Origin of the sequence: Actinosynnema sp. NPDC050436 (assembly GCF_040655415.1) — a bacterium.
Lineage (GTDB): Bacteria > Actinomycetota > Actinomycetes > Mycobacteriales > Pseudonocardiaceae > Actinosynnema.
In genome coordinates this window covers 57,672-115,342 of sequence record NZ_JBFAJV010000008.1, presented here as the reverse complement: position 1 = coordinate 115,342, position 57,671 = coordinate 57,672, and the positions used below count along the sequence as shown (strand labels likewise).

Below are 57,671 nucleotides of genomic sequence, written 5' to 3'. Positions count from 1 at the left end.
GGGCGGGCCAGCGACCGGCGGAACCGGGGCTTGTTCTGCACGATCGTCATCGTCTTCGGCTCGCCCAGGGCGCCGTCGCGCACCAGCCCGGTCAGCCGCAGGGTCAGCGCGCTGGTCAGCCACGGCTCGACCACCGCGACGCGCAGGCCGTGCTTGCGGCGCAGCCGGGTGATCCGGGCCAGGTCGTCGGTGTCGGCGGCCAGCGGCTTCTCCACGATCAGGTGGCGGAAACCGCGTTCGGCCAGCTCGCCGATCACCTCCGTGCGGACGGTCGGCGGGGTGCACACGTGCGCGACGGTCTCCGCCGGGTCGGTCAGGGCGGCGGCCTCGGCGATGCTGGTCACGGTGACCAGGCCGGGGCGGTCGCCGAGGACCCGGCGCGGGTCGCACGCGACGACCGGGTGCTCCGCGAACAGCCGGCGGGCACCGGCCCGCGCCCTGGCGAGCACGGGGAGGTGCAGTTCCGCACCGGCTCGGCCCAAACCCACGACGAGTGTCCGCACCATTGAGCCCCTGTGTTCGTCCGGTGTGTTCCAAGGCGTACGAATAGAACGACCCAATTCGATCGATAACGACGTTGTCCGAGTTGGTCCGGTGCTGTCAACCTCATCCGGACTTGTTGACCAGGAAGAGTGAACTCCCGTGCCTGTGCACGGCCCGGGAGGTGCCTGCCCTACGCTCCGGTGCGTGCTCCGACAGCGGAGGTGAGTGCGCTGACCGTCCCTTTGCCCACGCATTCCGCCACCGTTTCCCGAGTACGGCCGACAACGCGGGTGCGCAATGAGCAGATGCTTTTCCGGGGCTGTTGCCCGCGCGCGGCGGGAGCACCCGCGCGGGTCGGCCGCGCCGGTCCACGGCCCGTCGTCCCGGTCGGCGCCCGGTGGCGGGCGTGACCGCCACGGGGCACGTGTTCGCCGACCTCGGCCCGCACGTCGCGGAGCGGTTCCGGACCGTGGCCGCCGCCTACGACCCGGTCACGCTGGCCCGGCTGGGCCAGACCGGCGTGCGGAAGGGCTGGCGGTGCCTGGAGGTCGGCGCCGGCGGCGGGAGCGTGGCGCACTGGCTGGCCCGGCGCTCCGGGTCGGTGCTGGCGACCGACCTCGACCCGCGCCACGTGCCGCCCGCGCCCGGCCTCACCGCGCTGCGCCACGACGTGGCGCGCGACCCGCTCCCGGAGGGCGAGTTCGACCTGGTGCACGCCCGGCTGGTGCTCTCCCGCCTGCCCGAGCGGGAAGCGGTGCTGCGCAAGCTGGCCCGGTCGCTCAAGCCCGGCGGCTGGTTGCAGCTCGACGAGTTCGACAAGAGCTACGCGCCGGTCCTGATCACCCCCGACGCGGCGGCGGCGCGGCTCTACGCGGAGTTCACCCGGGCGCGGGAGCGGGTGTACGAGGAGTCCGGCTGGGCCGGCGAGTGGGGCCGTGAGATGGCCTCCTCGATGGCCGCCTCGGGCCTGGTGGGCGTCGACCCGGTGCCGGTGACGCAGCCGTGGCGCGCGGACTCGCCCGTGGTGCGGCTGCTCGCGCACCAGACGCACCACCTGCGGGACGGGCTGGTGGCGGCCGGGATGACCGACCAGGACCTGGGCCGGGTGCGCGAGCTGCTGGCCGACCCGGCGTTCCGGGCGTCGTCGTGCGTCTTCTACTCCGTGCACGGCCGCAAGCCGTGACCGCTCCGTAGTCGACCGTCCGGTCGAGTGAACGCGTGATCGCCCGGACGTGACGGCCTCGGCGGCGGTTGTAGCCTGCTCGCGCTTTCGTTGCCCACCAGGCACTTCCGAGCCCGCCCAGCACACCCGAGAAGGTCCGCCGTGCCGCCACTCCGCGCCCTGGCCGCGTCACTCCTGCTCGCCGTGACCGCACTGGCCCCGCCCGCGTCCGCCGCGCCGGCGCCCGCCGGGGCCGGTCCCGCCGTCGAGTGCGCCGAGACCGACCTGCCCGTGTCGCTCGGCCTGTTCTCCCAGACCGTGCACGGCCAGCTCTGCCTGCCCGCCGGGGCCGCGCCGGACACCGTCCAGCTCCTCGTGCACGGCGCGACCTACAACCGCCGGTACTGGGACCTGCCCGTCGCCGGCGGCAGGTACTCCTACCAGCGGGACCTCGCGCGGCGCGGCGTGGCCACCTTCGCCGTCGACTGCGTCGGCTCGGGCGACAGCTCGCAGCCGCCGAGCGCGCTGATCACCGCGAGCGGCCAGTCCTCCGTGCTGCACCAGGTGGTCGGCAAGCTGCGCTCCGGGCACGTGCTGGGGCACCGGTTCGACCGCGTCGTGCTGGTGGGCCACTCGATGGGGTCCGGTCTCGCCGTGCTGGAGGCGACCTCCTACCACGACGTGGACGGGGTGGTGCTGACCGGTTTCAGCCACTCGGTCGGCGTGCCCGCCGTCGCCCGGGTCCTCGTGGAGGGGCTCCGGCCCGCCGTGCTCGACCCGGTGCTGTCCCGGCGCGGCAGCGATCCCGGGTACCTCACCACGGCACCGGGCGCGCGCCGCGTGTTCCACGACCCGGGCGCGGTCGACCCGGCCGTGCTCGACGCGGACGAGGCGACCAAGGACCAGGTGCCGTCCACGGTCGTGCCGGACGCGCTGGCGCTGGCCTTTCTCAGCCCGCTGAGCCGGCAGATCGACGTCCCGGTCCTGCTGCTCAACGGCCGGCTCGACACCCTGTTCTGCGCGTCGCTGTGCGAGGACCGCACGCAGTTCCTCGACGCGGAGCAGCCGTTCTTCGCGCCGGGCACGCCGCTCGACGCGTTCCTGCTGCCCGACGCCGGCCACACCCACGGCTACGCGCTCAACGCCGCCGACTACCGCACCGCCGTGCTGGACTGGACGACCGCCCACTTCGGCACCTGAGCGACACCGGCTGTTCACCTCCGGTGCGGAACGGACGGGGCCGGTCGCCCGTCTGAGCGCCGGAGGTCCACCACATGCTGCGGTACTTGACGCTCGTCGGCGCGGCTTCCGCCGCCGTCGCACCGTTCCTGCCGGGTGGGGCCGCGCGGTCCGACACCGTGGACTGGCCGGTCATCGGCCTGGCGGTCGGCGTGATCGCCGTGGCCGCACTGGGATTCGCCCGGCACCGGGCCGCGCGGACCGCCGCCGTGCTCGCCGGCGTGGCCGCGTTCGGCCTGGTGCTCCGGCTGCTCCTCCCGGACCTCGGCGCGGGGCTGACGGGTCCGCGCCTGCCCGTGCTGGCCGTGGGTGCGGCGGCCGTCGCACTCGGGGTCGGGGCGTCGGGCGGGTGGCGGGTGCGGCCGGTGGGCGTGGTGGCGGCCGTGGTCGCAGTGGCCGCCTCGGTGCTCGCCCCGGTCGCCGTCGACGCGGCCGTGGTCGACTCGGAGACGCGGGACGAGCGCGGCTTCGCCCCGCCCGCCGTGGCGCAGCGGCTGACCGGGCGGCAGTGGGCGTGGCAGCCGCCGGCCGACGTCACCGCGCTCGTCGCGGCCGGGCACGGGGTGGTGGTCGGCCTCGGCGGCGGGACCGTCGTGGCGCTGGACGGCGCGGACGGCGACGAGCAGTGGCGCTACACCCGCAGCGGCGCGTTCGTGGACAACCTGGTGGCGTCCAAGGACGGCAAGGCCGTCGTGACCACGTTCCGGTCCTCGCTCGACACCCGCAGCCAGTTGCTCGTGGTGCTGGACGCCGACACCGGGGCCGTCCGCTTCGACCGGGTGATCCCGTCCGTCCTCGCCGAGGTCGAGGCCCTCACACCCGGCACGGCGGTGCTGGCCGTGCGGGACCGGGACGTGATCACCGGCTACGACCTGGTGACCGGCGACGAGAAGTGGCGCTGGACCCCGCCGGAGGGCTGCGCGGTGCCCTACACCCGGGCGGTGGGCGGCAGGACCACCGTGCTCACCGTGGTCGAGTGCCCCGACGCCGTCCGGTTGCTCGCGCTGGACGAGGCGACGGGCGCGCAGCGGTGGCAGCACGAGGTCCCGCTCGACCGGGACGACCGCCGCCGGGTCGACGTCCACCTGGCGGGCACGCCGGACGGCGCGCTCGTGTCGGCGCGGATCACCTCGACGCGGGCGAAGCCGGGCGCGATCACCCTGGCGCTGTTCGACGCCGAGACCGGTGCCGTCGAGTACCGGCCCGAGCCCCGGTGGGTGGTCCGCGCCGACCGGGGTCCGGCCGTGCTGCTGGAGGTGCAGGACGGCGCGCGGGCGACGGAGGTCCACGTGGTCGACGCGGCGACCGGCACCACCCGGCCGCTCGACGCGGCGGTGTGCCCGGACCGCTCGGCGGACGCCACCACGGCCACGACCTACGTGCGCAAGTGCGCCGACGACGGGCGGGAGACGACCGTCGTGGTGCAGCCGTTGGACGGGTCGCCGGCGACGAGCGTGCCGGTGCGGATGGACGGGTCGGGCGTGCTGCTCAAGTCGTTCCTGGTCGCCGCGCCGGGTGCGGTCGTGGTCGCCCGGGGTGCCTTCGGCGGCACGCCCGCACCGGTCGTGGGGCTCGTCGGACGCGAGTAGCCGTCACGTCGGGATCTGCCGCGACGCCGGCGCTCTCAGCGGTGGACCGCCTGCTGCGGGCAGCGCGCCGCGTCGCCGGCGTCGTACACCACCGACCCGGCCAGCGCCTTGCGCGACCGCTCGTGGTGGTACCGGCACAGCAGCAGGTCCACCGGTCGCGCCGGGTCGTCGGGCACCGTCACCAGCACCACGACGGCGGGCTTCGCCGGGCAGCAGCACGACCGCTCCGCCGACCACAACACCGGCGCCCACTCGGACGCGAGCGGCGAGACGTGCTCCGCGATGGCCCGGCGGAGCCAGTACAGGTTGTTGTCCACCCCGGCAGCCTCACACGGCGCGGCGGCGCGCGGCAGGGACCAAAGTCACCGCGTGGCGTGGAAAGCCGGAGAAAGCCCTCGAATCCCGGTGGGATGACCGGGAAAGGCGAGGGTCGGTCACACCTCGGTCGTCCGGTCCGCGAGCGGCTCGGCACCGGGCACCGCCGGGCGTCGGCCGGGTGGTGGATCCGGCCGGCGGGACCGGCACGTGCGGTTCGACCGACCGCCGGCGGGTCCGCGCCCGAATGCGTCCCGTCAAAGTCGTGGAATAGCCGCACATCAGCGGAAATGCGCGTTCCTGCGGTCGGCGGTTGTCGGCCGGTGCGCCGCTGAATACGTTGTGGCAGCGATGAGTGCTCCCCCTCGAATCTGCCAAGGAGTGCGATCGTGAATCGAAGATCCTCGTTGACGTGCGCTTTCCTGCTGGTCGCCGGCACCGTTTTTCCCGGTGTGGCGCAAGCGGAGCAGACCGCCGGCGCGGCTGCGGACGAGTGCACGGGCGTCACCTGGACGGTCCGGAACAAACTGTGGGACCGCGACCTGACCGTCGTCGGTTCGGACAGCCACACGAATGCCTACCGGGGCGACACGTCGTGCGACACCTCGTTGCCGGTGCTGTGCCTGCGCAAGTCCGACCTGCCGGTGCCGCCGGGCATCACCCCGACCTACCACGAGGGCTGGAGCGGCGGCGAGGTCCGCCTCACCCCGCCGGTGCCCGGCTACGCCCTCTACAGCCGGGCCGTCGCGGACGGGTTCTGCGCCAGCCGGTTCGGCGAGGGTTGGCGGATGGGCGAGCACCACGACGGCGACGGCGGTTGGTCGTGGTGGGCCGTGGGCGACCTCACCCGGGTGTGGCTGCACATCAACGACCAGTTCTCGAACCCGTGGAACACCCGGACCGGTCGCGCGATGACGTGGACCAAGCGGGCCCAGGAGTGGGGCCGCGACCTGGTCGACTGGACCTCGGACAAGAAGACCGACGCCTACCGGGGCGACACGCCGGTCACCGCGAAGCTGCCGGTGCTGTGCCTGTTGCAGGACGGCCGCGAACCGCCGACCGGCATCAACCCCGGCGACTTCTACAACGGGTGGGCGCGCGGCGAGGCGCGGATCACCCAGCCGGTCGTCGGCACGTCGCTGACCTCGCTCGCGGTGGCGGACGCGCTGTGCGCCGGGCAGTTCGGCACGGGCTGGCGGACGGCCGAGTTCCACGACGCCCGGGGCGGCTGGGGCTGGTGGGCGAGCGGCAACGTCGGCCGGTTCTGGACCGCGATCGACGACCAGCCCGCGAACCCCTGGGACCACCTGGGCACCTGACGCGCCACCCCCGGCGACCGCGAGGCCGCCGGGGGACGGTCGTCGGCCACCGCCGGGACGCCCTCCCGACGCGGGGCCGGGCCGGTCAGCACACCGCGCCCGAGCGGACCCGTCCGGCCGGCAGGTCGCGGGAACGGGCGAGCACCCCGAAGAACGGCATGAGGCCGTAGGCGACGAACACGCCGGCGACCAACCACAGCGCGGTCCGGTTGCCGAAGGAGTCCGCGAGAGCGCCGGCGGCCAGCGTGCCCAGGGGGATCGAGCCGTAGTTGAGGAACTGCGCGCTCGCGCTGATCCGCCCCAGCAGCTCCGGCGGGCAGTAGGTCTGGCGGAACGCCACCACGATCACCGTGATGGCGACCAGCCCGGCACCGACCACGAACGCCCCGACCGCGAACAGGGCGACGCCGGGTCCGCCGACCGTCAGCGGGACCAGGACGGCGAACGGGGCGGTCGCGCGGGCCCACCGCCGGACGGCACCGGCCGTGCCCCACCGGGTCGCGGTGCGCCCGGCGACGAGCGCGCCCACCACGCCGCCGGTACCGCTCGCCGCGACGACGAACCCGACCACGCCGGGCGCGAGGCCGACGTCCCGGACCAGGAAGACGATCTGCAGCGCCTGGAGCGCCGAGAGGGCCAGGTTGGCGACCGCGCTGAACGCGCACAGGAACCGCAGGTGCGGGTCGCGCGCGATGAAGAGCAGGCCGTCGGCGACCTCGCGGACCAGCCCGGCACGTCGGCCACCGCCGCCCCGCACACCCTCCTCGGCGCGGATGCGGGCCAGGCGCCGCGCCGACGTCAGGTGGCCGAGCACGCCCACGACGACCGCCGCCGGGGGCCCGAGCACCTGTGCGAGCACACCCCCGAGCCCCCGGCCGGCGATCTGCGAGCCCTGGTCGCTGCCCTGGAGCTTCGCGTTCGCCTCCACCAGGTCCGCCGGGTCCACCAGGAACGGCACGTAGGCCCGGTGGGCGGTGACGAACACGACCGTGGTCACGCCCACGAGGAACGCGACGGCGAACAGGTGGGCCAACGACGGGGTGCCGAGCGCACCGGCCGCCGGCACGCTGACCAGCGCACCCGCCGCGACCAGGTCGCACCCCACCATCAGGGGCCGCCGCCGCACCCGGTCCACCCACACCCCGGCGGGCAGGCTCACCAGCAGCCACGGCAGCGACGCCGCGGCGGCGAGCGCGCCGACCGCGAACGAGTCCGCGCCGAGCGTGGTGACGGCGACCAGCGGCAGCAGCACCGACGTCGCCGCGCCGCCCAGCCTGCTCGCGGTCTCGCCGAGCCACAGCGAGCGGAAGTCGGGCTGCCGCAGCAACCCTCCCCACCGCCGTCCCCCCGCCCGCGCTCCGGGCACGCGCCCTCCGGTGGCTCGTCACCGCGTCACCGGTCCGGTCGCCGGGGACTTCTCTCGACACCACCACCGGGACCGGGGGACCACAACCCCCGGCCGGGCGGCAGGGCGGTGTCGTCCGGGTGCGCGCCGGGTGGCTCAGCCCTCGTGCGGCGCGGTGTGAACGGTGACGGCGGAGAGGCGCGGGATGGTGGCGACGAGTCGGCGCTCGACGTCGTGCGCGATGCGGTGGGCCTGCCCGACGGTGAGCACCGGGTCCACGCCGATGGCGAGCTCGGCCCGCAGGGTGTGCCCCGTCCAGCGCATCCGGAGGTAGCCGGTGCGGCGGACGCCGTCCACCCGGGCGGCGGTGTGCTCGGCGGCGTCGAGGGTGTCGGGGTCGACGGCGTCCATGAGCCGGCCGAACACCTCGCGGGCGGCGTCGCGCAGGACGATGAGGATCCCGACCGTCATGCCGAGGCCGACCAGCGGGTCGGCGAGCGGGAAGCCCAGCGCCACGCCGAGCGCGCCGGCCACGACGGCGAGCGAGGTGAACCCGTCGGTGCGGGCGTGCAGTCCGTCGGCCACCAGCGCGGCCGACCCGATCTCGCGGCCGACCCGGATGCGGTAGCGGGCCACCAGTTCGTTGCCGGCGAAGCCGGCGACACCGGCCGCCGCGACGACCCACAGGTGGTCGACGGGGCGCGGGTCGAGCAGGCGGGTCACGGACTCGTAGCCGGCCAGCGCGGCGGAGGCGGCGATCAGCAGCACGACGACCACGCCGGCGAGGTCCTCGGCCCGGCCCAGGCCGTAGGTGAAGCGCCGGGTGGCGGCACGGCGGCCGAGCAGGAACGCGATGCCCAGCGGCACGGCGGTCAGTGCGTCGGCGAGGTCTACTACTCGGCGGCGAACGAGCACGTGCGCGGACTCCTGGCGCAGGCGCTGTTCCACGTCGACCACCTCGACCGCGCCGACGCCTCCTGACACCGCGATCCGGCGGCGGCACGCCCCCGGTTGCGGTGCTGCCCGGCTCGTCCCGATCGCCGGCACCCGGTGGGACGCCCGGTCCACGCGGCCGGATCACCCGAACGTGCGAGCGTGTCCGGGATGTGGGAAGGCCGATCCGGCAGAACGGCCGGCCCTACGCTCGGGTCGTGAGCTCCTCTGCGGACCCCTCGCTGCCGGTGATCGACCTCTCCCGCTTCCGCGACCCCGCCGCCGACCGGGCCGCGTTCCTCGCCGGGCTGCGCCGCGCGGCGCACGAGGTCGGGTTCTTCTACGTCGTCGGGCACGGCGTGCCGGAGGAGCTGACGTCCGCGATCTTCGCCGTCGCCCGGGAGTTCTTCGCGCTGCCGCTCGACTCCCGGCTCGCCGTCGAGAACACCCGCTCGCCCCAGTTCCGGGGCTACACCCGGACCGGGCACGAGCACACCGGGGGAGTGCCGGACTGGCGCGAGCAGCTCGACGTCGGCCCCGAGCGGGAAGCACCGGAGGTCGGGCCGGGCGACCCGCTGTGGCGGCGGCTGGTCGGCCCCCACCAGTGGCCGGAGGCCCTGCCCGCGCTGCGCACCACCACGCTGGCGTGGCAGGCCGAGGCGCTGCGGGTCACCCGCGAAGTGCTGCGCGCGCTCGCCGCCGCGCTGGGCCAGGACGAGGGCTACTTCGACGCCTGGTTCGACGAGGAGGCGTCGACCCACGTCAAGATCGTCCGCTACCCCGGCCGGCCCGCCGCCGACGTCGACCAGGGCGTGGGCGCGCACAAGGACTACGGCTACCTCGCGCTGCTCCAGCAGGACGACGTCGGCGGGTTGCAGGTGCAGGCCGCCGACGGCGGCTGGATCGACGCGACCCCGGTGCCCGGCAGCTTCGTGGTCAACATCGGCGAGATGCTGGAGATCGCCACCGGGGGCTACCTGACCGCGACCCGGCACCGGGTGGTCAGCCCGCCCGCCGGCGTCGAGCGGTACTCCGTGCCGTTCTTCCTCGGCCCGAGGCTCGACGCGGTGGTCCGCCCGCTGGAGCTGCCCGCCGAGCTGGCCGCGCGGGCGCGCGGCGTGAGCCGGGAGGCGGACAACCCGCTGCACGCGGCGTTCGGCGACAAGGCGGTGGTCGGCTGGCTGCGCTCGCACCCGGAGGTGGCGCGGCGCTGGTGGTCCGACGTCCCGGCGGAGCGGGGATGACCGGCTGGTCGTTCGAGACGCGGCAGGTGCACGCGGGCGCGCGGCCCGACCCGGCGACCGGCGCGCGGGCCACGCCGATCTACCAGACGACGTCGTTCGCGTTCGACGGCGCGCACCACGCCGCCGAGGTGTTCGCGTTGCGGGACCTGGAGAGCCACGCCTACACGCGGCTGTCGAACCCGACCACGCTGGTCGCGGAGGAGCGGATCGCCGACCTGGAGGGCGGGGTGGCGGCGGTCGCCGTGGCCAGCGGCCAGGCCGCGACCGCGTTGGCGCTGCTGAACATCGCGCGCGCCGGCGACCACCTGGTCGCCTCCTCGGCGCTCTACGGCGGCACGCACAACCTGCTCGCGCACACCTTCGCCGACCTGGGCATCGCGGTGGACTTCGTGCGGGACCCGGACGACTTGGGCGAGTGGCGGGCCGCGATCCGGCCAAGTACCAGGGCGTGCTTCGCCGAGGCGGTCGGCAACCCGCGCGGCGCCGTGCTGGACGTGGCGGCGGTCGCCGACGTCGCGCACGGGGCGGGCGTGCCGCTCGTGGTCGACAACACCGTGCCGACGCCGTACCTGTCCCGGCCGATCGAGCACGGCGCGGACGTCGTCGTGCACTCCACCACCAAGTTCCTGTCCGGGCACGGCACCGGCATCGGCGGTGTCGTGGTCGACGCGGGCCGGTTCGACTTCACCGCCGAGCCGGCGCGCTGGCCGCAGCTCACCGAGCCCGACCCGGGCTACCACGGCCTGGTGTTCGGGCAGGAGTTCGGCGACGTCGGCTACAGCCTGCGGCTGCGCACCAGGCTGGTCCGCGACCTGGGGCCGGCGGTGTCGCCGTTCAACAGCTTCCTGCTGTTGCAGGGCATCGAGACGCTGTCGCTGCGGATGGACCGGCACGTGGCCAACGCGCAGGCCGTCGCCGAGTGGCTCGCCGGGCAGCCGGGGGTGGCCGAGGTGCACTACGCCGGGCTGCCCGGCAACCCCTGGTACGACGCGGCCCGGCGCTACCTCCCGCTGGGCGTCGGCGCGGTCGTGTCGTTCGAGCTGGCGGGCGGGCTGGACGCCGGTCGCCGGTTCGTGGACCGGCTGGAGCTGTTCAGCCACCTGGCGAACATCGGCGACGTGCGCAGCCTGGTGATCCACCCGGCGTCCACCACGCACGCGCAGCTCACCCCGGACCGCCGGGTGGCGGCGGGCGTGACACCGGGCCTGATCCGGTTGTCGGTCGGGATCGAGGGCGTCGAGGACCTGATCGCGGACCTGGCACTCGGCCTCGCCGCCGCGTGACGTCGGCGGCGGGGTGACCGGGGCGCACCGGCCCGACCGGGCCGCCCCCGGCGCCCGGCCGGGGCACGGCGGCGGACCGGGACCACCGCGCGGTGGTCCCGATCCGGTCCGGCCTCCCGACGCCCGGCCCGCCCGACCGGAGCCGGACGCGGGTCCCCGGACCGGCCGGCGGTGTGCCCGCCGTCGTCCCAGCCGACGCCGGCCCGCCACTCGCCCCATCGGAGGCAGTCCGCACCGCGAGTCCGCCCGCGCGCCGGTCAGCGCCGCAGGTCCAGCCGCAGCACGACCTCGCCGTCGTCCACCTCGCCGGTCGGGGCGAACCCGAAGCGCTCGTAGAAGGGCAGCGGCTCGCCGACACCGGGCTGGTAGCTGGTCAGCAGCTCCGCCGCGCCGTCCGCGCGGACCAGGTCGACCACCAGGCGCAGCGCCGCGCCGCCGTACCCGCGCCGCTGGTGCCGCCGGTCGACCAGCAGCCGCCACAGGTAGTACGGCCCGAGCACGCCCGGCGCCGGCCGGGCGTTCCAGGACAGCATCACGAACCCGACCGGCACGTCGTCGGCGTACACCGCCCGGTACCAGGGTGCGGCCTGCGGTGTCGCGGCGGCCTCGGCCAGGGACTCCGACACCGAGTCCACGAACATTCGCTGCCGGCGGCGCACGCGCACCCGCCGCACCTCGGCGACGTTGTCGTCGGTGATCTCCCTCAGGTGCACCCGTGGCGTCACGCCCCGATCATCCCGAGCCGGGCCGGTCACCGCGAGCGGGTTCCCGGCGGGCGGCGCCGGAGCGGCGTCACAGCCAGTCGCGCTGCTTGAACGTCACGTACAGCCCGCCGGACAGCAGCAGCACGGCCGCCGTCGACACCCAGAAGCCCCACGGCTCGCCGGAGCCCGGGTAGGGCACGTTCTGGCCGTAGAAGCCGGTGATGGCGGTCGGCACCGCGATGATCGCCGCCCACCCGGTGACCTTCTTCATGATCAGGTTCAGCCGGTTGCCCTGGATGTCGAGCTGCGTCTCGCGGATGGTCGCCACCACCTCGCGCAGCGACTCGGTCCACTCGGTCGCGCGCAGCACGTGGTCGTAGAGGTCCTGGAAGTACGGGACCAGGGCGGCGTCGACCAGCTCGCGGTCGCGGCGCATCAGGCCGTTGACGACCTCGCGCATCGGCAGCACCACGCGGCGCAGCGTCACCAGCGACTTGCGCAGCGACAGCGCCCGCCGCTGCACGTCGACGTCGTCCGGTCGGTCGGCGAACACCAGGTCCTCCAGGTGCTCGATGTGCTCGTCCAGCGCCTGCACGGCCTCGAAGTGGCTGTCCACCACGCAGTCCAGCAGCCCGTGCACCAGGTACCCGACGCCGCTGCCCGCCAGCTCCGGCGACTCGTCCCACCGCCGCACCAGGAGGTCCACGTCGAACCGGTCGTCCTCGCGGACGGTGACCAGCGCGTGCCGGGTGACGAACGCCGACAGCTCGGCGTGCCGGAGCCGGCCGGTCCGCTCGTCCAGCCGCACCGCGTACGCGGACAGGAAGCAGTGCGTATCGTACTGGTGCAGCTTGGGGCGCTCGTGGGCGTGCAACGCGTCCTCGACGGCCAGTTCGTGCAGGCCCAGCTCCTCGGCCAGCTCCGCCAGCTCGTCCTGCGACGGCCCGCACAGGTCGATCCACGCCATGACGTCCCCGTCGCGCAGCCGCCGCGCCACCTCCCGGACCGGGAGGTCCTCGGACTCCAGCGCCCCGTGCCGGTACAGGCGTGTGCGTGCCACCCGGCCAGCGTAGATCAACCCCGGACCCGGCACGCCGATCCGGCCCGAGCGGGTGAACCGCCGCCGCACCGCCCGTGACCTCGGTGGTCGGCCGCCGTGCGGGACCCCCGCCGCACCACCGGTCGCGGTGGTCAGCGGGTGACCGGCTCCATCAGCAGGTCGGGCACCGCGCGCCGGGGCGTGGGCGGGACCGGCGAGCCGTACCCGATCCGCAGCACCGCCTGGGGCACGACCATGCCGCCGAGGGAGCGGCGCAGCTCGTCCCGGACCGGGCGGACCTCGATCGGCTGCGACAGGAACGACGCCGACAGGCCGAGCGCGGTGCCGGTGAGCAGCACGCGCTGGAGCGCCTGGCCCGCCTGCAACTCGCCCAGCACGCCTTCGTAGAACGAGCACAGCACCACCACCAGCGGGTCGGGCTCGTAGTCCTTGCCGGGCACGCGCTCGACGGCCTCGAAGTCGCGCAACGCCCACTCGTCCTGCGGCGCGGGGCGGATGCCCGCCGACGCGACCGGCACCCCGCCGTCGTGCGGCCGGTCGCCGGTCCACGCGGTCAGCTCCGCCCGCACCGCCGGGTCGCCGGCCTGCGCGCGGTGCGCCCGCGCCACCAGCTCCCGCACCCGGTGGCGCTGCTCGCGGTCGGCCACGACGTGCAGCCAGGACCGCTCCCGCTCGGCCGCGCGGACCAGCGCCTGCCGGTGCGCCACGGGCACCGGCACGTCGCGGAACGGCTTGCGGTTGGAGCGGCGCGCGGGCACCGCCGCGAGCAGCGTCCGGGTCTGCTCGTCCGCCGGGTACCGGCCGCCCCGGCGCACCTCGGCCACCGCCGAGTCCGGCAGCAGCGACACGATCGGGCGAATCCCGCGCGCCTGGAGCGCCAGCCGGAGGTTGAACAGCGCCGCGCCGCAGGCGAGCCGCAGCTCGCGGCCGTCCGGGTCGGTGGCGGGCAGCCGGCGGGACGGGTCCGGGTGCAGCTCGATCCGGTCCGGTCCCAGCCGGAACCGCCACGGCTGCGTGTTGTGCACCGACGGGGCCAGGGTCGCGGTCGCCAGCACCTCGGCCACCGCGTCCGCCTCCAGCCCCAGCGCCCCGGTCACCCCGTCCATCCCGCCACCTCGTCTCCCGCGCTCGCACCGCCCCCTCCACTGTCCGTCCCGGACGCGCCCGCTCCCACGGCCGAAGGTCCCTGGCCGGCCGGGACGAGCGGACTTGGCGGTGCGCGCCGGCCGTGCGACGCTGCGGTCCGTGGTCGGATCCGAGGACGTGCCCCAGCGCCTGCTCAGCGGTCTGCGGCTGGACGAGCTGCTGGACGAGATGCGCGAGCGCCTGACCGAGATCGGCTCGACGCGCGACAAGATGCAGCGGCTGCTGGACGCCGTGCTCGCGGTCGGGGCCGGGCTGGAGCTGGACTCGACGCTCCAGCGGATCGTGCAGGTCGCGGTGGAGCTGGTCGGCGCGCGCTACGGGGCGCTGGGCGTGCTCGGCACCCGGGAGGACCTGGCCGAGTTCGTCTACGTCGGCATCGACCCGGAGACGCGGGCGCGGATGGGGCACCTGCCGAAGGGCAAGGGCCTGCTCGGGCTGCTGATCAAGGATCCGAGGGTGATGCGGCTGCACGACCTGACCGTCCACGAGATGTCGGTGGGCTTCCCGCCCAACCACCCGCCGATGCACAACTTCCTGGGCGTCCCGGTGCGGGTGCGCGACGAGGTGTTCGGCAACCTCTACATCACCGAGAAGGCCGACGGCCTCGACTTCACCGCCGACGACGAGGTGGTCCTGTCCGCGCTGGCGGCGGCGGCCGGCGTGGCGATCGAGAACGCGCGGCTGTTCGAGCGGTCCCGGATGCGGGAGCGGTGGCTGGAGGCCGCCGCCGAGATCAACTCGGTGCTGCTGGGCGGCGCGTCGGCCGAGGACGCGCTGCACCTGATCACGCAGCGCACGCGCGAGCTGGCGGGCGCGTCGATGTCGGTGATCGTGCTCGCCGAGGACGGGGACCTGCTGCGCGTCGCGTCCGGCGCGGGCGCGCGGGTGGAGGCGCTGGTCGGCGAGGTGCTGCCGGCGGCGGGCACGGTCACCGGCGAGGTGCTGGAGTCCGGCACCCCGGTGCTGGTCGAGGACCTCGCCGGGCGGCTGGGGGAGACGGCGGCGGGCATCGGGCCGGGTGTGGTCGTGCCGCTGCGCTCGGGGTCGACGGTGACCGGCGTGCTGCTCGCCGCGCGGGACAAGGGCGGTCCCCCGTTCGGCGCGGACCAGGTGCCGCTGCTGGCGTCGTTCGCCGACCAGGCGGCGGTGGCGCTGGAGTTCGCCGAGAACCAGCGGGCCCGGCGGCTGGTGGACGTGCTGGAGGACCGCGACCGGATCGCGCGCGACCTGCACGACCACGTGATCCAGCGGCTGTTCGCCACCGGGATGAGCCTCCAGGGCGCGCTGGCGTCCATCCGGCAGCCGCGCATCCGGGAACGGGTCGAGCGCGCGGTGGGCCAGCTCGACGAGACCGTGCTGGAGATCCGCACGTCGATCTTCGACCTCCAGGCCGGCGACGACGCGCCGGGCCTGCGGCGGCGGCTGCTGGACCTGGTGTCCGAGCTGACCGGGGACGCGGCGGTGAGGCCGACCGTGCGGATGACCGGCACGGTGGACAACTCGGTGCCGGACGGGGTCGCCGAGCACGCCGAGGCGGTGGTGCGGGAGGCGGTGAGCAACGTCGTGCGGCACGCCCGCGCCTCCGCGCTGACCCTGACCGTCGAGGCGGGCGACCGGCTGACCGTGACCGTGGTCGACAACGGGGTGGGCCTGCCCGCCCAGGTGGCGCGCAGCGGCCTGCACAACCTGGAGCAGCGCGCGACCGCGCTGGGCGGCACGCTGTCGGTCACCGCCGACCCGGCCGGCGGCACCCGGTTGTCGTGGCAGGTCCCGCTGGCGTGACCGGCCGGGAAACGACCGGGGCCCGACCCGCCGCGTGAACTGCCGCCCCCGGTTCGGAGTGGGTGCGGAACTGCGCTGCGGGAACCGTTCCGGCGGCTCGCCCCATTTGTCGCCGCGTGTCGATCATTGCAGATTGCTTGCGTTTCGGTGTGCTTGGGGTGACGCTCGGTAGTGGTAATTCCGTAGAACTGCGGATTTCAGTAAAGGGATTACCTGAGCGTCCATCACGTGGTTCCTGCTGCGTCCGGGTGCGCTCGCTGAGCCGGCCAGGTCACGCCGTGCGTGGAGGTCGATCCGCCGCCGATGTTATTCGCGCTTGCGCAGAATGGCGGCCGGTGTGCAGCGGAATCGGTTTTTCGCCACGGCCGTAACGCGCGGTGGTCGCCGCTCGATTGAGTGGCCGCGACGACTTATTGCGCCGGTGTGCAACCCGACGGCTCGGTGGTGGGTGAATTTGATCATGGACTGCGGGGCAATTCTTTTCCGTCGCCGCACGGTTTCGGCGCGCGTGTTCTGGGCAGGTGCGATCACGCTGCTGCTGGCGATTCCCGGGCCCGTCCCGGCGGTCGCCGGGCAACCCGAGCCGGCGGTGCGGCCGGCGCGGATCGCGGTACTCGTCGACGAGTCGAGCAGCCTCGCCGAGGACGACGTGGTGCGCGAGCGCGAGGCCGCCGCCCTGATCGCCCTGGGCGAGTTCGCGCCCGGTTCGTCGGTCTCGGTCGTCGGGTTCGGCAGCGACAACGGGGTGCCCGGCCAGACCCCGGTGGACGTGGTCTGCCCGCCGGTCACCGTCGGCACCGCCCAGGACCGGCAGCGGCTGAGCGACTGCGTGGGCCGGCTCAAGCGCCGGACCCCGCAGGAGGGCGACGGCACCGACCACGCCGCAGCGCTCCAGCAGGCGCTGAGCCACCTGACCGGCACCCCCGGCGACGAACCCCGGATGGTCTTCCTGCTCACCGACGGCAAGCTCGACGTCGGGTCCAGCCCCCGCTACGGGCCGGACAACGTCAACGACCAGCGCAACAAGGCGGCCCTCGCGCAGATCGACACCCTGCTGGCCCAGGCCGTGCGGGACCGCGTCCAGGTGTGGCCGCTCGGGTTCGGCGACGTCGACCGCGACCAGCTCCAGCGCTTCGCCGAGAAGGGCTACCAGGGCTCGTGCGGCCCCGGGTCGCCCAAGCCCGGCGCGACGGTCGTGGCCGGGTCGTCCGACGTCGCCGGCGCGCTGCTCACCGCGTTCAGCTCGGCGCGGTGCGCGGGCACCGGCCCGATCCGCAGCCAGGAGCTGGGCACCGGGCAGGACACCGAGGTCGGCCTCGACATCCCGTTCATCGCCACCGACGGGTCGATCATCGTGGTGAAGCAGGACCCGCGCGTGGTCGTGACCTACGTCGACCCCTCGGGCGCGCAGGTGCCCAAGGCGGGCACCGCCGGCGGCTCCACCTTCCAGGTCAGCGGCGAGAACGGCCCGGTGGAGGCGCTGCGCGTGGTCAACCCGCAACCGGGCCGGTGGACCGTGCGGGTGAAGTCCTTCCCCGGCGTGCCGCCGCTGAACGTGAGCGCGGCGGTCACCTGGCAGGGCGCCGTCCGCGCCGTGCTCAGCCTCGACCCGCCCTCGCCCAGCGCGGGCCAGGAGGTGGAGGTCGGCCTGAGCCTGCAGACCCGCACCCGCCCGGTCGACGACGCGGCGGCGCTGCGCGGCCTGAGCTTCACCGCCGAGCTGACCGGGGAGGGCTACGGCGGCCCGGTGCCGCTCGCCGACGCGACCGGCAGCGGCGTCCACACCGGACGGGTGACCATCCCGCCCGACGCGCGCGGGGCGTTCCGCGTCACCGCCAGCGTGGCCGGCGTCGGGATCAGCGGCGACACCAGGACCGTGGACGGCCGGATCGTGGACGGCGCGTCGGCGCTGAGCGCGATCAGCTCCGTGGACGGCACGACGGTCGCCCCCGGCGGCGTGCTCGACGGCGTCATCGAGGTCACCAACAGCTCGGGGCGCACCCGCAAGGTCCGCCTCCAGGTGGTGGACGCCGCGCCCGGCACGCTGGTGGCCGTCCCCGGCGAGCTGACCGTGTTCGAGGTGCCGCCGGCCGGGCGGCACGCGTTCCACTTCGAGCTGCGCTTCGCGGACGGGACCGCGCTGGGCGCCAACACCTTCACGCTCCGCGCGGTGGACGACGACGACCCGAACACCCGCATCCACGAGCGCAGGCTGACCGCCGAGGTCGAGGTGCCGCCGCCGTGGCTGCTGATCGGCCTGGTCGCCGGCGGCGCGGTCGCGGTGCTGGTCGCCGGTCTCGCGCTGGTCGCCTGGCGGCGCCGGCGCGACGTGCGCGGCCTCGTGGTCTACCTGCTGGAGGGCGGGCAGCCGCGCGGTGACCTGGCGGCACCGGAGCAGCCGTCGCGCGCGTTCCGCTTCGAGCTCGACGCGGCCGACGGGCTGGTGCCCAAGCTGGAGCACCACACCGGCGACGGCGGGTTCCTGCTCACCCGGGTCGGCGGTGCGCTGAGGCTGCGCGCGCCCACCGGTGACGTGCACGCGTTCCACGTCGGCGACCGGCTCGCGGTCGGCGGGGGCCGGTACGTCGAGGTGCGCGACGAGCGGGCGGCGGCAGTGGAGGACGACCTCGACGCCGGCGACGCCGACCGGCCCGACGACCACCGGCACCACCTGCTCTGACCCGCTGCACAGGAGGACGAGGATGAGGATCTACCAACCGATGATGTTCGTCGGGTTGGGCGGGACGGGCTGTCGCATCGGCGCGGAACTCGAGCGCCGGTTCCGCGAGGAGCTGTGCGGCCCGGACGGCACGGAGCTCCAGCAGCGGATGCAGGGCAAGAACTTCATGCCCTACCAGCTGCCGTCGTGCCTCCAGTTCGTCTACGCCGACCTGAGCGAGGACGAGTTCGGCCTGCTTGAGCGGCGCGTGGTCCCCGACGCCGAGCAGCACCTCCAGGCCGCCGAGCGGACCATGCACCTGGTGCGCGACCTGGTGCCGCACCACGACACCTACCCCGAGGTCGCGCGCAGCCTGCGGTTGGGCGCGAGCCGGTACGTCGACCCGTGGCTGCCGCCGCCCACCGGCGAGCCGAGGATCGGGCCGCTGGTCCGGGGCGCGGGCCAGTTGCCGACGGTGGGCCGGGCCGCGCTGTTCGAGACCTTCCGGGGCGGCCTCGCGCCGGCCCAGGGCCCGCTGTTCGACGCCATCGGGAAGATCAACAACTCGCTGGGGGAGCTGTCCCTGCTCGGCGGCGGCAAGCGGACGCCCTCGTGCGACGTGTTCGTCGCGTTCTCCGTCGCCGGCGGCACCGGCAGCGGCATCTTCTTCGACTACCTGCACCTCATCGGCGACGCGTTCGCCCGCGACGCCTACCGCGCCCGGATCTACCCGCTGGTGCTCATGCCCTCGGCGTTCGACGAGGGACTGGGCGGCGGCCGGGCGGCCAAGCTCAACGCGGGCCGCGCCCTGCTCGACCTGTTCCGGCTGGTCGACGACCAGAACGCGCAGGTGGCCGGCACCGAGCTGGACAGCGAGGGGATCAGCGGCAGCCTCGCCGTGCGCTACCCCGACCGCGCGGAGATCCGGCTGCGCGCCTCGACCGTGCAGACCGCGTTCCTGTTCGGCCGGGGCGCGGGGGTGCAGCGCGACGACCTGCACCGGTCGGTGGTCTCGCTGGTGCTCTCCCTGGTCGGCACGGACCTGTCCACCGACGTCGACGGCGTGCGGCAGGCGACCCAGCAGACCTACATGTCGTTCGCGGACAGCTTCATCAACAGCGCCGTGGAGCGCGAGATCCCGGCCATGACCGGCATCGGCAACCGGGGCGTGTCCACCAGCTCCGTGGCGTCGATGACCGTGCCGGTGGACGACATCGCGGACGTGATCAGCTCGCGGCTGCTGGCCGCTGCGGTGACCGAGCTGGACGAACCGCCGTCCGGCTCGGCGGAGGACAACGCCGAGCTGGTCGAGCGGTTCTTCACCGAGGCCAACCTCGACCCGCTGCGGCTGCGCGCGCCGCTGCCCATCGCCGAGCCCGCGCCGGTGGCCGGCGCCGAGCACATCCAGCGCGCGCTGGGCACCCGGGCCCGCACCATGGAGTCGGCGCTGCGCACCCAGGACCAGCAGCTCGCCCGCTCGGTCCCGGAGCTGGTGCAGAACTTCGACCCGCAGCGCGCCGTGCGCGCCCTGCTGGGTGACGTCGACCTGTTCCGGGCCCGCCGCGCGGTCGCCGGCCACGAGCCGTGCACCGACGAGGCGAGCCGGCTCGGGTTCGCCCGGATCGTGGAGCTGCGGCGCAGCGAGCCGGCCGCACCCGCCGGCCTGGCGCTCGCCCCGCCGACCGCCGCCGGCATCACCGGCCGGTTCCTGCGCAAGCTCAAGTGGGCCGACCCGCCCGTGCGCGCCGCCCTGGCCCGGCAGGACGAGTGGTACGCCTGGCGGGCCCGCCGGGCGTGGCACGCGGCGTGGAACGACCAGTCGGCCCGGTGGGAGCTCAAGCTCGACGCGCTCGACCGGAGCCTGACCAGCGTGGTCGCCGCGTTCCGCGAGCACGCGCGCACCGACGACCGGCGGTTCACCGCCCGCACCCGCGACCTCTACCAGCAGCGCGTCGGCGTCACCTACCTGCTGCCGCGCCAAGGCGACCTCGAACCGTTCTACCTGGCGGTCGTGCGCCGCTTCGTGGACCTCTACGTCGGCCAGGGCAAGCTGCGGCCCACCGCGACCGTCGGCGACCTGGTGACCGAGATCCTCGGCGGCGACGGCTGGCAGCACGCCTACGAGATGGTGCTCGACGGGCGCAGCCCCGCCGCCGCGGTCGCGCACGTCCGCGACCGGCTCAAGCAGGCCGTCAAGCGGCTGTTCAACTACCGCGACGGCCGGCACCGCCCGCTGCTGCCCTCGCTGCACGACCTGCTGCTCTCCGCCGCCGGGCGGCCGGGCGAGGCGGTCGGCGAGGACGACCTCGCGCAGTTCCGGGAGAAGCTGGCGGGCCTGGTGCCCGGCGGGTTCGCGCCCAGCGGCACCGGCCGGCTGCGCATCCTGTTCTCCTACCCGGCCGGCGCGCGCGACGGGGAGCTGGAGAAGTTCCTCCAGCAGGAGGTCGCCCTGCCGCGCGGCGCGGACACCGTGGTCGAGTTCCGGCCGATCGCGGCCGAGACGATCGCGGTGGTGCTGTTCCGCACCTCCATGGGGCTGACCGAGGTGCCCGAGGTGCGCGAGGTGCTCAAGCACTGGTCGGAGGCGCTGCGCAACGAGGAGCAGCAGGACTTCCTGCGCTGGCGGCAGCGGCTGGGCTACGACTTCGGCTACCTGGCCACGGTGCCCGAGCACCGCGAGCGCATCCTGCACCACCTGCTGTGCGCGGTGTGGAACGGCCAGGTCGAGGTGACCGGCGACCCGGCGTCGCCGGACGCGGTCACCATCCACCTGTCCTCCAGCTCGCAGCCGACCATGCGGCTGGAGCTGGAGCCCTTCGGCCGGCTGTCGAGCTGGGCGAGCGCGCTCGCCGCGTACGAGGAGTGGGTGCTCACCGACGACGAGCAGATCCGGCGGGACTTCTGCGCCCGGCTGATCGCCACCGCGCCGCGCGGCGTGGACCGCCGCCCCGAGCCGCCGCACCCGCTGTTCGACCTGCTGGTGGACCTGGCCGGGAACGAGCTGGAGGAGATCGACGTCGCGCTCTCGCAGCGCAGCGGCAGCGGTCGGCGGCGGCTGCTGGGCCTGCGCGAGTTCTGGGGGCAGACGCTGCCGGCGGCGCTCAAGCTCCCGTTCCGGGGTGTGAACAACCCCCTCCAGGACAACCTGGGCGACCTGCACGAGTGGGTCGGGCAGGACGGCACGGGCCGGAGCGGCCGATGACCCGCAGCCACCCCGCCGCAGCGGTCCTGGTGCTCGACTTCCGGACCGAGGAGGGCCGCGCGTTCCTGGAGACGCTCAACGCCGACACGGCCGACGCGCTCGGCCTGACCAGCCACGTCCTGGTGCTGGACACGACCGAGGACTTGGCCGGCCACCACGGCCGGTACCGCCGGCTGGCGCTGCTGCCCCAGGTGACCGGCGTGGTCCTGCTGGCCGTCGGCCCGATCCGGGACGGTGCCGCCGCTCCCCGGCTGCGGGTGCCCAAGGCGTTGCAGGGGCTCGGGGTCGTGCTGTGGGTCGGCCACGAGCGCGGCGTGCGGTGGACGGGCGGCTCGCAGCCGCCCGGCGCCGGGCAGGCCGAGTCCACGGTGGACGAGCTGGTCCTCGCGCTGCGGCTGCCGGCGGTGTTCGAGCAGGTGCTGACCTCCGTGCGGGAGATGCCGCACCAGGTCGCCGGGCCGGGCATCGAGGTCGACCACGCCGCGGTGGACCCCGCCCTGCTGCGCACGTTGCGGGTGCGGGCCCTGCGCCGGTTCACCGCGACCGGCACCACGGCGCGCGCGCACGACCGCGCGTCCGCCGAGCTGGCCGCCGTGGCCGGGGCGACCGGGGCGCAGGGCGCGGCGGAGCCCGCGATCACGCCGCGCTCACCGCTGGACGAGCTGAACAGGACCGCCGCGACCCGCCTGACGGCCGCGCGCCAGGCGGTGCAGGGCGTGCGCGCCCGCCGCGCCCTGCTGGACGGCGGGGTGGCCAGGGGCGTGCTGCCGAGGCTGGCCTCGGCGGCGCAGGCGCTGGTCGAGCAGCACGGCGCGGTCCGCCGCGTGCTCGACGACGTGGAGTCGAGCCTGGCCGAGGGCTACCCGCCGGCCACCGAGCTGACCGAGCGCGGCCTGCGCCCGCCGGCCGAGGTCGACGCCCAGGAGCTGGCCGACGCGCTGCGCACCGCGTTCACCGCCGAGTTGGTGCGCGGCCGGACGCTGCCCGGTCTCGCCGCCCAGGCCAGGGCGCTGGGCAACCGGGCGGGGGAGGGCCGGGGCGCGACCCCCGCCGACGACGTGCCCGACCCGGCGCCCGTCCTGCGCACCCTCGCCGACCCGCCGCCGCTGCGGCTGTGGCCGGCACCCCTGGCCCACGTCCTCCCGCTGGTCTTCCTGACCTGCCTCGCCGCCGCGTGGCTGCCCGCGTCGGGCGTGGCGGCCGGGCCGGCGGCGGCGCTGCTGTGGGCGGCGCTGACCGCGCTGCTGTTCGCCCGCCGACCCGACCGGCGGGCGACGCCGCTCGTGCCGGTGGCCCTGGTCGCGGTGCTGGGCGCGGTGGGGGTGGCGGCGGGCTCCGCGCTGCCGGCACCGTGGCCGGTCGGCGTCCTGGTCGAGTCCTCGGTGCTGGTGGTCGTGCTGCTGGTGGCGGTCTCCGGCGCGGTGCTGACCTGGCGGGCGGCGGCCGGCGCGTGGGCCGACGCGGTCCGGGTCGAGCGCGCGGCGGCGTTCTCGCGCCGGCTCGTGGAGCACGTCGAGTCCGTGGTGCGGACCAGGTGGACCCACGCCGAGCACAACCGGCGACTGGCCGACTCGCTCTACGTGGTCGCGGTCGCGCTGGACGCCGTGGTCGAGGTGTTCGAGGACCTGATCGGCTACTACCGCGACGACTACGACCACACCGAGGTCACGTCGGTCGACACCGCCACGCACCTCGCCGAGGTGCTGCACCACGACCTGGTGGCGCTGGTGGCCGGCGTGCTGCGGCCGTGCTTCAACGAGATCGCCTCGCACGCGCCGCTGTCCGGCGACGCCCGCCGCCACCTCGCCGCCGCGCGGGAGGCCGTGGCCGAGTACAACGACCACCTGGAGAACGCCGGGCTGCGCGAGCTGCCGCCGGGCGTCACCGACGACGGGCCCCGGCGGGTGCTCGCCGCGACGCTGTGGCGCGGGTCCGAGGTGGGCCGCCGCATCCTGCGCAGCGGCGAGCGCAGCGAGATGACCCAGCTCTGCACGGCCAACGACATCAAGCTGCTCAACCCGGGCGCGGCGGTCGTCCTGCACTTCGCGTCGTGGGACATCGACATCACGTCGGAGCGCGCCGCCGACGTGATCCGCACGAGCGGCGACGCGGTGGGCGTGCTGAGGCTGACCCCGCTCAAGACCGGCCTGGTCGAGTGGTCCGTGGAGCGCGTGGAAGAGGCGGGTGCGTGATGGCCGAACGCCCGTGGGACGAGGACCACCTGCCGCTGGTGGGCAAGGACGTGGACAACCGCCCGACCACCTGGCTGGTGCGGGTCGTGCGCGAGCTGCCCCACCCGGACTCGGCGCTGGTCACCGAGGTCGTGCGGACGCACGACGGCACGGAGCTGGTCCGCCGCTCGCTGCCGGTCGAGCGCGGCGCGGCGGTGGAGCGGTTGCTGGACAACGAGATCCGCGCGCTCAACCGGGTCGGGCGGCGGTACCCCGGCGGCCGGCACCCGGGTGAGCTGCCCCGCCTGGTGGGCTTCGACTTCGACTCCGCCGAGCCGTTCGCGCTGCTGAGCCGCTACCCGGGCCCGACCGTCGGCGACACGCTGCGCACGCTGCTGACCGACGAGCGCCGGAAGTTCACCGTCAGCCTGTTCCGCGCCCTGGCGCAGCTGGCCGCCGTGGACCTGGTGCACGGCGCGGTCGGGCTGTCCTCGATGTGCTGGGACGGCGCGGTGGTGCGGCTGATCGGCTTCGAGCACGCCCTGCTCGCGGGGGAGAGGGTGCGCCCCGGCGTCACCCCCGCCCACCTCGGCGACGACGTGCTGGCCGCCGGGCTGGTGGTGCACCGGCTGATGACCGGCCGGGCACCCGCGCGCCGCGACGCGCCGCCCGACCTGACCGGCGCACCGGACGCGATCACCTCGCTGCTGCGCGGGGTGTTCGACCAGGACCCGGGGCGCCGGCCGGCTGCGCGGGACCTGCTGGAGCGGTTGGGCGCGGGCGGCGACCTGCCCGAGCCGCTGGACCCGGACACCGCCCTGCGCGCCGGCCGGGAGCGGTTCGACCGCGCCCGCCCCGCCAAGGCGGTCCGCGTGCCGCCCCCGCCGCTGCTGCGCCCGGACCCCGCCCCGCCACCGCCGACGCGCGGTCCGGTGCCCCCGGTGCGCCGGCCCGCGCCACGGCGCGGGACGTGGCCGCTGCTCCCCGTCGGCCTGGTCGTCGTGCTGCTCGCCGCGACCGTCGTCCTGCTGGTGGTGACCCGGTGAACCAACCCCCGGTCGGACCCGACCCGGCCCGCGCGCTGTGCCCGATCTGCCTGGACTACTTCCCGTGGCGGGAGGACCCCCTCTACGAGCGGGTGGTGGAGGCGTCGGGCGCGCGGTGGGAGCCGGTGAACCTGTCCGGCATCAACAACGCCGTCAAGCGCGCCGACCGGCGGGCCCGGTGCTACGTCAAGTGCACCAACCCGTCGCGGGACGGCACGCCGGAGCACTACCTGCCGGTCTCGCACCGGGGGCACGGCGAACCCGTCGTCATCGGGCTGGTGGGCCGGGGCAAGTCCGGCAAGACCCACCTGCTGGTGGCGATGCTGCTCGAAGCGCTGCGCGGCGACCTCAGCGCGCACGGGCTGAGCTTCGAACCCGCCGACGAGTTCCGCCACCTGCTGTTCAAGCAGAGCATCGACCAGTTCCTGCGCGGCAAGAAGCTCGACAGCACCAAGGACCGCGTGCACGACTTCGCGGCCTACTTCCTGGTGCGCACCCCGGACGGCCGGGCCAGGCCGCTGATCTTCTTCGACGTGGCGGGGGAGGACTTCATGACGCCGGGCCTGGGCGGGCGCAACGCCCGGTTCCTGCTGGGCGCGACCGCGCTGATGTTCGTCGACGACCCGGAGCACACCGTCCCGGCGCGGCGCCCCGACGCCATCGACGGCCCGGCCGCGCAGAACGACGCGTTCAACACCGCCGTCGCCCGGCTCCGGTCACGCGGCGACATCCGCAAGGTGCCCGTCGCGGTGGTGATCACCAAGGCCGACGAGCTGCGCTACGAGCACCCCGTCGACCGGTGGTTCCGCCGCGACGACGCATCGGAACCGCTCAGCGCGGCGGGGTTCCGCGCGGAGAGCCGGGACGTGTTCGCGCTGCTGCACCACCACGGGGCCCAACCGGTGCTGGAGGTCTTCGAGCAGTTCGACCGGGGCACGCTGCACGTGGTGTCGGCCACCGGGACACCGGTCGACCAGGGCGTCTACCCGCGCGGGGTGCGCCCGGTGCGGGTGCTGCGCCCGCTGTTGGCGCTGCTGGCCATGACCGGTGTCGTGGAGGGCCCCGAAGCCTCGGAGGTGGGTCGGTGACCGGCGAGATCGACCAGCTCCAGTTCGACTTCGGCGACGCGTTCGGCAGCCTGGACGCGCAGGCGAGCTCGTACCCGCCGGAGATGGAGGCGTACTGGGCGGACCAGTTCCGCCAGCACCACCGGCTCGTCGGCTTCTCCGACGGTGCGCCGCCGGAGCGCGCCTTCTCCTACTTCGAGTTCGAGAACTCCAAGGTGGCGGTGCTGTTCCGGTGCGCCCGGCCGGACGACGCCGGGCGGAACTTCTCCCACGCGCTCATCGGGGAGCGGCGCTTCCTGGCGAACCTGGCGCTGCCGCTGACCCAGTGGCGGCACTGGCCCACCTCGTCCGGCGCGCGCGCCCGGCTGGCGAAGCTGTCGCCGAGCCTGCTGCACGACGAGACGAGCGACCACCGGCTGGACGAGGCGGCCCGCTACCACGCCCTGCCGGCGGCGGGCCTGCTCGCCGCGCTGCTGGACGACCCGGACGGGCACCTCAGCGTGGTCGGCGCACCCGACTCGGCGGTGGCACCGGTCCTCTGGGCGGTGCGCGACGTCATGGCCGTCGTGGCGGCCGGGACGTCGTGGCGGCGGCCGTGGACGTTCTCCACCCACGAGGTCGAGGACGAGCACCGGGACCACCTGCCGTCCCTGCTGTTCCTGCCCGGGGCGCCGCTGTCGGGACCGGCACCCGGACGCGTGCGCGTGCCGTTCCTCGGTGGCGACCAGCCGCTCCACGTGCTGGCGAACCGACTGCTGGCCCACTACCGCGACGACGGGTCCGCCGGGCTGCGCGAGGCCGTGCAGCCGCTCGTGCGCTACGAGCAGGACCTGTCCAAGCGCGTGGCCGTGCTGCTCGACGCGTTCACCCGGGTCGCCGCACCGCCACCACCGCAGCCGCCCGTCGAGCAGCCGCCCGTCGTCGGGTGGGACGTGCCCGGCGGTGACCCGGAACCCGGTGCCGTGCCGGATCTTCCAGGGGAAACGAGGACCGTGGCGGAGCCGGAACCGGTCGTGCGCACCGAGACCGCCGAGAGCGTGCTGGTGCCGGTGCTGTACGGCCTCACCGAACGGGTGGGTGCGCTCGCGGACGCCGTGCGGCAGTTGGCCGTGGCGCGGGAGGAACGGCCCGGCACCGCTCCCGACCGCCCAGCACCGCCGTCCCCGGCCGTCCGGCAGAACCAGGCGCAGGCCCACCCTCCTCCGCACTACCGCGCGGGCTACGACCAGGCCGCCCACCACCACCCGGGCGCTCCCCGCGCGCGCAGCGGGGCACCCGTCCGCCCGTCCGGCGTGGTCGGGTGGCTGGCGGACAACCCGTGGGGGGTCGTGCTGCTCGTGATCGTCCTGCTGTTCGGGTTCCTGTTAGGAGTGCTGACCGTATGAACGCGTCGGCCGTGAAGTACGCGTGGTCCCGGCACCGGGTGTGGTCACTCGGCGCGAAAGCCCTCAAGCAGCGGGTCGTCACGATGCGGCGGTGGTCGCTGGCGGCGCTGCTCGTCGGCGCGGTCGCCGGCGCGGTCGCGGCGTCCACGCACGACACTCACCAGGCGTGGTCGATCGCCGCAGCGGCGGTCGCGGCGGTCGCCGTGGCGATCGGCACCTACAACCGCGCGCAGCTCGACGGGGGCGCCGCCGCCGAGTGGACCGGGGCCCGCCTGGTCTCCGAGGCGCTCAAGTCGGAGGTCTTCACGTTCCTGGCCGGTGCCGCCCCCTACCGCGAGGGAGGGGAACGGGCGCTGCTCGACGTGGTCGAGCGGATCGAGGCCGGCGCCGGCGGCGACCTCGCCGCACGGGTGTCGGGCATCGACCCGGACGGCGACCCGGTGCCCGCCGTCACCGACGCCCGGACCTACCGCGACCTGCGGGTCGTCGGCCAGATCTCCGGGTTCTACGGCAAGCGGGCCAAGGCGCTCAAGATCACCCTCGACCGGTTCCGGCGGGTCGACCTGGTGATCGGCTACGGCGGCGCGGCGCTCACGGCGGTGGCGGGTGTGGTCGTCGGCGGCGCGCTGACCGTGTGGATCGGCGTGCTCACCACGGTCGGCGCGGCGCTCGCGGCGCACGTGACCCAGGGGCAGTTCGAGTTCCAGCTCGTGGAGTACGGCCGGACGGCGAACGCGCTGGAGCTGCTGTGCGCCCGCTACGAGAGCGGCACCGACCGGGACGACGACGAGTTCGTGGCGGCGTGCGAGCGGGTCATCTCCGACCAGAACGCGGCGTGGCTGGCCAAGCTGACCGGCAAGGTGGAGGGCGCGTCGTGAGCGAATGCCTGTGGAACCTGTTCCTCAGCCACAGCACTGGCAAGGCACCCGGCGGGGAGGCCGCCCGGCTCCTCGACCGCCTCCTGCGCGAGTTCGGGTCGCCGACGTTCGACCTGCTGGTCGACCGCCGGATCATCGCCCCGTCCGACGACTGGAAGCGCAGGATCGACGAGGGCCTGTCCCGCGCGAACGCGGCGATCGCCCTGGTCGACCGGCAGGCGCTGCTGGACTCCCGGTGGGCGGAGTACGAGATCGCGGTCCTCCGGCACCTCCAGGGTGCGCGCGGCCTGCGGCTGTACGCGGTGCTCATCGGGATCACCCGGAAGGACCTGGAAGCGTCGGACGCGGTCGGGCCGGACGGCCTGCGCGACGTCCACGTGATCACGTACCACGACGAGGAGCAGACGATGGCGGAACTGCACGAGCAGTTGCCCCGGCTGTCCGACGACATCACCGACGCCGAGGTCCGCCTCGTCCGCGAGCTCGCCCGGTGCCTGCCGGACGACCACGGCGGCGCGGTCGCGGTCGTGGACGCGCTGGAGCGCGCCGCACCGCGCACGAGCCCGCTCAACGTCCGGGAGTTCATCGCGCACCGGATGCGGAAGCTGGGCATGACCCGCGCGGTGCTCGACGTGGTGCTGGCCCACAAGGTGTTCTTCCTGGGCTGCCTGCCGGACCTGCGCGAGCACTTCGTGCTCCGCCTGGAGTCGAGCTGGATCGACGCCCGGGTCGCGTCCGCGCACCTGCCCCGGCGCGCGGACTCGCACACCACCAGGGTCCTGGCCGCCTGCGCCCGGGACGCCAGCGCCGTCCAGTACGTCCGCGAGGCCACCGGCTGGGTGGAGCCGTGCGCCGTCGAGCCGTTCGGCGACGTTCCCACCGACCCGGAGGGCTTGGACGAGGAGGTCGACCGGTCGCTGGAGGTGTGGGGCTGGAAACCCGGCGACCTGGCCCCGAAGGGGACCTTGTACGTGGTGGTCCGCGCCGCGCGGCCGTCCAGGACGCGGCTCGCGGCGGTCGAGGCGTGGCACCGGGCGCGGCCCGACGTCATCGCGGTGCTCGTCGTGGACGACACCGTGGACCCCGTGGCGGAGAAGTTCGAGACCGCGCTCGGCGGGGACTACCACCAACTGCCGCCGCTGACGACCGCCGACGAGCACCGGGCGTCCTTCCTGGCCGGCCGGCTGCGCGAGGCGCTGGGCCTGAGGGCGGCGTCGTGAGCGCGGCCGACGCCATCGCCGAGGTGGGCGAGAACTACATCTGCCCGTCCGACCTGCGCCTGGCGGTCAAGGTCGCCCGGGCCACCGGACGGCCCCTGCTGCTGTTCGGCGACCCCGGTTGCGGCAAGTCGTCGCTACCCCGGTACGTGGCCGCCCGGGAGGGGCTGCGCTACTACGAGCACGTGGTCACCGCCCGCACCTCCGCGCAGGACCTGCTGTGGTCCTTCGACAGCGTCCGGCGGCTCGGCGACGCGCAGGCCAAGGACGTCAAGGACGACCGGCACTACGTCACGCCCGGAGCCCTCTGGTGGGCGTTCGACCGGGACGGCGCGCGCGAGCTGGTGAACGCCCGGGAACCGCGCGCGGAGTGGAACCGGGCGCGCTCGGGCGCGGGTGCCGTGGTGCTCGTGGACGAGATCGACAAAGCGGACCCGGACGTGCCGAACAGCCTGCTGGTCCCGCTGGACGAGCGGGTCTTCTCGGTCACCGACGTCCGCCCCGGGCACGAGGTGCGCGAACCGGCCGGCCGCCGCGCGCTCGTGGTGATCACCTCCAACGAGGAGCGCGACCTGCCGCCGGCCTTCGTGCGCCGGTGCGTGGTGCACCGGGTGCTCGCCCACGACGACTCGACCCTGGAGAAGATCGCCGGCAAGCACATCGGCACCACCGAGGGCTACCCGCTGGACAAGCTGATCGCCGCGCTCAACGAGGCGCGTCGGGCGGCCGGCGAGGACCGGCGGCGCAAGCCCAGCACCGCCGAGTTCCTCGACGCCGTCCGGGCCTGCCTGGGTCACGGGATCGCCCACGAGCACCACGCGGACCTCGCCGCCGTGCTCGGGATGATCTTCGAGAAGAACGTCCGCGACCCCGGCCGGCCGGGCGGGTGATGCGGGTGGGCGAGGTGTGGCTCGGCGACCTGGTCCGCGCGCTGGTGGCGCTGCGGGCCGGGGGCGACCCGGTCGACGCGGGGCTGGCCGGCCGCGTGCGCCGGATGCTGGACCTGGACGTGTCCCCCGCGCCGGGGGAGCCGGCGCCCCGCCTGCGGGCCGTCCCGGTCGACCCGCCGGGGCGACCGGCCGCCGGGCCCGACCCGCTGCGCGCCCCGACCCCCGCGCCCGACCCCGCGCCGTCGCGCGCCGCCCCGGCGGGCGGCGGGGGACAGGTCGTGCAGCGGCTGTGGACCGACCCGCCGCACCGGCCGTGGCAGACCGCGCGGGTGCTGCCGCGCGCCGACGCGCGGGCGGTCGTGCCCGTGCCGCACACGCCGCTGTTCCGGCCGCGCGCGACGGCCGCGATCGTGCACGAGATGTGCGCGCGGGCGCTGCCGGACGGCGACGTGGACGTGGACCGCCTGGTCGCCGCCCTGGCCCGGCAGCACCCGGTGACCGGGCTGCCGCTGCGCACCCGGCGCACCCTGCGCTTCGGCGTCCACCTGGTGCTGGACCGTGGCGAGGCGATGTACCCCTTCCACGCCGACCAGCGGCACCTCGGCGAGGTGGTGCGCGAGGTCGTCGGCCGGGACGTCACCAAGACCACCGTCGTCGTGGACACGCCCCGCAACGTCCGGGCCGGCGAGCGGCTGCCCGAGCCCGGCCGCCCGGTCGTGGTGGTGTCCGGCTTCGGCATCCGCTCCGGCACCGCCCGGGTCGCCGACTGGCAGCGGTACGCGGCGGCCCTGCGCGACCGGGGCTCGCCGCCGGTCGCGCTGGTGCCCTTCCCCCGGCACCGGCTGCCGGGGTGGCTGTGCGCGCTCATGCCCGTCGTCGTCTGGGACCGGGACACCACGGCCCGCGCCGTGCGCGTCGGGGTGGGGCGGTGGCCGTGACCGACGAGCGGGCCGGTCAAGTCGAGGAGCTGACCGCGCGCCTGCGGGCGGAGCTGGACCGCGCCGACCGGCGGGCGGACGTGGAGCTGGCCGTGGCGCTGAGCGCGGCCGTCCGGATCGAACCCGAGCTGGTGCGCCAGGTCCGCTTCCGGGTGCTGCCGCACCTGGACGTGGGTGCCGAGTCCGACTTCTGGTTCAGCGAGTGGGTCGGTGCGCGGCGGCCCCACGTGGTCGCGCTGCACCCGGAGCTGCTGCCCGTCCTGCGCGCCGAGCTGGCACGGCTGCTCCTGCTCGGCGACCGACCGGGGCTGCGCGGGCTGTGGGACGTGCTGCGGGCCGTCCACCGGGGCGGGTCGGCCGTCCTGCTGGCCGAGGAGCAGATCGCCTGGCGGACGTGCACGGGCGAGGACGCCGAGGCGGGCGAGCTGGTGCACGGCATCGTCCGGGCGATGGTCGAGGACGGGCGGGACGCGCTGGCCGACTGGGCGGTCGACGCCGTGCGCCGGCTGCCCGACCGCGTGCTGCGCGCCGACGCCGGCTGGCACCTCGTCACGGCCGCGATGCGACTGCGCCCCGGGGAGATCCCGGTGGACCGCGCCGCCGTGGAGGAGCTGGTCCGGGACGGGCGGGTCGAGTCGGCCCTCGCGCCGGCGGGGCTCGTCGGCGTGCACGGCGTCGACGCGGAGACGGCGTCGGCGGGCTGGCGCGACGACGTCGTCGTGCTCGCGCTGGGCGGCGCGGCCCCGCCGGGAGGGGCCGCCGTCCCGCTGGCACCCGCGCTGCCGCCGCTGGTCGAGGCGCTGCTCGGCGACGACCACCGGGGGCGGTGGCACCTGCTCTCCGACCGGCCCACCCGGATCGACCCCGGCGGGCGGCGGGTCCGGCTGCGCACCCTGGAAGGCGCGGTCTACGACGTGCCCCGGCCGGCGGCGCGCGCCGCACCGCTGCTGGTCGAGGTCGGTGCCCGCCGCACCCGGCTGTGGTTGCAGCCGGTGGGCTTCCCGGTCGACTCCCGGGTCCGGCGCGGCCAACCGGTCGCCCTGCTCCAGCGGGTGCTGGAAGAGGTCCCGGCGGACCCGGAGACCCTCGACGCGCTGTGCGCGTGGCGCGACGCGGACCGGCTGCGCGGCATCCGGCTCCTGCACGGCCGGACCGAGACCGACCGGCTGCGCCTGGCCACCCAGTTCGCCGCCGCGACCGAGCGGGCGGGGTGGCAGGTGTACCGGGGCCGCCAGGACCCGGAGGTCGCCCGCGTGCTCGCCCCCGCCGGCTCCGCCGCGCCGGGGACGGGCGTGCTGATCGTGGTCGACCACGCCGAGGCGTGGCACCCCGAGCACCTGGCCGCGCTGCCGGACGTGCTCCCGACGGGCACCAGGCTCCGCGTGCTGGCCCTGGCCGAGCGGACCGGACCGTGGTGGCACGCGGTCACGCGGCTGGTCCAGGCGGCACGCGGCCCCGGTGCCGCCGAGCCGGACGCCCTGAAGCTGCCGGACAGCGCGTCGGGCCGGGACACCGCCGAGACCGCGCGCCGGGCCGTGGACGTCGTCGGGTCGCTGCTCGGCGTGCCGCACCGGCTCGTGCGCCCCGAGCAGGCATCCGCGAGCACCGACCCGGAGCGCTGCGCCGTGGCCGGCGCGCTGGACGCGCTGGTGACCGGCGCGGGCGAGGCGTCCGACCCCGGCCTGCGCATCCTGCGGCACGAGCACCTCTACCGCCGGGCCCGCGAGTCCGCCGATGCGCGCGGACTGCCCGAACTGGTCTTCCTCGCGACCCTGATGGCCCCGCTCGTGCACGACGACGCGCGGCGGCTGTGCCTGCGGTTCGGGCTGGTCGACGAGCCCGCCCAGTGGCCCGCCCTGCTCGGCCGCTACGAGGGGTTCTACCCGGACGAGCAGCACTACCTCGACCCGTTCGGGCCGGTGGGCCTGTCCGACGTGCTGGTGGACGCGCTGCTGGTCGACGGCGATACCGGCTTCGGCGTCGACCCGGCGTGGGCCCGTCGCGTCGTGGCCGACCTGGGCGCGGACGAACTGCCGCAAGCCGCCGTGCGCAACGCGTTCGCCGTGCTGGCCAGGGCCGCGCGCGCCCGCCTGGTGCTGGCCACCCGCTACCTGCTGCCGCTGGTGCGCAACCACCCCGAGCTGCTGGTGAACGCGGGTGGCGGCGCGGTCGCGGCGGTGGCGCCGCACGCGGACCAGGCGCTGCTGCAACTCCTCCTCGACGCGCTACCGCCCGCCGGCCAACGGCACATCGGGCTCGACCCGGCTGCGGCCGACCTGGAGGAGCGGCTGGTGGCGCAACTGCTCCGGCAGGGCTTCAGCGGGCCGGAGCGGGACGCGCCGCTGCACCTGCGGCTCGCGCGCAGCCGGTCCCGCGCGGGCTGGCTGGAGGGCGCCCTGGAGGAGGCGCAGCGCGCGCGGAGGGACTACGAACGGCTCGTCCCGGTCGAACTGCGCCACTACACGGCCGACCTGTGCGAGGCGCTGGTGCTGGAGAGCGGCCTGCTCGGCGAGCTGGGCAGGCCGTCCGAGGCGCTCGACCGCGCCGAGGAGGCCGAGACCCGGTCCCGCCGGCTGCGCGACCGGGCCCGCCCCGGTGCCAACGCGGGCACCGTCCTGGCCAACCTCGGCAAGCAGAAGGCCAACGCGGGCCGGGCACCCGGCGCCATCCGGGACGCCGCCGAGGCGGTCACCATCCTCGGCGGCCTCGCCGACCTGCGCCCCGGCGACTTCCAGCCGGAGCTGACCGACGCCCTGGTCAGCTACGCCGACCGCTGCGCCGAGGTGGACCGCCCCGCCGACGCCGTCCAGGCGGCGCGGCAGGCCGTGGAACTGGCGGGGCGGCTGGAGAGCTCCAACGAGTGGGCGCACGTCCACCGGCTGGCCACGGCGCTGCTGTGCCTGGGGGCCCACCGCGACTCCGTGACCGACACCGAACGGGCGGTCACCCTGTTCCGCAAGGCGGCGACGGCCTCGCCGGTGCGCTTCGAACCCGCCCTGTCCGCCGCCCTGACCCAGCACGCGCGCCAACTGCTCGACGCGGGAGAGCCGGAAGCGGCCCTGAGGGCGGCGGAGGAAGCGGTGCACGTGGGCCGCCCGCACACCACCGCCCAACCCCGGGCCCACGCGGGAGACCTGGCCCGAGCCCTGTTCACCACCGCCCGGGTCCGGGCGTCCCTCGGCCTGAGCGACGCCGCCGCGACCGCCCTGGACGAGTTCGCGGCCCTGCCGCCACACCCGGACGCCCGCCGCCTGCGCCCGGAGGTGGCCGCACTGCGCGCACGGCTCTAGCCACCGGTCGACGGCACCCGGCGCAGCGCGGCGCGGATCGTCGTGGCCGGGTCGGGGCAATTGATCCCCAGCTCACGCAGTCGGTCGGCCACCCCGGTCACCGTCCGGTCCAGCTTCAGCGCCGCCTCGACCAGGTGCGCCAGCGGTACCGGCTCGTCCTCCCGCAACCACGGGCTCGACCCGTCGAGCCGTTGGGAGAGCAGCACGGTGTCGGCGGCGGACCTGCCCGCCACGGCGGAGGCGTCGACCCGGAAGCCGAAGGCGGCCAGCCGGGCGACGGCCTGTTCCCGGGTCACGTCGGCCAGCCTGAGGTAGCGCATCAGGTGGTGGGACCGGACGGGCTTGTCGAGCGGCAACCACGGCTGCACGCCGTCGAGGTCCTGCGACAGGAGCACCGCGTCGTCACGTCCCGGCCGCGACTCCACGCGGGGCGGGCAGCGGAAGCCGGCCTCGGTGAGCCTGCGGACGACCTCCTCCGCCGAGCTGTTGAGCACGGCCGCCGCCCGAACGACGTGCCCCGGGTCAACAGGCCGCGTGCGGCTCAGCCACGGCGGTGCCCCGTCGAGACCTGTGCTGAACAGAACCAGGTCGTGCAGCCTGCTGGACGCCGGTCCCGTCGGGACCGCCCCGACGGTGATGCCGTGCTGCGCGAGCCGGTGGCCGATCTCCTCGACCGGTCCGCCGATCTTCTCCGCCATCCACCACAGGTGGACCAGCGGGAGGGACGCACCCTCGGGCAACCACGGCACACTCGCGTCGCCGTAGAAGGACAGCAGCCGCACGTCGTCGGTCCTGGGGTGCTTCGGGATGTCGTGCAGAACCCGGAGGTCGAACCCGTAGCGCCGGAGGCGGCGCGTGACCTCGTCGAGGTCCAGGCCGACCTTCAGGAGTCCGTTGACCACCTGCCCGGGCGAGGACGTGCCGGAGTGCTCCTGCAGGAGCAGGGTTCCGTCGGACACGAGGTTGGACACGAGCCCGAGGTCTTCCAGGTCCGGCACGACGTCATCGGAGAACCGCATCGGATCGGGCCCGGTCAGACCCAGCGCGGAGGCGCGCAGCGCGACCGCGCGCGGGGCCGAACCCGTTCGCGCCGCCATGCGCAGCACGTCGTGCGGTGAGAGCGCGCCGTCTTCCTCGTACCAGTGGGCACCGACTTGCAGAAGGCTCGACAGGAGACCGGTGTCCGTTGGTTGGGCCTGGAGCAGCGGTCGCGTCGACATCAGTTCGGGAACTACCTCGGTGAGCACGCGCAAACCAGGGTTCGGCTTGTTCGCCAGCAGTCGCCACAGGTAGGCGTGATCAGCAGGACGGGCGCTCGTCCACTGCAACAACTTCTCCCGCTCGGTGACCCCGAGGACCATGTCACGCTCGGGGTCGGGCACCAGGTGCAGGTCCTGCGGGAAGCGGCTCGCGTCGTGGGGCACCGACCAGCCGCGCCGGTCGCCGGGCGGGTGCGAGGTGCCGGCCACGTGTTCGCTCACCAGGTCGGCGAGCCGGGGCAGGTACCAGCCGACGGTGCCGAACCACTCCAGCGTCGGCATCGCCGTGCCCGACCGGTGCAGTTCCCCGATGCCCCGGGTCACCAGGTCCTCGACCACCTCGGCCACGTCGTCCACGACCTTCGTGCGGTCGACCGAGAGGCGTGGCGCGCGGGCACCGGTCAGGTTCACGACCGCGCCCCGGAAGTAGCCGTCCGCGGTGGGGCCGGCGAGCACGCCGTGCCGGTAGGTCGGGTGCACGAGAAGACCGTCCACGAGCAGCGCGCCGCCGTGCTCGCACCAGATCACCTGGCCGCCGACTGCGGGGACCAGGGTGCCGTGCGCGTCGATGCTGTCCGACTCCCACGGTTGGCGCACCCGCGCGGTGAAGATCCCCGGTTCCCACTCCTCCTGTTCCGCGCCGTGCCGGGCGGTGGTGTGGAACTCGGCGATGCCCAGCACGTGGCGCAGCACCTGCACGCAGGAGGTCTTCTCCGCGCCGCGCAGGTAGAGCCGGACGGTGGTGCCCGGCGTGCGCTGCTCGTCCACCGGCTGGATCTGGAACAGGTGACCGGGGCCGGAGATGGTCGCGCGCAGGGTCGGGCCGGGCCGGCCGTCGACCCGGCCCGTGCGGCACGTGGTCACGGTGATCTCGTCGGCCAGCATGAAGTAGCTCAGCACGCCGATCCCGAACCGGCTGTTGGGGTGGAACTCGACCGGCGGGTCGAGGCTGTTCCAGTCGGCCTGTTCGTCGCGGAACCCGGCCAGGTCCGCGAACCGGACGCCGGCCCGGGAGAACACGCCCTTCAGCTCGGCCTCGCCCATCCCGACGCCGTTGTCGGCGCAGTCGAGGTACGCGCGGCCGTTCTCGTCCACGCCCTGGGTGAACTCGATCCGGCCCCGCCACGCGCTCACCCGGCCGTCGGTGCGGTGCGCGTACTGCTCCCGGGCCTGCCGGTAGCGGCACGCGTCCAGAGCGTTCTGGTACAGCTCGCGCACGGCGAGGTCGCGGTCCCGGTAGAGCTGCTCGCCCATCAGCAGTTCGCGGACGCGCTGCTCGTCCAGGCTGAACCGGCTCCAGCCGGAGAACTCGGGCTCGCCGTCCGGGTCCCGGGCCGCCCGGACGTGCTCCGCCGACGCGCGGGCGGGAAGCCTGCCCAGCACGTCGAGCGTGGTGTGCTTCTCCGCCGCCCGGCGCACGGCGTCGACCAGGGCGTCCACCCGGACGGTGTGGTCGCGCAGCGCCTCGATCACCGCCCCGTGCTGGCAGGAGGCGTCCAACACCAGCCCGTCGGCGACTGTCGTCCACTTGGCGGTGCACAGCGTGTCGCGGAGGCGGTCGAGGTCGACCGGGGCGGGGATGCCCAGGTGCCAGGCGAGCGTGTCGGACAGGTCCGTGATCGGCAGGGACGCGGCGTGCGCGATGCCCAGCAGCAGCCCGAGCAACGGCCCCCGGATGCGCTCCTCGTCGGGTTCGCCCGCGTACAGCGTGTCGTGCGGCGCGCTGCGCCCGAGCCGGTCGGTCCCGCACAGCATCTGCGGTTCCAACCGCAGGCCGTGCAGCAGTTCGCGCACCCGGTCGGCGGCCAGCGGCTCCGCCAGTCCCGCGTCGGCCACGCCGACGTCGGCCAGCAGGGCGGCGACGGCACGCGGCTTGACCAGTTCGGCGCGCTGCCGGACCCAGCGGTTGAACAGCCACCAGCCGATCTCGCGCCGGGCGTTGGGGCGGTCCGGCAGCTCCGGCAGCAGGGCGCGGTCGAGCAGGCGGGCGTTGGCCCGCAGGTAGCGCTCGTAGTCCGCACGGTCGCCAACCGAGGTTCCCAGGTCGAAGTCGGCGGGCTGCACCGCGCACAGCACCGCCGCCGCGCGACTCCACAGCGCGTGGTGCAGGAACGGGACCAGGGCCAGCAGCGCGGCCTCGGCCGGGTCGAGCACGGCGACCGGGCCCAGCTTCTGCGCCAGCAGCCAACCGACCCGCTTGGCGAACCGGTCGGCCTGGGTGGGGTCGAGCCACGGGTCGTCCGCGAGCACCTGCCCGGCCTGGTCGCGCACGGCCGCCAGGTTCGCGGCGACCGCCGCCACCCCGGCCCGCAGGTTGGTCACGTCGCGCCCGACCGGGACGTGCGCCCACGCACGGGAGTCGACGGCGAGCGCGACCCAGCGGTCCGTCGGCAACGGCGGCACGATCGGGGGCGGGCCGTAGAAGTTGACCGTGTTGGCCTGGACCACCGGGCCTTCGACGGTGCCGCTGATGTCGTTGTGGGTCTTGTCGCCGCCGCCGAAGACCGCCAAGCCGTTCTCCCTCCACGCCTCGGCGGAGGTTAGCGCGCAGCCGGGCGCGAGTGGGGCTCACATCGCGGGGTGGCCCGCTACGCGCTCACGGCTGCGGGCTCGACGCAGTAGACCGTGTACGCCGTCCGGATGATCGGCTGGGCGACGTTGCGCACCCGCACACCACCCGGCGTCAAACCCTGTTCGGTGCCGAAGTGCGCGTGGCCGTGCACGGCGAGATCCGTGCCGGTCGCGTCGATCGCCTCCCCGAGCAGGTACGAGCCGAGGAACGGGTAGATCTCCGGCGGCTCGCCGCGCAGCGTGTCCGGCACGGGGGAGTAGTGGGTCAGCGCCACCTTCACGTCCGTGTCCAACCCGGCCAGCGCGCTCTCCAGGCGTTCGGCGATGCCCATGGTGTGGTGGATGAACGCCTTCATCTCCGGCTCGCCGAACGCGCTGCCGCACTTGCCCGCGAACCCGCCGCCGAACCCCTTGACACCCGCCACGCCCAGCGTGTGGCCGTCGATCTCGAAGGTGGCGGTGTCGCCCTCCAGGACGACCAGTCCGGCGTCTTGGAGCACCTGCGTGACCTCGGCCGGCTGGTCGGCGTGGTGGTCGTGGTTGCCCAGCACCGCCACCACCGGCACCGCCAGGTCCTTGAACTCGTCGGCCACCACCTGCGCCTCCGCGACCGTGCCGTGCCGGGTCAGGTCACCCGCCAGCAGCAGCACGTCGGCGTGGTCGCCGACCTTCTCCAGCGCGGGCCGCAGCAGGCCCCGCGCGTCCTCGCCGAGGTGCACGTCCCCGACCGCACCGACCCGGATCATCGCAGCTCCTCCCGACCGTCGGGCTCGCCCGCCGGCACCACCCGCACGTCGTCCAGCACGGTCAACTCCGGTGCCACCTCGCGGATCACCGCCTCCAGCTCGTCCCGGCGCGCGGCGCACGCCACGTCACCGGACAGCAGCACGTTGTCGCCGCGCACGGTCACCCGCACGCCCAGCTCGGTGGTGCGCGGGTCCTCGGCCAGTGCCCGGCGCAGTCGCGCGGACAGGTACTGCTCGGCGGTCATGGTGCGCTCCTGAGGTCCAGGCGTTCGGTCAGCACGAGGAACGCCTCGGCGTACGGGGAATGAGCGGTGGCCTCGACGACGGCGTCCCAGTCGATCTGCTCGCGCAGCGCGCGGGCGAAGGGGAGCAGCTCGCTGAAGTCGCACCGGTGCCCGTCGAGCACCAGGAGCTTGCTCACCATCACGTCCGTCGCCGGCATCACCGGCAACGTCACCGAACTCACCGCCAGCTCCTCGGCGCGGGCCAGGGTCTCGTCGGTGACCGGCAGCTCGTTGGGGCGGAACAGCAGGTCCACGAGGGAATCGCCGTCGTAGACCTTCAACAGCCAGTCCTCGGGCGCGTCGGCCGCCCTCATGCCCACGGCCACCAACGCGCTCACCGCGGCCTTGGCGTCCTCCTCCCGCACCAGGATGTCCACGTCGTGTTCCGTCGCCGGCCCACCGCGCGCGTACACCGCGCAACCGCCTGCCAGCGCGAATGGAATGCCTTCTGCGCGGAGTCCGTTGGCCGCCTTGACCAACGTGCGCAGTAACTGGTCTTGAACGCCGCTCATGCCCCTGGCTACCCCTGAGGGCCGGAATTCACACCGGGACCGTGTCGGGCACCGGGCAGTTGTCCACGAAGGACGGGGCACTCCTCCGGGTGAAAGCGCCCGGCGGCACGCCGCCGATGTGCGGGCGGCCGGCCGCCGACCCAGACTTTGTGCATGGGTGAGAAGAAACCGCACAAGGGCGACAAGGTGACCTGGTCCAGCCACGGGCAGACCGTGCACGGCAAGGTAGTCGAGGAGATCACGAAGGACACCGAGGCCGCCGGTCGGACGGTCCGGGCGTCGAAGGACGACCCTCAGTACCGCGTGCGCAGCGACAAGAGCGGCAAGGACGCCGTGCACAAGCCGAGCGCGTTGAAGGACGAGAAGTGAGCGAGGAGTTCGCCGACGCGGTCAACATGACGGCGGGCGAGCTGGAGAAGTGGTTGAAGACCGACGAGTCGAAGTCGGTCGGCCAGTCCGACGGCGGCGAGTCGGTCGGCCACGAGTCCGGCCGGCGCATCGTCAAGCTGCTGCGCAAGAAGAAGGGCGAGCTCACCGACGACGACCAGGCGCACATGCGCAAGGTCGTCGGGTACGTCCACCGGCACCTGGCGCAGCGCCCGAGCGGGGACGTCGAGCACACGAAGTGGCGCTACTCCCTGATGAACTGGGGTCACGACCCGCTCTCGGACGCGAAGCGCTGACCGGCGGCGCAGGCGCTGTCGGAGCCGTCCGCCCGGTGCCGGGTGACCCGATCCGGGCGGGCTCGGTCGTCGGCGTTTCGCAGGCCCCCGGCGCGGGCACCTCGCCGAGGTGAGATTGCGCCGCAGCAACCCGAGAGGCCCCGGCTGGAAGCGGCGACCGCGCGGTCGGGGCTTCAGCTACACCGACGCGGACGGGGCCGTGCCGGACCCCGACGAGCTGGGCCGGATCAAGTCCCTGGCCATCCCGCCGGCGTGGCGGGACGTCTGGGTCTGCCCGCACGCCAACGGCCACCTCCAAGCGGTCGGCACCGACTCGGCGGGCCGCCGCCAGTACCTCTACCACGAGCGGTGGCGGCAGGACCGGGACGAGGAGAAGTACGACCGCGTCCTGGAACTGGCGCCGAAGCTGCCCGAGTTCCGCGCGAAGGTGGCCGACGCGCTGCGCGGCCGGGGGCGCGCGCACGACCGGGTGGTGGCGTCGGCGCTGGCGATGCTGGACCGGGGCGTGTTCCGGGTCGGCGGCGAGTCCTACGCGGAGGACAACGGGACGCACGGCGTGGCGACCCTGCTGTGCGGGCACGTGACCGTGCGCGGCGCGGTGCTCCGGTTCCGCTACCCGGCCAAGGGCGGCATCGAGTTCACCACCAGGGTCGAGGACGGCGACCTCGCGCGCGCGGTGAAGGCACTGGGGAAGGGCCGGGAGGCCGACGAGCGCCTGCTCGTGGACCAGGCGGGTCACGGGGTGACGGCGGACGACGTGAACGAGCGGTTCAAGGAGCTGGTGGGCGAGGAGCACTCGGTCAAGGACCTGCGGACCTGGCACGCGATGGTGCTCGCCTCGGTGGCGTTCGCCCGGGAGGAACGGCCGTCGTCGGAGCGCGGGCGCAAACGGGTCGCGTCTGCGGTCATGCGCGAGGTGTCCGAGCACCTGGGCAACACGCCGGCCGTCGCCCGGAAGTCCTACGTCGATCCGAGGATCGTGGAATTGTTCAACAAGGGGATCGTGCTCCCGGACGTGCACGGCGACCGGGAGACGGTGGAGAAGGCGGTCGTGGCACTGCTCACGAAGTGAACCCCGCCGACTCGGCTGAGCTGAGCCCGCCTCGCCGGGCGGGACGCTTCAGCCGTTCTCGCGGGTCGACGGGTCGGGTCTGCGCAGGCGGGTGGCCAGCACGGCGGCCTGGGTGCGGCGTTCCAGGCCCAGCTTGGCCAGCAGGTGCGAGACGTAGTTCTTGATCGTCTTCTCGGCGAGGAACATCTCCTCGGCGATCTGCCGGTTGGTCAGCCCGCGCCCGATGTGGTCGAGCACGACCCGCTCCTGGTCGGTCAGCACCCGCACCGGGTCGCCCTGCTCCCGCTCCCGCCGGATGCGGTTGAGCAGCGCCGAGGTCGAGCGGGCGTCGAGCAGGGACTCGCCGGCGGCGACCGTGCGGACCGCCGACACCAGGTCGGTGCCCAGGATGCGCTTGAGCACGAACCCCGATGCGCCCGCCATGATCGCGTCGAACAGGGCCTCGTCGTCGGTGAACGACGTCAGCATCAGGCACTTCAGGTCCGGCAGCAGCGACCGCAGCTCGCGGCACAGCTCGATGCCGTTGCCGTCGGGCAGCCGCACGTCCAGCACCGCCACGTCCGCGCCGCTGACCGGCACCCGGGCCAGCGCCTCGGCCACCGACCCGGCCTCGCCGACCACGTCCAGGTCGTCCGCGCCGGTGAGCAGCTCCCGGACCCCGACCCGCACCACCTCGTGGTCGTCCACGAGGAACACCTTCGCGCCCACCTCAGCCATCGTGCCTCCGCGATCGGGGTCCTCCGCGACCAGGGTATGGGGTGTCACCGGCGCGCGTGACGCCCGGTCGGGCGGGGTCGGCGCAGCGCCACCACCGCGAGCGCGGTCGCCGAGGTGATCGCCACCACCCCCGCCGCCGCGTGCAGGGCAAGGTCCCAGTCCGAACCGTAGTACCAGCTCATCCTCACTCCTCTCGGCCTCCATTAAGCCATCCGGGGGAACGCGACACCGCGGTCTTTGGTCCTCGTCCAGCCGGGACCTACGGCCGCTGCCGGGTCGCCGGGCGGTGCCTAGCGTCGGGGTTGTCGACGGGCGGGTTCCGGGGTCTTCGGAAAGGATTGGGTTCATGAGCGTTCCGATCGTGGTCGGGGTGGACGGTTCGGCGTCGGCGCTGTCGGCGGTGAAGTGGGCGGCCGAGGAGGCGGGCCGGCACCGCGTGCCGCTCAAGCTCGTGCACGCCTACCTGGTGCCCGGGCGCGGCTACCCGGAGATCGTCCTGACCGGGCACGAGGTGCGCCAGGCGCTGGAGGACCAGGGCCGGCAGTGGCTGGCCGAGGCCGAGGCCGCCGCGCGGGCCGCCGCGCCGGAGGTGGAGGTGTCGGTGGCGCTGGAGCACTCGGGCGCGGCCGGTGCGATGGTGTGGGAGTCCAAGCGGGCCCGGTCGGTGGTGCTCGGGTCGCGCGGCCTGGGCGGCTTCACCGGCGTGCTGGTCGGGTCGGTCGCGGTGGCCGTGTCGGCGCACGGCGAGTGCCCCGTGGTCGTGGTGCGCGAGTCGGTCCCGCAGGACGGGCCCGTCGTGGTCGGCGTGGACGGCTCACCGGCCAGTGAACGGGCCGTGGGGTTCGCGTTCGAGGCCGCGTCGATGCGCGGCGTGCCGCTGGTCGCGGTGCTCGCCGGTAACGAGTTCCTGGTCGACCCGGCGTTCGGCGGTCCGCTGGAGGTGGACTGGGAACGGGTCGAGCAGGAGGAGCACGTGGTGCTCGCCGAGCGCCTGGCCGGCTGGCAGGAGAAGTACCCCGACGTCGAGGTCGAACGGGTCGTGGTGCAGGACCGCCCGGCGCGGGCGCTGCTCAAGCTCGCCGAACGCGCCCAACTCCTCGTGGTCGGCAGCCGGGGCCGGGGCGGTTTCAAGGGCATGGTGCTCGGTTCGACCAGCCAGACCCTCGTCTACCACGCGCCGTGCCCGCTGGCCGTCGTCCGACCGGCCACCACCTCCTGACCGCCCACCACGTCCGACCTGTTCCGCACAGCGCGACCTGCACGACCCGGATTCCGGGTAATCCGTGGAGCGACGGGTACCCGGCGGGCACCGCGAGACGACCGAACCCAGGGGAAGGGCACGGATGACGGACCTGTCACTGGTCGACGCCTACTGGCGTGCCGCGAACTACCTGTCGGCAGGTCAGATCTACCTGTTGGACAACCCGCTGCTGACCGAGCCGCTGACGACGGAGCACATCAAGCCCCGCCTGCTCGGCCACTGGGGCACCACGCCCGGCCTGAACTTCCTCTACGCGCACCTCAACCGGGCGATCCTGGAACGCGACCTGGACGTGCTGTTCGTGACCGGCCCCGGTCACGGCGGCCCGGCGCTGCTGGCCAACACCTGGCTGGAGGGCTCCTACAGCGAGAACTACCCCGACGTCCCGCGCAACGAGCGCGGGATGCGCCGGTTGTTCCGCCAGTTCTCCTTCCCCGGCGGGGTGCCGAGCCACGTCGCACCGGAGGTGCCCGGGTCGATCCACGAGGGCGGCGAGCTGGGCTACTCGCTGGCGCACGCGTTCGGCGCGGCGTTCGACAACCCGGACCTGCTGGTGGCGTGCGTGATCGGCGACGGCGAGGCGGAGACCGGTCCGCTCGCGGCGAGCTGGCACGGCAACAAGTTCCTCGACCCCGTGCGCGACGGCGCGGTGCTGCCGATCCTGCACCTCAACGGCTACAAGATCGCCAACCCGGCCGTGCTGGCGCGCATCCCGCACGAGGAGCTGGACGCGCTGCTGCGCGGCTACGGCTACGCGCCGTCCTACGTGGAGGGTGACGACCCGGCGGAGATGCACGCCAGGATGGCGGAAGCCCTCGACGGGGCGTTGGACGAGATCCGCCGCATCAAGGCATCCGGCAACGACGAGCGCCCGCACTGGCCGATGATCGTGCTGCGCAGCCCCAAGGGGTGGACCGGTCCGTCCGAAGTGGACGGCGTGCCGGTCGAGGGCACGTGGCGGGCGCACCAGGTCCCGCTCTCGGGCGTGCGCGACAACCCGGAGCACCTGCGGCAGCTGGAGGAGTGGCTGCGCTCGTACCGGCCGGAGGAGCTGTTCGACGACGGCGGCCGGCCGAAACCGGAACTGCTCGCGCTCGCCCCGTCCGGCCCGCGCCGGATGGGCTCGACCCCGCACGCCAACGGCGGCCTGCTGCTGCGGGAGCTGCGGCTGCCCGGCGTGGCCGCGCACAGCGTCGAGGTGGCCAAGCACGGCACCACGGCCTCCGAACCCACCCGCGTGCTGGGCCGGATGCTGCGCGACGTGGTCGAGCTGAACGCCGACCAGGGCAACTTCCGGCTGTTCGGGCCGGACGAGACGGCGTCGAACCGCCTGGACGCGGTGTACGACGCGACCGCCAAGCAGTGGCAGGCCACGGTCCTGCCGGTGGACGAGCACCTCGCGCACACCGGCCGGGTGGTGGAGGTGCTCTCGGAGCACCTGTGCCAGGGCTTCCTGGAGGGCTACCTGCTGACCGGGCGACACGGGCTGTTCAACTGCTACGAGGCGTTCATCCACATCGTGGACTCGATGTTCAACCAGCACGCGAAGTGGCTGGGCACGAGCCGCCGGCTGCCGTGGCGGCGCCCGGTGGCGTCGTTGAACTACCTGCTGTCCTCGCACGTGTGGCGGCAGGACCACAACGGGTTCTCCCACCAGGACCCCGGGTTCATCGACCACGTGATGAACAAGAAGGCCGAGGTGGTCCGGGTCTACCTGCCGCCGGACACCAACACGCTGCTCTCCATCGCTGACCACTGCCTGCGCAGCCGGGACTACGTCAACGTCGTGGTGTCGGGCAAGAACCTCACCCCGGACTGGCTCGGTCCGGAGGAGGCCGCGCTACACTGCGCGCGCGGTGCGGGCATCTGGGACTGGGCCGGCACCACGGACGGCGACCCGGACGTCGTGCTGGCGTGCGCGGGCGACGCGCCGACGCTGGAGGTCATGGCCGCCACCGCGCTGATCCGCGAGCACCTGCCCGAGCTGAAGGTGCGCGTGGTCAACGTGGTCGACCTGATGCGGCTGCAACCGGAGACCGAGCACCCGCACGGGATGCCCGACCGCCAGTTCGACGCCCTGTTCACCCCCGACCGGCCGGTGATCTTCGCCTACCACGGCTACCCGTGGCTGATCCACCGCCTGACCTACCGGCGGACCAACCACGAGAACTTCCACGTGCGCGGGTACAAGGAGGAGGGCACCACCACCACGCCGTTCGACATGCTGGTGCTCAACGACATGGACCGCTACCGGCTGGTGATCGACGTGATCGACCGCGTGCCCGGCCTCGGCCCGAAGGTCGCCGGCGTCCGGCAGCGGATGCAGGACCAGCGCGCCCGCCACCACTCCTACATCCGCGAGCACGGCGAAGACCTGCCCGAGGTCCGCGACTGGGCGTGGCCGTACTGATGCGCGTGCTGGTGGTCAACGCCGGTTCGTCGAGCCTCAAGCTGTCCGTGCTCGACGGCGGGGAAGTGGTGGCGCAGCAGCACCTGGAGCGCTGGGACGGCACGGGCGGGGTGGCGGAGTTCCTGGCCGACGCGCCGGACGTGGACGCGGTGGGGCACCGGGTGGTGCACGGCGGCCCGGACTTCACCGGCCCGGTCCTGCTGGACGACGGCAGCCGGGCCGCGATCGAACGCCTGACCGGCCTCGCGCCGCTGCACCAACCCCGGGCGCTGGCGGGGATCGACGCGGTGACCTCGCTGCTGCCGGACGTGCCGCAGGTCGCGTGCTTCGACACGTCGTTCCACCACACCATGCCCGCCTCCGCGACCACCTACGCGGTGCCGGCGCGGTGGCGGGACGAGTGGGGCGTGCGCCGGTACGGCTTCCACGGCCTCTCGCACGCCTACGCGTCCCGGCGTGCGGCGGAGCTGGCACCCGGTTCCCGGGTGGTCACCTGCCACCTGGGCGCGGGCTGCTCGCTGGCGGCCGTGCGGGACGGCCGGTCGGTGGACACCACGATGGGCTTCACCCCGTTGGCCGGCCTGGTCATGGCGACCCGCAGCGGCGACGTCGACCCGGGTCTGCTGGTGTGGTTGCTGCGCAACGAGAAGGTGTCGGCGGCCGAGCTGGAGGACGACCTGGAGCACCGGTCCGGGCTGCTGGGCCTGGCGGGGAGCGCGGACCTGCGGGACGTGCACCGGGCCGGCACCCCGGAGGCGGACCTGGCCGTAGAGGTGTTCGTGCACCGGCTGTGCCAGGGCATCGCGGCCATGGCCGCCTCCCTGGGAGGTCTGGACGTGCTGGTGTTCACCGGCGGGGTGGGCGAACACGACGCCGAAGTCCGCGCCCGCACCGCACAGGGCTTGGCCTTCCTGGGCGTCGCACTGGACGCGGACCGCAACACCGCCCGCGAGGGCGACGAGGTGATCAGCACCGACGACTCGACGGCGGCCGTCGTGGTCGTCCAAGCCCGCGAGGACCTGGAGATCGCCACCCTCGTACGAGAAGCCCTGACCTGACGCTCCCTCCACACGAGACCGGATGTGTGGCGGCGCTTACAGGTTCACCATGTGGGAGGCGGTGGACAGCAGCCCCTGCCCGACCGATGATTCGCCCGCTTGCGAACAACGGTACTCGGGGGCGTGCGCATGACATCACCGCTGGACCACCCGGCCTGGGCGTCGCTGACCGGCCCCCACGCCCACTTCGCCGAGGGCCGGGGGCAGGTGCTGCGCTACCGGACGGACGTCGCCCCGTTCCTGGCGCTGCCACCCGAACCGGACGAGCGGGTGTGGGACGACGTCGCCGCCCTGGCCGGACCGGGCGGGCTGGTCCCGATCAGCGGCGAGACCCCCGTCCCGCCACCGCCGGGCTGGGTGGTGGATTTCCGGGGCGCGGGCGTGCAACTGGTGGACGACGGCGTGCGCGCGGTGGAGGACCCCGAAGCGGTGCGCCTGACCGCAGCCGACGTCCCGGAGATGCTGGACCTGGTGGACCGCACCAAACCGGGCCCCTTCCGCCCCCGGACCGTCGAACTGGGAACCTACCTGGGCATCCGGCACAACGGCACCCTGGTGGCGATGGCCGGCGAACGGATGCACCCGCCCGGGTGGACCGAGATCAGCGCCGTGTGCACCGACCCGGCCCACCGGGGCCGGGGTCTGGCCACGAGACTGGTCCTGGCCGTGGCGGCGGGCATCCGAGCCCGGGACGAGATCCCGATGATGCACGCGGCAGCGACCAACACCCACGCCATCCGCCTCTACGAATCCCTGGGCTTCCGCCTGCGCCGCACGTCGGAGTTCTCCGCCCTCCGCGTCCCCCTCGCGGAAGTCGCCTGAGGCACTCCAGGACTCCGTGACCTGCGCCTCTCCCGGGGTCCCCGGTTCTCCCGCGTCAATCCGACCGTGGGCGTCTGGACAACTTCCACGCCGCGTTGGCGGCGAGCGGGACGACCGCTCCCAGCAGTCCGACCGCCACGCCGATGAGGTAGAGGTCGCGCTGCCCCGCCTCCTCCGCCTTGATGTCGATGATCGATCCGTAGGGGCGGACCAGGGAGGCGTCGGTGTCCAGCCAGGACAACGACCCGGCCTCCAGGGTTTCGGGGGCGACCAGGTCGACCTTCTCATGGGGCCGCAACTGCCTGTAGTCCACCGCGACGTCCAAAGTGGACGGGACGTAGACCGGCGCGCCGATGCCCAGGGTGAGGGGCAGGGACCGCGAGGTCGCGGGTCGGTACGAGGTTCCCGCCCGGGGGAGGGAGAAGTTGGTCCGCTTCCCCGCCGAGGTCGAGAACTCGTCGTCGGCGTACACCGTCACTTGGGCGAACATGGCCGAGGTCTCGTTCCGGACCAGCTTGCCGGTGACGACGAGCTGCTCGGTGCCCCGGGGGGCGACCGTGGGTCCGTCCGCAGGTGCGACGACGGTCGTGCACTTCACGTCGTCGTCCGGTACGGCGTACAGGTTGTGCCAACAGCCGTGCTCGTCCTTGTCGTCCCTGTCCCAGGACGCGGGTGGGCGTGCCGGCGAACCCGTGAACACCAGTCGGAACTCGACGCTGTCCGGCTGGTACTCCCTGTCCGCCGAGATCGTGAGGTCGATCTGGTTGCCGTCGTCGAACACGTCGACGGTCAGCACTGCCGGAACACCCGGTGCGGTGAAGTAGAGCTTCACCTCGCCCGGGTCAGCCGCTTGTGGCGGAGAGTCGGAGATCCGCGTGAACTCACTGTGGAACCACAGCAGGGCTGCCACCGACCCGACGACGATCAGCAGGTTCACGGTGAGCGCGACCACATCCCGCCTCCTCCGCCGGTCACGCCGCGGAACCGCTGCGGGCTGCACCGCAGGTGGCCTGACGGCGTCGGCGCGCGGAGTCCTCGCGGCACGAGTGGTCGGGTCGGCTCCTCTCGTCCGTCTGAGGACCGCCACGAGCACGGCACCCGCAGCCAGGACGCATCCCGCGAAAAACCGCCGCATCGACCCTCCACCGGTCGTCGGACATCGACCGAACTGCCTGCTGCCCGATCATGGCATGGTGGTGGAGGGGGCCTGTGCCGCGCGGGTCGAGACGCCGGTCGTTGCGGGGTGGGCGTGTCGCCCGAGGTGGCGCAGACCGCCGCCGGTGCTCCCGCGTGGTCAGCTCGCGTGCGCCAAGGGCGAGGAGCGGCGCCACTCGACCGTGCGCGAAGCCCCTCGCCCAGGTCCACCCGGGGCTTCCAGCTCAGCAGCTCGGCGGCGCGGGACGTGTCCGGGCACCGCCGACGCGGGTCGTCCGCCGGGGCGTCCACCAGGTGCAGCGGCGAGGACGACCCGGTGATCTCCCGGATCGTCTCGGCCAGCGCGCGGATGGTGATCTCGTGCGGGTTGCCGACGTTCACGGGCTCGTGCACGTCGCTGCCCGCGAGGGCGAGCACACCGCTCACCGTGTCCGAGACGTAGCACAGCGAACGGGTCTGCGTGCCGTCGCCGGTGATGGTCAGCGGCTCGCCCGCGAGGGCCTGGCGGATGAACGTCGACACCGCGCGGCCGTCGCGCGGCAGCAGGCGCGGGCCGTAGGTGTTGAAGATCCGCACGATCCCGGTGTCCACGCCCTCCGCGCGGTGGAAGGCGGTCACCGTACGCCTCGGACGTCGACGCCATCACGAACCGCGCGCCCGCGTCGCGGGCCAGTGCCAGCGCGTTGAAGGTGCCCTGGCTGCCGACCTTCAGCGTGGCCACCGGCCGCGCCAGGTACTGCGGCGGCGACGCGGCCGAGGCGAAGTGCAGCACCAGGTCGTCGATGCACACCACCTCGGCACCACCGCCGATCAGGGCCTCGCACAGGTGCGAGCCCAGGAAGCCGGCCCCACCGGTCACCACCACCCTGCCGAAGCGGGTCACGGGAAATCCTCCTTCGCGCAGTTCGCGCAGTTCGCGCAGTTCGGGGAGGTCTTCATTGTGGGACCGGCCCGGTGTGCCGTCGCGTGTGCGGAAACCGCCCGGGGCAACCGGATCCGGGCGGCTCGGCGTCCACCGGCCGCGCACGCCGAACAGCCCGTGGCAGCGTCAGCGGTAGCCGGCGGCTTGGATGGCGTACAGCTCGGCGTACTTGCCGCCGCGCCGGACCAGCTCGTCGTGCGAGCCCTGCTCGACGACCCCGGCACCGTCCAGGACGATGATGAGGTCGGCCATGCGCACGGTGGAGAACCGGTGCGACACCAGGACCGTGATGCGGCCGGAGGCGCGGTCGGCGCGGGCCGCCTCGGCGTAGCGCTCGAACAGGGCGTGCTCGGTCTCCGCGTCGATCGCCGAGGTCGGTTCGTCGAGCACGAGCAGCAGCGGGTCCTCCCGCATGAAACCCCGGGCGAGCGCCAGCCGCTGCCACTGCCCGACCGAGACCTCCACGCCGCCCGGCCACGTGATGCCCAATTGGGTGTCGTAGCCCGCGTCGAACCCCGCGAGGACCTCGTCCGCGCCGGCCCGCCGCACGGCCGCCGCCGTCGCCGCCCGGTCGTCCACCCGCTCCCGGTCACCGAGGCCGACGGACTCCTGCACCGTGTACTCGAACCGCGCGAAGTCCTGGAACGCCCCCGAGATCCGGTTGCGCCACTGCTCGACAGGGAAGCGGGCCAGGTCCACCCCGTCCACGGTGATCCGCCCGGCGGAGGGCTGGTAGAACCGGCACAGCAGCTTGACCAGGGTGGACTTGCCCGCGCCGTTCTCGCCGACCACCGCGACCACCGCACCGGCGGGCAGGCGCACGTCGACACCGTCGAGCGCGGCCCGGTCGGCGTCGGCGTAGCGGAACGAGACGCCGTGCAGCTCGATGCCCCGGTCGAGCCGCTCGGGCACCGGCACGTCGGCGGCACCGGCCCGAGCTGCCGCGTAGTCCTCCAGCCACACCATCCGCCGCGAGACGTCGAGCCACGTGCTGCGCAGGAAGTGCGCCTCGCCCACGGTCTGCCCGATGTACGCCGACAGCCTGCTGCCCGCCGTGAGCACCAGGGCGACGGTGCCGGCCACCCCGACCTCCTGCCCGGACGCGACGTGCGCGACAGCACCGACGAACGCCGCCGCGAACAGCGCCCAGGCCCCGGCCTGCCACCCGGCGCTGATCCAGCGCTGCCGGGCCAGCGGCGCGTACGACCGCAGCCACGCCTCGTGGCGCTGGTCGCGCAGCCGGCGCTGCACCCCGGCGACCCGGACCTCCTTGCCCGGTGCGGCGGTCGAGCCGAGCACGAACAGGTGCCGGGCCAGCCGCCGGCTCTGGGCACCGCGCTCCTCGGTGTCCTTCTCCACCGCCGCACGCCGGTTGGTCACGACCACGGTGGGCACCGCGAACAGCACCAGGAGACCCAGCAGCGGTTCGACGGACACCAGCAGGCCGATGGTCAGCAGCAACCGCACCACCGCACCGGTCGTCAGGAACAACGACCGGTAGAGCTGGCTCAACGCGCTCGCGTGGTCGCGCAGCACCGACAGCCGGTCCACGTGCTCGGCGCGCTCGTGGTGCTCGATGCCCGCCACGGTCGCCTGGAGCGCAGCGACGTGCGTTTCGACGTGCACGGCCGACTTCTCCGCGAGCCGCAGGTTCACCCGTTCTCCGGCGACGGTGAGCAGCCAGCTCGCCGTCGCCAGCACCGCGAGGAACGCGGCGGCGACCAGCAGGCCGGAGCCGTCGCGGTCGACGCCCGCCTGCACCAGCTCGCGGAGCCCGAGCGCGACCAGCGCGTCGGGCACCGCAGCGGCGACGGTCGTGACGCCCGCGAGCACCAGCAGCACCGGCTCGGCCTTCAGGCCGAGCGAGAGCGAGCGCCCCAGTGAGCGCAGCGAGGACGGCAGGTCAGACGAGGGCGACGGCATCGGGTTCCTCCTCGCCGAAACGGTGGGCCTGGAGGTCGAACAGGGTGCGGTACCGCCCGCCGAGCGCCATCAGCTCGTCGTGCGTGCCCAGCTCGGCGACCCGGCCGTGCTCCAGCACGCAGATGCGGTCCGCCCGGCGCACCGTGGAGAACCGGTGCGAGATCAGCACCGTCGTGCAGCCCCGGGTGGCGTCGAGAACCCGGTCGAACACCTCGGTCTCGCCGCGCACGTCGAGCTGGGCGGTCGGCTCGTCGAGCACCACCACGCCGGCACCCCGCTCGACCGCGCACAGCACGCGGGCCAGGGCGACGCGCTGCCACTGCCCGCCGGACAGGTCGGTGCCGCCGTCGTAGCCGGCGGCCAGCACCGCGTCCAGGTCGGCGAGCCCGTCCGCTCCGGCCAGCGCCAGCGCCGAGGTGATCTCCGCGCCGGTGGCGCCGTGCGGGGCGACGTTGTCGCGCAACGGCAGCTCGTAGCGGATGAAGTCCTGGAACACGGCGGTCACCCGCCGCCGCCACGCGGCCGGGTCGAACTCGCGCAGGTCGACGCCGTCCGCCTCGACGGCCCCGCCCGTCGGGTCGTAGAGCCTGCACAGCAGCTTCACCAGGGTGGTCTTGCCCGCCCCGTTCACCCCCACCACGGCCAGCGAGGACCCGGCGGGGATGGTCAGGTCCACCCCGTCCAGGACGGCGGGACCGCCCGAGGCGTAGCGGAAGCTGACGTCGCGCAGCCGCAGCCCGTCGACCGGCAGACCGTCGGCCGCGCGCCCGCCGCCGGGCAGCTCGCCGACCTCGGCCATGCCGCGCTCCACCCGCAGCAGCGCGGCGGTCGCGCCGGCGGCGAGCGGCAGCGCCCAGTTCAGGCCGCCGAACGCGAGGGCGCTCGCCCCGACGGCGGCCTGCGCGTAGACGGCGACCTGGCCCGGACCGAGGGCACCCGTCGCCGCGTCCGCCGCGAGCAGCCAGAAGAACGAGCCGTTCACGGCCACCAGCAGCACGACGGCCGCCAGCAGCGGGCCGCGCCGCAGCCGGGTCGCCCGCCGGCGCAGCTCGACGAGGGTGCGGCGGTGCCGCGTGAACCGCGAGACCACCCAGCCGGCGATGCCGAACAGGCGGATCTCCTTGGCGGGGGGTGCTTCCACCGCGAGCCCGTAGGCGTACGCCGCGTGCCTCTGCGCCTGCTGCGCCTCGCCGGTCGTGCGGTCCCACACCGTGCTGTTGCGCAGCAACCAGTGCGTCGAGGCCCAGGCGGTGCCGACGAGCAGCGCCGCCCACCAGTGGTAGGCCCCGATCACCAGCACCTGGCCGACCCCGGTCGCCAACTGCACCAGGCCGCCCGCGATGAACCCCAGCGACAGGGACATCGGCGGCCCGGACAGGCCCAGCTCGAAGTCCCGGGCGGTCGTCAGGTCGTCGGTCAGCTCCGGCGACTCCAGGTGGGCCATGCCCGCCGGTTCGACCGTCGCGGCCAGCAGGCGGTCGTTCATCCACGACGCCAGGCGGTCACCGAGGTTCGCGCCCACCTGGCTGTGCACCGGGGCGAGCACCTGCATCACCACGAACACCACGCCCAGCACCACCAGCGGGCCGGTGAGCGGGCCACCTGCCGTGACCACGCCGACCAGCCACCCGACGGCCACCGCGAAGATCGCGGGCAGCACCCCGCGCAGCACCACGAGGGCCCACCACGCCGCCGCCAGCGGCTTGTGCGCCTTGGGCAACACCGTGAAGAACTGCCACTCCTCGCGGCGTCCGATCCGTTCCAACAAACTCCGCACCGCGTCACCCCCGTTCCGTTCGACGTGCCCGACCGCGCGCGGGCGCTTGTCCACGGCGATGGCCGTCGTCATCATCGGCTTGGTGGACGACCAACACACCACGGCCGGACGTCTCGATCCCCGCGTCGACGCCGAACGGCTCGGACTGCGGCCCGTGCGCGACGACGACCTGCACGTCCGGCTCCACCTCGGGGACACAGTGTCCCAGAACGACGGGATCACGATCGGGCGACCTCGACACCCGTGCGACGCCGTGGTGCACCACGGCCAGTACCGCAGGGCCTTGCGCACCGTCGGCGGCGTTCCGGTCCCCGGGAGTCCTGAGTGGACAGAGATGCCACCTCCGCCGCGAAGGACCTCGTCCAGTGCGGAGCGTTTCAGTGGCCTCCCACCCTGTCAACGCGATCAGGTTTCCGGCTCGCGCCACACGGGGCGCGAGTTGAGACGCCGACTGTTACGGGGTTTGGGTGTCGTGCAAGGTGGCGTAACCGTGTTCGACGATGTGCTGTGCCGATTCCTTGTACGCGGCGGGGTCTTCGGGGGTCAGGGTGGCCAGGCCGTCCACGTAGCGGTTGAACATGGCGAAGGCTGCTGCTATCAGAACGGTGTCGTGGATCTCCACGTCGGTCGCGCCTTCGGCCCGCGCCTCGTCCACCAAGAGGGTCGTCACCTTCCGGCCCGATTCCTGGACGGCTGCCGCGATCTTGAGCAGGGCGCGGAGCTTGTCCGGTATCGGGGCGCTGTAGATGTCCTTGCGGACCTCCTTGACCAAGGCCATCCCGTCGTCAAGCTGGGCGGCGGCGATGGCCGAGTGGGAGTCGCGGCAGAACGCGCACTCGTTGAGACCGGACACGTACGCGGCGATGAGTTCGCGCTCACCCCGCGACAGGGAGTTCGGCGCGCGCAGCAGGGTCTCGGCGAGCTGGTTGAGCGGCCCGGCGGTCTCCGGTCGGAAGTGCAGGGGACCGGTGATGCCGGGGAACAGGGTCTCGTCCACGCCGAAGTCGATATGCGCCATGACCACCAAGTTAGCGCCCGGTGCGCGGTGCGCGTGCCCCGAAACGGACCAACCCCGGGCCGTCCACCCGGGACTCTTCGGCGTCCCGCCACAGCATTTGTACCGAAAAGTCGAAACCGGGCCCGGCGGACGCTCAGGGGGTGGTCGGGATGTTGGTCAGGCCCTTCACGGCCCGGGTCGCGGTGTTCGACGCGTGCACGACGTTCGGCAGGCCGGCGCACTTCGACACCGACGTGATCTTGATCGCGTACTGGCCGACACCGCCCAGGTCGGAGCGGTTGCCGCGCCACACGGTGCCGCAGCCGTTGGCGAACGACGGGGTGGTGACCGGGTTGTGCGTCTCGTAGCCGTTGGCGAACGTGCCGGGGGCGCTGAACGTCCCGGTGTTGTCCTCGATCACGTAGCCGACGCCCTTGACGTCGATCCACGAGTCGGCCGAGTTCTGCCCCGAGATGCCCCGGCCGTCGAACGCGTTCCCCCGGATCACGCCGTGGAAGGTGCCCTCCTTCACGTCGATCGGCTCGGCGGCGACGTTCGGCCCGATCCGGTTGCCCAGCACCTGCACCCGGTCGCTGCGGTCGACGCCGCCGGAGTTGCCGTGGCAGGCCCAGTTCGAGTTGGCGGACCCGAGGTACACGCCCTCGCCGTAGCCGGGCTGCGCCAACCCGGTGTCGGTGATGGTGGAGTCGCGCAGGACGCCGTCCGCCGACGAGCGCCGGAAGTGCACGCCCTCCTCGTCCACGTGGTGCACCGAAACCCGCGAAATCACCACGTGGTGCGAGTTGTCCACCACGATGCCCTTCTTCGACTCGCGCACGGTGAACCCGGTGAGGTTCCAGTGCGGCGCGTCGTGCAGCCAGAGTCCGTATCCCGGGTCCCAGCCCGCAGTCGGCGCGGGGCAGGCCGGTGCGTCGCCGGACGGGCCGTCGTTGACCAGCACGGCGTCCGCCGGGCCGGTGAGCGTGATCGGCGCGGCCGACGTGCCGGGCCGGGTGGCGGCGAACGACCCCCGGTACACACCGGGCGCGAGCCGGATGGTCTGGCCGGGTGCGGCGGCGGCCAGCGCGGTCCGCAACTGCGCGGCGGTGGCGACGTCCACGGTGGACCCGCCGGCCGGGCCGGTCCGGGCGGCGACCGGGCCCCCGGCGGCGGAGAGGTTGCCGGCCGCGTCGCGGGCGCGCACGGTGAACGCGTAGGCCGTGTCCGGCGTCAGCGCGCCGACCGTCGCGGAGGTCGTCGTGGCGGTGGCGACCACCGTCCCGCCGGCGAGGACCTGGTACTCGGCGACGCCCACGTCGTCCTCCGACTGCTGCCACTGCAACGAGACGGTGCTCGACGTGGCACCCGTGACGACGGGCAGGCCGGGCGCGGTCGGCGCGGTGGTGTCGGGGGCCGGCCCGCCGCCCGTGCACGGCGTGCCGTCGACGGTGCAGCCGGTCGGCAGGCCGTGGCCGCTGACGGTGAGGCCGAAGCCGGCGGTGCCGCCGGGGCGGATGCGGCCGTTGAACCCGGCGTTGGCGAAGCGGAAGTGCTGCCCGGTGCGGGTGAGCGCGGCGTTCCACGAGTTGGTCACGGTGGTGCCCGCCGGCAGGTCGAACTCGACCACCCAGCCGGTGCTGTCCGCGTCGCCGGTGTTGGCCAGCGCGAACTCGCCGCCGTACCCGGTGCTCCACACCGATCCCCGGCTGAACGCGGCCGTCACGGTCGCCGCCGAGGCGTGGGCGGGGACGGCGAGGGCGGCGGCGCAGGCGACCGCGATCCCGACCGCTGACAGGCGTTTCCTCATGCCGATGACACCCTTCCGGGGCGAGGCGGTCGAGGTGTCGCGGCTTACACCCGTGGTCTGGACCTTTATAGGCACGCCGATCGGCGTAGTCAACGCTCCGGCGACGAGTACGCCGATCGGCGCAGTCACCGGACCGGTCGGTCACCGACGGGACGCCGGTCACGCAGCAGGCGCTGTGCCGCAGGTTGGCCCAGCAGCACGCCGACGAGCACCAGGGCCAGCCCGAGACCATGCCGGGCGGTCAGCGACTCGCCCGCCACCGCCATCCCGAGCACCACGCCGGTCACGGCTAGGGCGCGCGCCCGTTCCGCGAGCGCGAGCCGGGCCGCGACCATCATCGCGGCGGGGGAGACGGCCATGATCGTGGCCGCGAGGCTGGTCGGCAGGAGCTGCGCCGCGACGTAGACCAGGGCGAAGAACGCGCCCATGTTGAGCGTGCCCAGCACCAGCGCGCGCCACCACCAGTCGCCGCGCGGCCGTTCGCGGCGGACCGCCAGCAGCAGCAGGCCGGCGGGCAGCGCGCGCAGGGCCGAGCCCCACAGCGGCTGGTCGGCCGGCAGGTACCGGTGTGTCACGTAGTAGGTCGATCCCCAGGCGATCGGCGCGAGAGCGGTGACCAGCGCCCACCGGGTGGTAGCTTCCATGGAAGGCAATATAGCTTCCGTGGAAGGTATATTGTCGGCGGTGTGAGCGGACACCAGGACCACGTGGCCCGGATCCAGGCCGAGTGGGCGCGTGAGCGCCCCGACCTCGACGTCTCGCCGCAGGGCGTCATCGGGCGGCTGCACCGGCTCGCCGCCGTGCTGACCGACCAGTTGACCGTCGTCTACCGGCGGCACGGCCTCGGCGAGGGCGAGTTCGACGTCCTGGCCGCGCTGCGCCGCGCCGGCGAGCCCTACGAACGCGCCCCCGGCGAGCTGGCCCAGCACACCATGGTCACCACCGGGGCGATCACCAAGCGCATCGACCGGCTGGAGCGCGACGGCCTGGTCGCCCGCCGCGCGTCGACCACTGACGGCCGCCGCCGCGTCGTGGCGCTGACCGCCGCCGGCGTGCGGGTGGTCGACCGGGCGTTCGCCGAGCACATGGCCAACGAGCGCCGGCTGCTCGACGCGCTCGACCCGGCCGACGCCCGGCACCTGGAACGCCTCCTCGCCGCGTGGCTGGCGCACTTCGAGGCACCGCCGGCCGGCTGACCGCTCGGCGGAAGTCGGGACTGGACCGACCGGGTGATCTTCGCGGACCGCCCCGGCGGCGGCCGGACGCCCGGACCGACCCCGTGATCACCCACCCGGGCGAGTGGCCCGCCCGCACCGGCACCCTGTTGGCGGACAGCGCTGCCGCCGAG

At 74.3% G+C, this 57,671-nt stretch carries 45 protein-coding genes and 1 pseudogene (1 of these 46 only partly in view); 26 read left to right on the top strand and 20 right to left on the bottom strand.

Features of this window, described 5'->3' with window-relative positions; all coding sequences use genetic code 11:
• Positions 1–488 carry the beginning of a Gfo/Idh/MocA family oxidoreductase gene (locus AB0I60_RS20595; RefSeq protein ID WP_360732008.1) on the bottom strand. 526 nt of this gene lie to the left of the window's left edge, so only the first 488 of its 1,014 coding nucleotides appear in the window; it begins with the start codon at positions 486–488; its stop codon lies off the left edge, out of view.
• Positions 489–889: 401 nt separating this feature from the next.
• Here AB0I60_RS20595 and AB0I60_RS20590 point away from each other — a divergent pair, with 401 nt between their 5' ends.
• The 3 genes from AB0I60_RS20590 to AB0I60_RS20580 all read left to right on the top strand — a co-directional run bounded on the left by AB0I60_RS20590 (position 890) and on the right by AB0I60_RS20580 (position 4,473).
• Complete coding sequence (locus tag AB0I60_RS20590) at positions 890–1,666, top strand: methyltransferase domain-containing protein (RefSeq protein ID WP_360732007.1); 777 nt, start codon at positions 890–892, stop codon at positions 1,664–1,666.
• 141 nt (positions 1,667–1,807) lie between these two features.
• A complete protein-coding gene (locus tag AB0I60_RS20585) occupies positions 1,808–2,845 on the top strand; it encodes an alpha/beta fold hydrolase (protein ID WP_360732005.1) in 1,038 nt (345 codons plus the stop codon).
• Positions 2,846–2,919: 74 nt separating this feature from the next.
• The gene (locus AB0I60_RS20580) at positions 2,920–4,473 is read left to right on the top strand and encodes a PQQ-binding-like beta-propeller repeat protein (protein ID WP_360732003.1); all 1,554 of its coding nucleotides are present in this window, start codon (positions 2,920–2,922) and stop codon (positions 4,471–4,473) included.
• A 35-nt stretch (positions 4,474–4,508) separates the two neighbouring features.
• Here AB0I60_RS20580 and AB0I60_RS20575 read toward each other — a convergent pair whose 3' ends face one another.
• The gene (locus tag AB0I60_RS20575; RefSeq protein WP_360732001.1) at positions 4,509–4,790 is read right to left on the bottom strand and encodes a hypothetical protein; all 282 of its coding nucleotides are present in this window, start codon (positions 4,788–4,790) and stop codon (positions 4,509–4,511) included.
• A 387-nt stretch (positions 4,791–5,177) separates the two neighbouring features.
• On the opposite strand from AB0I60_RS20575, the gene AB0I60_RS20570 reads away from it, so the two are divergent.
• Entirely contained in the window at positions 5,178–6,107 is a 930-nt protein-coding gene (locus AB0I60_RS20570; RefSeq protein ID WP_360732000.1) for a hypothetical protein, read from the top strand.
• A gap of 85 nt (positions 6,108–6,192) precedes the next feature.
• On the opposite strand, the gene AB0I60_RS20565 is transcribed toward AB0I60_RS20570, so the two are convergent.
• Entirely contained in the window at positions 6,193–7,434 is a 1,242-nt protein-coding gene (locus AB0I60_RS20565) for an MFS transporter (protein WP_360731998.1), read from the bottom strand.
• Positions 7,435–7,608: 174 nt separating this feature from the next.
• The gene (locus tag AB0I60_RS20560; protein ID WP_360732318.1) at positions 7,609–8,388 is read right to left on the bottom strand and encodes a cation diffusion facilitator family transporter; all 780 of its coding nucleotides are present in this window, start codon (positions 8,386–8,388) and stop codon (positions 7,609–7,611) included.
• A 215-nt stretch (positions 8,389–8,603) separates the two neighbouring features.
• Between AB0I60_RS20560 and AB0I60_RS20555 the strand changes: the two genes are divergently transcribed.
• Positions 8,604–9,629: a 2-oxoglutarate and iron-dependent oxygenase domain-containing protein gene (locus tag AB0I60_RS20555; protein ID WP_360731996.1), complete on the top strand. Its 1,026-nt coding sequence runs from the start codon at positions 8,604–8,606 to the stop codon at positions 9,627–9,629.
• Positions 9,626–10,912, top strand: coding sequence for a PLP-dependent transferase (locus tag AB0I60_RS20550; protein ID WP_360731994.1), 1,287 nt, complete (start codon positions 9,626–9,628; stop codon positions 10,910–10,912). Before AB0I60_RS20555 ends, AB0I60_RS20550 begins: the two co-directional genes overlap by 4 nt.
• A gap of 257 nt (positions 10,913–11,169) precedes the next feature.
• Here AB0I60_RS20550 and AB0I60_RS20545 read toward each other — a convergent pair whose 3' ends face one another.
• The 3 genes from AB0I60_RS20545 to AB0I60_RS20535 all read right to left on the bottom strand — a co-directional run bounded on the left by AB0I60_RS20545 (position 11,170) and on the right by AB0I60_RS20535 (position 13,782).
• Positions 11,170–11,637: a GNAT family N-acetyltransferase gene (locus AB0I60_RS20545; RefSeq protein WP_360731993.1), complete on the bottom strand. Its 468-nt coding sequence runs from the start codon at positions 11,635–11,637 to the stop codon at positions 11,170–11,172.
• A gap of 67 nt (positions 11,638–11,704) precedes the next feature.
• A complete protein-coding gene (locus tag AB0I60_RS20540) occupies positions 11,705–12,676 on the bottom strand; it encodes a magnesium transporter CorA family protein (RefSeq protein WP_360731992.1) in 972 nt (323 codons plus the stop codon).
• A gap of 131 nt (positions 12,677–12,807) precedes the next feature.
• Positions 12,808–13,782 carry a nitroreductase gene (locus AB0I60_RS20535; RefSeq protein WP_360731990.1) on the bottom strand — a complete coding sequence of 325 codons (975 nt, stop codon included), beginning with the start codon at positions 13,780–13,782 and terminating at the stop codon, positions 12,808–12,810.
• Between the two features lie 139 nt (positions 13,783–13,921).
• Between AB0I60_RS20535 and AB0I60_RS20530 the strand changes: the two genes are divergently transcribed.
• The 12 genes from AB0I60_RS20530 (at position 13,922) to AB0I60_RS20475 (ending at position 34,347) form a co-directional block, all read left to right on the top strand.
• On the top strand, positions 13,922–15,604 hold the full coding sequence (locus AB0I60_RS20530) for a GAF domain-containing sensor histidine kinase (RefSeq protein WP_360731989.1): 1,683 nt from the start codon (positions 13,922–13,924) through the stop codon (positions 15,602–15,604).
• 508 nt (positions 15,605–16,112) lie between these two features.
• Positions 16,113–18,284, top strand: a complete 2,172-nt coding sequence (locus AB0I60_RS20525) for a vWA domain-containing protein (protein ID WP_360731988.1) — start codon at positions 16,113–16,115, stop codon at positions 18,282–18,284.
• 22 nt (positions 18,285–18,306) lie between these two features.
• On the top strand, positions 18,307–21,465 hold the full coding sequence (locus AB0I60_RS20520) for a tubulin-like doman-containing protein (RefSeq protein WP_360731987.1): 3,159 nt from the start codon (positions 18,307–18,309) through the stop codon (positions 21,463–21,465).
• Complete coding sequence (locus tag AB0I60_RS20515) at positions 21,462–23,657, top strand: hypothetical protein (RefSeq protein WP_360731986.1); 2,196 nt, start codon at positions 21,462–21,464, stop codon at positions 23,655–23,657. Before AB0I60_RS20520 ends, AB0I60_RS20515 begins: the two co-directional genes overlap by 4 nt.
• A complete protein-coding gene (locus AB0I60_RS20510; RefSeq protein ID WP_360731984.1) occupies positions 23,657–24,682 on the top strand; it encodes a hypothetical protein in 1,026 nt (341 codons plus the stop codon). Before AB0I60_RS20515 ends, AB0I60_RS20510 begins: the two co-directional genes overlap by 1 nt.
• Positions 24,679–25,770, top strand: a complete 1,092-nt coding sequence (locus AB0I60_RS20505; RefSeq protein ID WP_360731983.1) for a hypothetical protein — start codon at positions 24,679–24,681, stop codon at positions 25,768–25,770. Before AB0I60_RS20510 ends, AB0I60_RS20505 begins: the two co-directional genes overlap by 4 nt.
• Positions 25,767–27,134 (top strand): hypothetical protein, encoded by a 1,368-nt coding sequence (locus AB0I60_RS20500; protein WP_360731982.1) that lies wholly within the window; start codon positions 25,767–25,769, stop codon positions 27,132–27,134. The genes AB0I60_RS20505 and AB0I60_RS20500 overlap by 4 nt, the downstream gene beginning before the upstream one ends.
• Positions 27,131–28,012 carry a DUF4231 domain-containing protein gene (locus tag AB0I60_RS20495; RefSeq protein ID WP_360731980.1) on the top strand — a complete coding sequence of 294 codons (882 nt, stop codon included), beginning with the start codon at positions 27,131–27,133 and terminating at the stop codon, positions 28,010–28,012. The genes AB0I60_RS20500 and AB0I60_RS20495 overlap by 4 nt, the downstream gene beginning before the upstream one ends.
• The gene (locus AB0I60_RS20490; RefSeq protein WP_360731978.1) at positions 28,009–29,232 is read left to right on the top strand and encodes a TIR domain-containing protein; all 1,224 of its coding nucleotides are present in this window, start codon (positions 28,009–28,011) and stop codon (positions 29,230–29,232) included. The genes AB0I60_RS20495 and AB0I60_RS20490 overlap by 4 nt, the downstream gene beginning before the upstream one ends.
• A complete protein-coding gene (locus AB0I60_RS20485) occupies positions 29,229–30,119 on the top strand; it encodes a MoxR family ATPase (RefSeq protein WP_360731977.1) in 891 nt (296 codons plus the stop codon). The genes AB0I60_RS20490 and AB0I60_RS20485 overlap by 4 nt, the downstream gene beginning before the upstream one ends.
• 5 nt (positions 30,120–30,124) lie before the next feature.
• Positions 30,125–31,057 carry a hypothetical protein gene (locus tag AB0I60_RS20480; protein WP_360731975.1) on the top strand — a complete coding sequence of 311 codons (933 nt, stop codon included), beginning with the start codon at positions 30,125–30,127 and terminating at the stop codon, positions 31,055–31,057.
• A complete protein-coding gene (locus AB0I60_RS20475) occupies positions 31,048–34,347 on the top strand; it encodes a hypothetical protein (protein ID WP_360731973.1) in 3,300 nt (1,099 codons plus the stop codon). The genes AB0I60_RS20480 and AB0I60_RS20475 overlap by 10 nt, the downstream gene beginning before the upstream one ends.
• Here AB0I60_RS20475 and AB0I60_RS20470 read toward each other — a convergent pair.
• From AB0I60_RS20470 to AB0I60_RS20455, 4 genes are all read right to left on the bottom strand, one after another.
• A complete protein-coding gene (locus tag AB0I60_RS20470; protein ID WP_360731971.1) occupies positions 34,344–38,117 on the bottom strand; it encodes a hypothetical protein in 3,774 nt (1,257 codons plus the stop codon). The two genes, AB0I60_RS20475 and AB0I60_RS20470, sit on opposite strands and share 4 nt — an antisense overlap.
• Positions 38,118–38,194: 77 nt before the next feature.
• A complete protein-coding gene (locus AB0I60_RS20465; protein WP_360731969.1) occupies positions 38,195–38,923 on the bottom strand; it encodes a metallophosphoesterase in 729 nt (242 codons plus the stop codon).
• On the bottom strand, positions 38,920–39,168 hold the full coding sequence (locus tag AB0I60_RS20460; RefSeq protein ID WP_360731967.1) for a BON domain-containing protein: 249 nt from the start codon (positions 39,166–39,168) through the stop codon (positions 38,920–38,922). The genes AB0I60_RS20465 and AB0I60_RS20460 overlap by 4 nt, the downstream gene beginning before the upstream one ends.
• A complete protein-coding gene (locus tag AB0I60_RS20455) occupies positions 39,165–39,719 on the bottom strand; it encodes a nucleotidyltransferase family protein (RefSeq protein ID WP_360731965.1) in 555 nt (184 codons plus the stop codon). The genes AB0I60_RS20460 and AB0I60_RS20455 overlap by 4 nt, the downstream gene beginning before the upstream one ends.
• A gap of 153 nt (positions 39,720–39,872) precedes the next feature.
• On the opposite strand from AB0I60_RS20455, the gene AB0I60_RS20450 reads away from it, so the two are divergent.
• The 3 genes from AB0I60_RS20450 (at position 39,873) to AB0I60_RS20440 (ending at position 41,474) form a co-directional block, all read left to right on the top strand.
• Positions 39,873–40,088 carry a DUF2945 domain-containing protein gene (locus tag AB0I60_RS20450; RefSeq protein WP_360731963.1) on the top strand — a complete coding sequence of 72 codons (216 nt, stop codon included), beginning with the start codon at positions 39,873–39,875 and terminating at the stop codon, positions 40,086–40,088.
• The gene (locus AB0I60_RS20445; protein WP_360731961.1) at positions 40,085–40,402 is read left to right on the top strand and encodes a DUF3140 domain-containing protein; all 318 of its coding nucleotides are present in this window, start codon (positions 40,085–40,087) and stop codon (positions 40,400–40,402) included. Before AB0I60_RS20450 ends, AB0I60_RS20445 begins: the two co-directional genes overlap by 4 nt.
• A 109-nt stretch (positions 40,403–40,511) precedes the next feature.
• Positions 40,512–41,474, top strand: a complete 963-nt coding sequence (locus AB0I60_RS20440) for a DNA topoisomerase IB (RefSeq protein ID WP_360731959.1) — start codon at positions 40,512–40,514, stop codon at positions 41,472–41,474.
• 48 nt (positions 41,475–41,522) lie between these two features.
• On the opposite strand, the gene AB0I60_RS20435 is transcribed toward AB0I60_RS20440, so the two are convergent.
• Both AB0I60_RS20435 and AB0I60_RS20430 read right to left on the bottom strand, forming a co-directional pair.
• Complete coding sequence (locus AB0I60_RS20435; protein ID WP_360732316.1) at positions 41,523–42,182, bottom strand: response regulator transcription factor; 660 nt, start codon at positions 42,180–42,182, stop codon at positions 41,523–41,525.
• Between the two features lie 53 nt (positions 42,183–42,235).
• Positions 42,236–42,373 (bottom strand): hypothetical protein, encoded by a 138-nt coding sequence (locus AB0I60_RS20430; protein WP_360731958.1) that lies wholly within the window; start codon positions 42,371–42,373, stop codon positions 42,236–42,238.
• Between the two features lie 164 nt (positions 42,374–42,537).
• On the opposite strand from AB0I60_RS20430, the gene AB0I60_RS20425 reads away from it, so the two are divergent.
• From AB0I60_RS20425 to AB0I60_RS20410, 4 genes are all read left to right on the top strand, one after another.
• Complete coding sequence (locus tag AB0I60_RS20425; RefSeq protein WP_360731956.1) at positions 42,538–43,410, top strand: universal stress protein; 873 nt, start codon at positions 42,538–42,540, stop codon at positions 43,408–43,410.
• 124 nt (positions 43,411–43,534) lie between these two features.
• Positions 43,535–45,862, top strand: a complete 2,328-nt coding sequence (locus AB0I60_RS20420; RefSeq protein ID WP_360731954.1) for a phosphoketolase family protein — start codon at positions 43,535–43,537, stop codon at positions 45,860–45,862.
• Complete coding sequence (locus tag AB0I60_RS20415; protein ID WP_360732315.1) at positions 45,862–46,920, top strand: acetate/propionate family kinase; 1,059 nt, start codon at positions 45,862–45,864, stop codon at positions 46,918–46,920. Before AB0I60_RS20420 ends, AB0I60_RS20415 begins: the two co-directional genes overlap by 1 nt.
• Before the next feature lie 129 nt (positions 46,921–47,049).
• Positions 47,050–47,742, top strand: coding sequence for a GNAT family N-acetyltransferase (locus AB0I60_RS20410; protein ID WP_360731952.1), 693 nt, complete (start codon positions 47,050–47,052; stop codon positions 47,740–47,742).
• Between the two features lie 55 nt (positions 47,743–47,797).
• Here AB0I60_RS20410 and AB0I60_RS20405 read toward each other — a convergent pair whose 3' ends face one another.
• The 7 genes and pseudogenes from AB0I60_RS20405 to AB0I60_RS20375 form a co-directional block, all read right to left on the bottom strand.
• Positions 47,798–48,694, bottom strand: coding sequence for a hypothetical protein (locus tag AB0I60_RS20405; RefSeq protein ID WP_360731950.1), 897 nt, complete (start codon positions 48,692–48,694; stop codon positions 47,798–47,800).
• 389 nt (positions 48,695–49,083) lie between these two features.
• Positions 49,084–49,810, bottom strand: a pseudogene (locus AB0I60_RS20400) (NAD-dependent epimerase/dehydratase family protein); the annotation flags it as partial.
• Between the two features lie 135 nt (positions 49,811–49,945).
• Positions 49,946–51,742, bottom strand: a complete 1,797-nt coding sequence (locus AB0I60_RS20395; RefSeq protein WP_360731949.1) for an ABC transporter ATP-binding protein — start codon at positions 51,740–51,742, stop codon at positions 49,946–49,948.
• Positions 51,723–53,591 (bottom strand): ABC transporter ATP-binding protein, encoded by a 1,869-nt coding sequence (locus tag AB0I60_RS20390; RefSeq protein ID WP_360731947.1) that lies wholly within the window; start codon positions 53,589–53,591, stop codon positions 51,723–51,725. The genes AB0I60_RS20395 and AB0I60_RS20390 overlap by 20 nt, the downstream gene beginning before the upstream one ends.
• Positions 53,592–53,973: 382 nt before the next feature.
• The gene (locus AB0I60_RS20385) at positions 53,974–54,537 is read right to left on the bottom strand and encodes a carboxymuconolactone decarboxylase family protein (RefSeq protein WP_360731946.1); all 564 of its coding nucleotides are present in this window, start codon (positions 54,535–54,537) and stop codon (positions 53,974–53,976) included.
• A 133-nt stretch (positions 54,538–54,670) separates the two neighbouring features.
• A complete protein-coding gene (locus tag AB0I60_RS20380; RefSeq protein WP_360731945.1) occupies positions 54,671–56,323 on the bottom strand; it encodes a cellulose binding domain-containing protein in 1,653 nt (550 codons plus the stop codon).
• Positions 56,324–56,448: 125 nt separating this feature from the next.
• Positions 56,449–56,967, bottom strand: coding sequence for an EamA family transporter (locus AB0I60_RS20375; RefSeq protein WP_360731944.1), 519 nt, complete (start codon positions 56,965–56,967; stop codon positions 56,449–56,451).
• Between the two features lie 42 nt (positions 56,968–57,009).
• Here AB0I60_RS20375 and AB0I60_RS20370 point away from each other — a divergent pair, with 42 nt between their 5' ends.
• Positions 57,010–57,519 (top strand): MarR family transcriptional regulator, encoded by a 510-nt coding sequence (locus AB0I60_RS20370; protein ID WP_360731942.1) that lies wholly within the window; start codon positions 57,010–57,012, stop codon positions 57,517–57,519.
• Positions 57,520–57,671 lie beyond the last annotated feature (152 nt).

Coding starts and splice junctions, on each gene's coding strand:
- AB0I60_RS20385 (WP_360731946.1), bottom strand. CDS start 54,537: ATGGCGCATATCGACTTCGGCGTGGACGAGACCCTGTTCCCCGGCATC.
- AB0I60_RS20425 (WP_360731956.1), top strand. CDS start 42,538: ATGAGCGTTCCGATCGTGGTCGGGGTGGACGGTTCGGCGTCGGCGCTG.
- AB0I60_RS20460 (WP_360731967.1), bottom strand. CDS start 39,168: ATGACCGCCGAGCAGTACCTGTCCGCGCGACTGCGCCGGGCACTGGCC.
- AB0I60_RS20420 (WP_360731954.1), top strand. CDS start 43,535: ATGACGGACCTGTCACTGGTCGACGCCTACTGGCGTGCCGCGAACTAC.
- AB0I60_RS20395 (WP_360731949.1), bottom strand. CDS start 51,742: ATGCCGTCGCCCTCGTCTGACCTGCCGTCCTCGCTGCGCTCACTGGGG.
- AB0I60_RS20455 (WP_360731965.1), bottom strand. CDS start 39,719: ATGAGCGGCGTTCAAGACCAGTTACTGCGCACGTTGGTCAAGGCGGCC.
- AB0I60_RS20450 (WP_360731963.1), top strand. CDS start 39,873: ATGGGTGAGAAGAAACCGCACAAGGGCGACAAGGTGACCTGGTCCAGC.
- AB0I60_RS20535 (WP_360731990.1), bottom strand. CDS start 13,782: ATGGACGGGGTGACCGGGGCGCTGGGGCTGGAGGCGGACGCGGTGGCC.
- AB0I60_RS20410 (WP_360731952.1), top strand. CDS start 47,050: ATGACATCACCGCTGGACCACCCGGCCTGGGCGTCGCTGACCGGCCCC.
- AB0I60_RS20495 (WP_360731980.1), top strand. CDS start 27,131: ATGAACGCGTCGGCCGTGAAGTACGCGTGGTCCCGGCACCGGGTGTGG.
- AB0I60_RS20390 (WP_360731947.1), bottom strand. CDS start 53,591: ATGACGACGGCCATCGCCGTGGACAAGCGCCCGCGCGCGGTCGGGCAC.
- AB0I60_RS20415 (WP_360732315.1), top strand. CDS start 45,862: ATGCGCGTGCTGGTGGTCAACGCCGGTTCGTCGAGCCTCAAGCTGTCC.
- AB0I60_RS20580 (WP_360732003.1), top strand. CDS start 2,920: ATGCTGCGGTACTTGACGCTCGTCGGCGCGGCTTCCGCCGCCGTCGCA.
- AB0I60_RS20515 (WP_360731986.1), top strand. CDS start 21,462: ATGACCCGCAGCCACCCCGCCGCAGCGGTCCTGGTGCTCGACTTCCGG.
- AB0I60_RS20430 (WP_360731958.1), bottom strand. CDS start 42,373: ATGAGCTGGTACTACGGTTCGGACTGGGACCTTGCCCTGCACGCGGCG.
- AB0I60_RS20465 (WP_360731969.1), bottom strand. CDS start 38,923: ATGATCCGGGTCGGTGCGGTCGGGGACGTGCACCTCGGCGAGGACGCG.
- AB0I60_RS20550 (WP_360731994.1), top strand. CDS start 9,626: ATGACCGGCTGGTCGTTCGAGACGCGGCAGGTGCACGCGGGCGCGCGG.
- AB0I60_RS20510 (WP_360731984.1), top strand. CDS start 23,657: ATGGCCGAACGCCCGTGGGACGAGGACCACCTGCCGCTGGTGGGCAAG.
- AB0I60_RS20375 (WP_360731944.1), bottom strand. CDS start 56,967: ATGGAAGCTACCACCCGGTGGGCGCTGGTCACCGCTCTCGCGCCGATC.
- AB0I60_RS20380 (WP_360731945.1), bottom strand. CDS start 56,323: ATGAGGAAACGCCTGTCAGCGGTCGGGATCGCGGTCGCCTGCGCCGCC.
- AB0I60_RS20520 (WP_360731987.1), top strand. CDS start 18,307: ATGAGGATCTACCAACCGATGATGTTCGTCGGGTTGGGCGGGACGGGC.